The organism is Pelagibacterium montanilacus (assembly GCF_003992665.1).
Taxonomy (GTDB): Bacteria; Pseudomonadota; Alphaproteobacteria; order Rhizobiales; family Devosiaceae; genus Pelagibacterium; species Pelagibacterium montanilacus.
This window is the reverse complement of the sequence record NZ_RZMX01000032.1, coordinates 115,344-171,180: the sequence shown is the minus strand read 5'-3', so window position 1 is coordinate 171,180 and position 55,837 is coordinate 115,344. Positions and strand designations below refer to the sequence as shown.

Genomic DNA, 55,837 nt, shown 5'->3' with positions numbered 1-55,837 from the left:
CGGGCGCGAACACCAGCTCGTACTGGTCTGCCTCGCCGGCCAGCCGTTCGAGAAACCCCGGCTCGACCTCGTAGCACGGGCCGACGGCGCAGCTCTCGGCAGCAAGCGCCGTTGCGCCGAACCCGGTTGTGAAATCGCGCCAATCGTCTCGGCTGGAGAGGGTGAACACATCGACACCCTCAGGGGGCGGTTCGGTCCGAAGCATGAGATGAGCTTCAAAATCGCCCGCGCTCAGCGTCCCGTCCACGACATTCAGTCTCAACTGCCCCTCCGGGGACATGCCCACGAAGGCTTTGACATCGCGTCCGTCGGCCGTCTTGTAGGTCCGGGGCCATTCGGTGCCCAGAACCGCCAGTGACCCGTCCGCCTCCACGAGCACGATTGCGTCCGAGCCGTAATAGGTGATGGCCGAGACCCCATAGCCGGCATCGGCCATGATCTCTTCGGTCAAAGCCGCGTCGGTGACCTTGTCGATCCAGCCATGGATTTCATCGAGCGTTCGGGACGTAAACATGGTCTGGGCGAGCGCGGTCGCCTCCTCGCGCAGGGTCTCGGTGTAACCCCGAAAAGTAGCTGCCAGCCGGTCGGCGTAGGTTTGCATTGCTGCATCGGCGCCCTCTGCCAGGGGCCTGTGCAGTGCATCGGCGGGGTCCAGACCGTTGAAATGGATGGCGAGCATGAACAGCGCGAGATTGAACCGGGAGGCATCGGTGAAAATGTTCTGATGCAGGGCCGAGGCGCCGATGTCGCAGGTGTCGGGGATCCGGGACTCGGCCCTGGTCTCCAGATTTTCCACCAGAATCATGTAACGCCAGACTTCCTCGTCCTCGTGCTCTGCCTGTTCCTTTGCGGTCGCGTCGATCTCGATGTCGGCGCGCAGATAAGCATCGTCGACAAGAATGCCCAGCCCGATCCGGTCGGTGGCGCGCAGATGCAGGCATTTGAAATCGTTGAGACGCTCGATGGCCCGCAGATCGGCATATTCGATAAAGGCCGATTGCTGGGCGCCTGCGGGTGCGGCAGCGAGCCCCACGGCCAGTGCCAGGGCGAGACCCGAAACCCATGCGGGCGATGTTTTCATGATGCGCGCATTCCCCTGCCTGACCAGCCCCATCATGGCAAAGCCGCGCGGGCCGTCGACCCCCCGAACAGGGGCGCCCGGGGAGCTCCAGAGCGTTGATTTTGCGCGTGTCCGAACAGGGCAGTTTTCCCATCCCGGATCGGGGTCCGGGACAGGCATTTTTCCTCGAAACGCTCTATCGGCGCGCCGCGATCAGGAACCGCCCCAGCCCGCGCGCCAGCGCAAGGCTGTCCACGGGCTCGGCTAGACCCGCCAGCGCGGCGTCGACTGCGGCGTCCGAGAGCGGATTGTCCCGCCGCAACTCGCACAGCCCCTCGGCTATGGTGCGGTCGAATTCGGGATGCGGCTGGACCGATATCGCGCGGCCGTTCTCATAGACCAACCCCGCATTGGGGGTGAAGTTCGATGCCATGAACACCCGCGCCACGGGCGGCGGGGAGCGCACCTGATCCTTGTGCGAGCAGGCGATCGAGAGCGTTTCCTGTTCGAGCCCGAGCGCTTGGGGCGGATCGATCAGCCGGTAGGTGTGGCGCCCGATGCCCCAGCCGGCCGGCGCCTTGCCCACATTCCCGCCCAGCGCGTCGGCCATCACCTGATGGCCGAAACACACCCCCAGCATCGGCGTGCCGGTCGCGTAGGCCGCACGGATAAAGGCGCGCAAAGGCTCCATCCACTCCGTCTCGTCATAGACCCCGAAGGCCGAGCCGGTGATCACGATGCCCTCGGGTGCATCGGGCGCGGGCAGGGGTTCGCCATCGAGCACGAGGACCTGGTCGAAGGTGAATTCGCATCCCGCGGCGGCGAACATGTTTTGGAAGTACGGGGGATAGCGGTCGAGACGATCGCGCAGGCGCGCAGGGGTCTCGCCCACGGTCAGCAAAGTCAGGTTCATGAACATCCGGTGGCATCAGAAACGAAAACGGCGCGCCGTGCGGGCGCGCCGATATCCTAATGCGTTCGCGGGAAAAGTCGAACCCGCTTTTCCGGCCGCAACAGCCCGGGGTCAGGCAGCGACGAAACGCAGGGCCACGCCATTGATGCAGTGGCGCTTGCCGGTCGGCTCGGGGCCATCGTCGAAGATGTGGCCCTGATGGCCGCCACAGCGCGAGCAGTGACACTCGGTGCGCACCATCCCGAACGTGTTGTCCACCGAGGTGCCGATCGCGCCCGGCTCCGCTTCCCAGAAGCTGGGCCAGCCGGTGCGGCTGTCATACTTGGTGTCCGAGGAATAGAGCGCCTGATCGCAGCCCGCGCAATGATACATGCCCGGATCGTAGACCTTATCGAGCGGCGAGGTGAACGCCCGCTCCGTGCCGTGCTCGCGCAGCACGTAAAATTCCATTTCCGAAAGGCGCTCGCGCCATTCCGCTTCCGTGAGGGTGAATTCGAAGTCGCCTTCGGCGGCGAGCGTCAGCCGCTGGGACAGACCCACGACGCTGGCCCCGGCAAGGGCACCAGCACCAAGCAACCATGTACGTCGGTTTATCATCTTCGTACCTCCTCATGCGAGGGTGCCTTCAGGCATCGTCCATCGCAAATCACATTCCCTTGGGCCGAACTGTCGGCGCCCGGCCGGGTCCTCTATCGTTTCCTACGCGCCAGGACCCGATTCGGATCGCCGTGCGCAGGAGGGCAGGATAGAGGAGCGAAGCCCGGCCGGGCCCCTATAAGGCCCGGCGCGCATAAGGACCTCATGCGCGCCAGGCCTCACGTCAGGATCACATCGCGGGCAGAAGCACGGCGTCGATGACGTGGATCACGCCGTTGGACTGGATGACGTCCGCGATCGTGACGTTGGCGGTGCCGCCCTGCTCGTCGGTGATGGTGACCATCTCGCCGTCAACGGCAACCTCGAACTGGCAGCCCCCGATGGTGTCGATGGTGAAGGTCCCGCCGCCGTCGGCAGCCATGCCCATGATGTCGGAGGCGAGCGCGGTGCCTTCCATCACGTGGCAGGTCAGAACGGTCTGCAGCATCTCGAGGTTTTCTTCCATCAGCAGGGTGTCGACCGTGCCTTCGGGCAGGGCGTCGAACGCGGCATTGGTGGGTGCGAAGACGGTGAAGGGACCTTCACCCTGAAGGGTGTCCACGAGACCGGCGGCCTCGACTGCGGCCACCAGCGTGGTGTGGTCAGCCGAATTGACCGCGTTCTCGATGATGTTCATCTCGGGCGACATCGGCGCGCCGCCGACCATCGGGTTTTCCTGTGCACCGGCTGCGCCGGCGGAAGCGACGATGACGAGGGCCGAAACGCCTGTGGCAAGGGCGGAAGAAAAGTTCAGCATGATACCGTCTCCATAAGGACTTGGCTTGGAACCGACCTTCTCGGCCGGTCTACACGCAAAGCTACGGAGACGGGTTTGGGAAAGTTTCGCGCAAGCCGACAAAGAACTCAAATCGTCGTGACGGTGCCCAGAGCCAGCACCGGGCCGGTGGGGCCATCGGTGGGCGACCCGCCGGCCGGCTCGAGACTCACCGCCAGCGCAACGCCCCGGTCCAGCAGGGCGCGCGTCTGGGGCGAAAGCGCGACAGTCGTGCCCTCGCCGGGACTGACCACTCCCAGCGAAACTGGCGCATCCTCGCCCACGATCGCCCAGAGCTCGTAATCATTGTCCGGCCCGGCCGGCCCGGAGGTCAGCGAGAAGCGCAGCACATCCTCCTCGCCCGAATAAAAGGCGAGCGCCGACATCTCCCCCTCTGTGGGCGCAAGCGCGGCCACCATGCGTTGGGGTTCGGTCTGGGGTGCCGGCTCGGGCGTCCAGACGTAAAGCCCGATCCCAATGGCCGCCACAAGCGCCGCGGCCGCCGTCGAGGCGCGCCAGAACGCCAGCGAATCATACCACCGGGCAGCCGGGCGGGCCGTTGCAAACAGCCGCGCCTCGACGCCCTCATAAACGCGCGCCGGCGGGGCGACCTCTTCATAGGCGTCGTCAAAGCGCGCCATGTCGGCCTGCCAGCGGGCAACGGCCTGGGCAAATTCGGGGTCGGTCTCGACCGCGCGGCGCGCCGCGTCGAGCTCGGAGCCTTCGAGAAGCCCGAGCACCAGTTCCCCAGCCCGCACGTCGCGGTCCTCCGGCGGTGTCAGTCCTGTCGGTTCGCTCATGAGTCCAGACACTCCCGCAACCGGAGAAGACTGCGGCGTAGCCAGGTACGCATGGTGTTTATGGGGATCGAGAAGCGATCCGCGAGATCCTGATAGCTTTCGCCGTCCACATAGGCCAGCCGGACGGCCTGGGCGCGATCGGGCTCGAGTTCCCCGAGGCACCGGTCGATCCGCGAGCCCTCGCTGGCGTTGACGGCGGCCTGTTCGGGGGTGGGCCCGGAATCGGCGACCGCTTCGGCTGCATCGAGATCGGCCAGCGGCATGCGCCGCCGACGCAACTCGTCGATGGCATGATTGCGGGCTATGGCAATCAACCAGGTCATGGGCGCTGCGGCGTCGGGGCGATAGCTCCCGGCGCGTTGCCAGATTTTGACGAACACGTCCTGCACGGCATCCTCTGCTTCGGCTTGCGACTTGAGAATACGCAAGCTTACCCCGAAGAGTTTCGCACTCGAGTGCCTGTATAGTTCGCGAAATGCCGCCCGGTCCCTGAGCGCCACGCGCGAGAGCAGATCGCCGATATCGGCCCTGGTGCCGTTCATGTCTCGTCCCGTCCGCACGACCGGTCTGCCCGGGCGCCCTCGCGACCCCCGTTTGCCGGTCTGGATCGGCCGCCCCGCTCTGGCCTCGCGTGCAAACTTGGGTTAGGGAGAAGACAAAGTCAAACAGGTTCGCCGCCCGCAATGACCAACGTCACAGATACCGCCCAGGACATCGCCGCCGCTCACGAGAACGCCTATGACGCGGAGGTGCTGTCCAAGGCGCTGCCGTTCATGCAGCGCTACGAGAACAAGACCGTGGTCATCAAATATGGCGGCCACGCCATGGGTGATCCGGCGCTGGGCCGGGCCTTCGCCCGGGACGTCGCACTGCTCAAGCAGTCCGGGGTCAATCCCATCGTCGTTCACGGCGGCGGCCCACAGATCGGGGAAATGCTCAAAAAGCTCGGCATCGAATCCAAGTTCGAAGGCGGCCTGCGCGTCACCGACCGGCGCACCGTCGAGATCGTGGAAATGGTGCTGGCCGGCTCGATCAACAAGGAAATTGTGGCGCTGATCAATGCCGAAGGCGAATGGGCCATTGGCCTGTGCGGCAAGGACGGCAACATGGTCTTTGCCGAAAAAGCGCAGAAAAAGGTCCTCGATCCCGATTCCAACATCGAACGCATTCTGGACCTTGGTTTCGTCGGCGAGCCGGTGGAGGTGGACCGCACGCTTCTCGACCTGCTCGCGCGCTCGGAAATGATCCCGGTCATCGCTCCGGTGGCGCCCGGCCGGGACGGGGAGACCTATAACATCAACGCCGACACCTTCGCCGGCGCCATCGCCGGCGCGGTGTTCGCCAAGCGGCTGCTGTTTCTCACCGACGTGCCCGGCGTGCTCGACAGGGACGGCCAGTTGATCCCCCAACTGTCCATTCTCGAAGCCAAGCGGATGATCGCGGACGGCACCATCTCGGGCGGCATGATCCCCAAGGTGGAAACCTGCATCGAAGCGCTCGACCGGGGCGTGGAGGGCGTCGTGATCGTCAACGGCAAGACCGCCCATTCGGTTCTGCTCGAATTGTTCACCGAACACGGGGCCGGCACGCTGATCGTGCGCTAGGAGCGGTTCCAGGAAAAGTGGGACACTTTTCCGGTTCGGAAACGCGACCACGGGAAAGGGCTGTGCTCACAGAGAACGCTTGGCGGCTTTCTCTGTGAGCGCGACGAGCGCCAGCGATCACAGCTTCGTTCCCGGTCATTTCCCGTTCACCGATTTCAGGCATAATGGCCTGATGAACACCATGATCACGCCGTCCCCCGCGCTCGACCACGTCACCGACTGGATCTTTGATCTCGACAACACGCTCTACCCGCGTGAGTGCAATCTGTTTGCCCAGATCGATACGCTGATCACCTCCTACGTGATGAAGATCGCCCGGCTCGATTTCGACGCGGCCCGCGATCTTCAAAAGACCTACTACCGCGATCACGGCACGACGCTGGCCGGGCTGATGGTCTCCCATGACGTGGACCCGGATGATTACCTCAAGGCCGTCCACGCCATCGATTATTCCCCCGTTCTCGCCCATCCCGAACTGGTCGCATCGATCGCGGAGCTGCCCGGGCGCAAGTTCATCTTCACCAATGCCGATGCCGATCACGCCCGTTCGGTGCTGGCCCGGCTCGGGGCGGACGACCATTTCGAGGCGATCTTCGATATCCGCTCGGCGCAGTTCCGGCCCAAGCCGCTGCGCGAAGCCTATGACCAGTTCCTCACCGATCACGGGGTTAGCCCGGCCAATGCGATCATGTTCGACGATCTGGAAAAGAACCTTCTGGTCCCCCACGAGGTCGGCATGGCCACCGTGCAGGTCGTGGCCGGGCAGGGGTTCGCGCATGACCAGGTCGATGCCTGGGAGCTCGGCCAGGGCACGGGCCTGGCTCACGTCCATCACATCACCGACGATCTCGTGGGCTTTCTGGGCCGTCGCGGGCGCTGAAACCACGGCGCTTGGTCCCATTGGTGGGGCAGGCTGGATCGCTGGACGGGGGTGATGCGTTTGAGAGATACGCACGCTTCATTCTCACCAGCTTCGAGGTCGACATGACTGTCCGCTCTGCCAGAACCCTTCTCGCCACCGGCGCCATCTCGCTCGCCGCGGTCAACTCCGCTTTCGCCGTCGAGCCCGATGCGTTCGGGGATCGCCTCGTTTCGGTGCTCGACACAATGGGCCTTGCCGCCACGGTGGGAGAAGCCCGTCAGGAGGACGACGCCATCGTGCTCTCGGGCGTCACCATCGACGTTCCCGGCGAAGCGCCCGTCGCCATCCCCGGCGATCTGGTCTTTTCCGCGGTCAGCGAAGACGCCAATGGCGATTTCCTTGCCCGGAGCGCGAGCGTGGAGGATTTTTCGGTCGAGCTGCCCGCCATGGAGCGGGAAGACGCCATTGAGGACATAGGTCCCCAGACCCTGTCGGTCAGCGGCATCGCCTTCGAGAACATCGTCCTGCCCGCCTCCGGCGAATACAGCCATATCGACGCCTATCGCTTCGTCTCGCGCGCCTCGGTGGGGCCGATCACGCTCGAGGCCGAGGGCGAAACCCTGCTGTCCATCGGCGCTATGGACGCCTGGTCCGACGCCTCGGCAGGAGATGCCGGCCTCGTTTCTGGATTCGAGATCGCGGATCTCGAGACCGGCGAAGGGCTCGATCTCGACTTCGCGGAGCTCGGCCTGCCCGCAGCGCTCGACCGCGACGGGGTCTCGACCGATATCGTGATGGAAACCACCTGGAACGTGGAGGCCGGAGAGATCGAACTCACGGAGGGGCGCATCAGCCTCGACCAGTTGGCCACTCTTGAGATGTCGGGCGTCTTCGCTGGTTACGACCTCGCCTTTTACGACCGCATGATGGAGATCAACCGCGCCTATCTCGAGCTTCCGGCCGAAGATAGCGCCGAGGACATGGCCGCGCTCGATGCCGATGCAATCGATACGGTCATGGATCTCGAACTCGCGAGCTTCGACCTGCGCTATACCGACCAGGCGCTTCTGGCGGGGCTGTTTGAAAGCGATGCGGAACTGCGCGGCACCGCCCAGGGCTTTGCGGGCCTCGCCACGCTCCTGCTTGCAGGGCAGGGCGACGAGGCGCTCGCCCAGAGCGTGGGGGAGGCGCTCGATGCCTTCGTCGCTGATCCCCAGTCACTGCACGTCTCGCTGGCGCCCGATACCCCCCTGCCGCTCAGCGTTCTTGCCGATCCCGGCATGGACCCGGTCGACATCATCGCCCGGCTCAATCTCTCCGTGACCGCCAACGCGGAATAAATGCTGCGCCGGCGGGGCTCGATCGGCCCCGCCGCACTTCCCCGCGCCTCAGACTTCGGTCTGGGGGAGGTTGTAGGTCTTGCGCACGATCTCCCAGGCCTCGTCTGCCGTGTCCACGATCGTGAACAGGTGCAGATCGTCGGGACTGATCGTGCCCTCTTCGGCCAGCGCCTCGAGATTGAGCACCCGGCTCCAGAAGCTCGCGCCAAACAGCAGCAGTGGAATGCGCTCCATGCGCCCGGTCTGAATGAGAGTCACGGTCTCGAAAAACTCGTCGAGCGTGCCGAACCCGCCCGGGAAAATCGCAACGGCCCGGGCCCGCACGAGGAAGTGGATCTTGCGGGTCGCGAAATAGTGGAAATTGAACGAAAACTGGGGCGTCACATAGATATTGGGTGCCTGCTCGTGCGGCAGGACGATGTTGAGCCCGATCGAGGGCGCGCCCACATCCGCTGCGCCCCGGTTGCCCGCTTCCATCACGCCCGGCCCGCCGCCGGTCACCACCACGTAGTCGGTGTATCCCGTCGCCTCGGCCGTGCGGGAGGCGAGCTGGGCGAAGCGGCGCGCTTCGGTGTAATATTTCGCGTTCGCCTCAAGGTTCTTTTTCGCCGTCTCGGTCTTTGCCGCCCAGGCCGGCTTGCCCGGCTCGGGGATGCGCGCGCCCCCGAACAGCACCACGGTGGAGTTGATGCCCGCCTCGCGCAGCCGGGACTCGACCTTGAGGTATTCGAGCTGGAAGCGCATACCGCGCAGGTCTTCGGAGGTCAGGAACTCCTCGTCGGCGAAGGCGAGCCGATAGGCGGAGGCCTGGGTCTGGGGCGTCGCCGGAGAATGGCGGACGACCTCGATATCCTCTTCGGAGGTGCGCAGCGTGGTATGGCGCTTTCGGTTCATCTGTTCACCCCAATGTTGTGCCGGCCTGGCCAGCGCGTTGGGGCCGGTGTTAGAGCGCTATTGGGCAAAGTGGAAACACTTTTTCGGTTCACAAACCCGGCATCGCAGACGTGAGGGGCGCCGGGCCCCGCCGCGCGGCGCCGCACTCAACCGACCGTATCCCCGCGAATCGCCTGCCAGCGATCCTGCTGGGTAAGCATGGCTCGGATATAGTCCATGTTCGCGGCCACCTGGTCGGCGGGCAACTCGGCCGAATAGATCGCGCGCGCGTCCTCGAACCGGCCCTGCAACCCCAGCACCAGCGCCAAATTCTGCCGGATCTGGCTCGTTGCCCCGGGCAGGGACACCGCGATGCGCAGATGCTCCTCGGCGACCTCAAGCTCCCCGGTCATCGAATGGGAAAGGCCCAGATTGGCGTGCAGGCGCGGCTCGTTGGGCGCCAGCAGCAGCGCCTGCCGATAGGATTGGCGCGCCCGCTGGTGCTCGCCGCGCTGGTCGAGAATCGCCCCGCGCACCGAAAGCGCGTCCCAGTGAGGCGCCACCGGATCGATCGAGGCGTCCAGAACCCGCAGTGCCTGATCGAACCGGCCTTCGGCGGTCAGCGCGCGCGCGTAGGCAAGGCTCACCGCCCGGTCGTCCCCATGGCGCGACATCAGCTCTTCCATCACCAGCACGGCCGGCTCGGTCTGGCCCGCGGCCCGCAGCGCCGCGGCGTAGTGGATGCCAAGGGTCGCGTTCCGCGGATCGGCGCGGTAGCGGCCCGCCAGATCGGCGACGCTGGCCTGGATCTGGGGGCCCGAAAGGTTGGAATAATCCGCATGGATGGCGGGGTCGATGCGGTTGGTCGCGCAGGCCGAAAGGACAAGGGCAATGGCCCCGGCAAAGAGGACGGCAGACAAGCGGCGCGAGGCGGAAGAAAGGTGCATGTGACCTCTGGCGCTCCATCAAACGAGGGGCCCGGGTCATTGGCCTGATCCGGTGGAACAGGGTGACCGCGGGGGCTGGCCGGCAGGCCCCCGCCGCCGACAGTCAGCATCCCTTCAGGCAATAAACCATTAACCCTAACACCGGGTTAATCGCCCCGCTGCCCAAGCCTCCCGGGGATTGGCCGGTCGGCCGCTCCGGGGTATGAAAGAATGCCCTATCAATCCCCGCTCGCAAGGAGTTCGCCCCCGTGCCCCAGCCGATCGCCATAAGCTGCCTTTCGCCAGACGCCGCCGCCGGACTGGAGGGCAACGCCGCAGCTTGGGCCCGCGCCAACCGGTTCGAGGGGCAGGCGGGCCGCCTGCTGGCGGTGCCGGACGGAGAGGGCGCCATCGGCTCCTATCTCTTCGGCATGGGCAAGGATGCCGACCGGCCGCCGCTTCTCCTCGGGCTTGCCGCGGCGAGCCTGCCCGAGGGCGAATACCGGCTTGAGGGCGATCTCGGGGATCCGCTGATCGCCGCGCTGGGGTTCCGGCTCGGCGCCTACCGGTTCGACCGCTACACCAAAGCCGACGCCCCGCCGGTTCTGGCCGAGATTCCCGAGGGCTGCGATGGCGCCGAGCTCGAGCGCCAGGTCGCGGCGGCCACCATGGCACGCGATCTCGTCAACACCCCGGCCAACGATCTGGGGCCCGATGCGCTCGAAGCCTGGGTCCGCCAGTTCGCCGTGGATCGTGGTGCCGACATCTCGGTCATTGCCGGCGACGCACTCTTGGCCGCCAACCTGCCCATGATCCATGCGGTGGGCCGGGCCAGCGTCGAGGCGCCCCGGCTGGTGGATGTGTCGTGGGGCGATCCGGCCCATCCCCGCCTCACCCTGGTGGGCAAGGGCGTGACGTTCGACACCGGCGGGCTCAACATCAAGCCGGGGTCCTCCATGGCGCTGATGAAAAAGGACATGGGCGGCGCGGCGAATGTGCTCGGGCTCGCGCACGCCATCATCGATGCCCGCCTGCCGGTGCGCCTGCGCGTGCTCCTGCCCATCGTCGAGAACGCCATTTCCGGCTCCGCTTTCCGCCCCGGCGACATCCTCCCCTCGCGCAAGGGGCTGAGCGTGGAGATCGGCAACACCGATGCCGAAGGCCGGCTGATCCTCGCTGACGCCCTGACCCTGGCCGATGAGGAGCGCCCCGATCTCATCATCGACCTCGCGACGCTGACCGGCGCCGCCCGTGCCGCGCTGGGGCCCGAGCTGCCCGCCTTCTACGCCCGGGCCGACGGCTTCGCGCAAACGGTTCTCGATGAAGGGCTCAAGGCCGGTGATCCGCTCTGGCGCATGCCGCTCTGGGCCGGGTACGACCGGATGCTGCGCTCGAACGTGGCCGATCTGAGCCACATTTCCTCTGGCCCGTTCGCCGGCTCGATCACCGCCGCGCTGTTTCTCAACCGGTTCGTCGATCCGGGCACCGACTGGGCCCATGGCGATATTTTTGCCTGGTCGCCCGAGGCGCGCCCGGGACGCCCGGTCGGGGGCACCGACCAGGCCATCCGCGCCCTCTATGGCGCGTTCAGGAAGCGCTATGGCAGCTGATCAATAACCGCGCTCGCGGTCGACCACGTTGCGCAGCGGCTTGCCCGCTTCGTGGTCGAGCAGCATCTGGGAGAAATACCGCGCCCCGTTCCGCTCCGAGGAGATCGCCGCGATATGGGGGGTGACAAAGCAGTTCTCCAGCGTCCAGAGCGGGCTGTCCTTGGGCAGCGGCTCGGTCTCGAACACATCCAGGCTTGCCGCCGAGAGCGTCCCGTCCTCGAGCGCCTTGATGATGTCGGCTTCCTTCTGGTGGCCGCCGCGGGCCGCATTGACAACCACCGGCCCCCCGATCAACGTCCCGCGCCGCAGCTTCTTGAACGTTGCGTAGTTGAGAATCCCGCGGGTGTCGGCGGTCAGGGGCAACAGGTTGACGAGGATGTCCGTGGCGCCCAGGAACGCATCGAAGGTCTCGTCGCCTGCATAGCGGGTAACCCCGTCCACGTGCTTTTCGGTCCGGCTCCAGCCATTGACCTTGAAGCCCAGCATCACCAGCTTGCGCGCCGCATCGACGCCGAGCTGGCCCATGCCCATGATCCCCACCGAGATCGCGGTGGCCGGGGGCGGGTAGAGCTGGCTCCAGATCCGCGCCTTCTGGTGGGCCGCATAGCGTGAGAACAGCCGCTGGTGCATGGTGACGCTGGCGATCACGTAATCGCTCATGCACTGGGTCAGTTCGTCATCGACGAACCGCACGATGGGCACGCCTTCGGGCAGGCGCGGGTGCTGGAGCAGGGCATCCACGCCCGCGCCCAGCGAGAGCACCGCCTTGAGATGATTGAACCCGTCGAACGCGTCGTCGGATGGCTTCCAGGCGAAGATGTAGCGGATGTCGTCGGGGTCGTAGCTGTCCGAGCGCAGCAGCACGGGATAATTGCCAAGCGCCGAGCGGAACCGCTCGGCCCAGGCGTGTTCGTTGACATCGGCGAGGTGCAGCAGAAGCGCCATGGAATTGCTCCGTATTCGTCTTGATGCAAAAGGCCGCACTCGGAGGCGCGGCCTTTAAAGAAAGTCGGGTGCGAAAAGTGCCCGCCGGTCAGTCGATGGCTTCCACTTCGTCGAGTGCATCGGGCTCGGTGGGCTCGGGCTGGACCTCGTCAGCCTCGATCGCCGGAGCCTCCTCGTCCTGGGCCGCATCTTCGGTCGCCTGGGCGTCGGTCGCTGCGTCGTCTTCGATCGCCTCGGCGGCATCGGTGCCCTCGGGCAGCTCTTCGGTCTGGGTAACCGCGTCTCCGCTGGCCTCGCCTTCGGCGGGCGCCGCTTCCTCAGCCGGAGCCTCGCCCTCAGCCGGAGCCTCGCCCTCGGCGGGGGCAGCTTCTGCAGCGGGCGCCTCGGGCAGCGGCACCGGGTCGTCCGAAAGCGTGCGCAGGAACGCGATCAGATTGGCGCGGTCCATGGGGTTGGACAGGCCCGCAAAGGTCATGCGGGTGCCCGGTGCGAAATTGCGTGGAGATTCGAGGAACGCGTCCATGTTTTCGTAATCCCATGAGGCGCCTTCGTCACGAAGCGCGACCAGCGCGTCCGAATAGTTGAAGCCCTCGTGGTGCGCGACCGTCTGGCCGACGATGTCGTAAATGCCGGGGCCCGTCCGGTTGGTGTTGGCGGGCGAATAGTCGTGACATGACTGGCAGCGGTTGATCAACTGCTCACCGGCCTCGGCGGTCGCGGTCTGCATGCGCACGGCGATCGGCTCGATCTCGGGGGCAGCCGCCACTTCGCCGCCCTCGGTGGGCTCGGGTTCGGGCAGCAGATAGGTCGCGCCGCGGTTCTCGATGGGGTGATAGATCGCCTCGGCAAGAAAGCCGATCCCCATCACGAACACGAGCGCGCCGAGAATGGCGCCGAAAATCTTGTTGAGTTCAAACGAATTCATAGTCTCGGTCTCTCCGTACCGTTCGGGCGCATACGGCGCATGTGTGAGATCGCTGCTCGGCACCGTCCGGAACGTATCGGAAGCCGGATGGATGCGTCCCCGCGTCCATCGGCATATCCCGGATTCGCCCCGCAACGCCGCGCGCGGACCATATAATAGAAGGTTTGGCGCGCGCAACTGCGATAACCCGGGTGCGACAATTCCCTCGCCCCGCCCTTGGGAGCCACCCCCGCGCCCCGGCCCCGCCCAGATTGACTCGGACCCGCGCCAGAGCCATTAGTGGCGCCCATCCGGGCAGACAGGGAACAGCATAATGGGTCGCAAAATCGCCTTTCAGGGAGAACTGGGCGCGTTCAGCCATGCTACGGCACAGGCGGTGTTCCCCCAGGACGACCCCATGCCCTGCGTTACCTTCGAGCAGACAATCGCCGCGGTCCAGGACGGGGACGCCGAGTTTGCCGTGGTGCCGGTGGAAAACTCCCTTTACGGGCGCATCACCGACATCCACCACATCCTGCCCGAAAGCGGGCTCCACATCATCGGCGAGCATTACCTGCCCATCCGGATGAACCTTCTGGGCCTGCCCGGGGTCACCCTCGCGGAAATCGAGGCGGTCCAGTCGCTCTCGGTGGCGCTCGGCCAGTGCCGGAAATTCATCGCCGCCCACAAGCTGCGCACCATCAATGCCGTGGACACCGCCGGCTCGGCCCGAGAGGTCGCCGAAAGGGGCGACCGCACCATCGCGGCCATCGCCTCGCGATTCGCCGCCCGGACCTATGGGCTGGATGTCGTCGCCGAGAACATCGAGGACGCAGAGCACAACACCACCCGCTTCCTCGTGATGTCGCGCGAGCCCGTGCGCCCCGAGCCCGCCGGCCGGCGCATCAAGACCACCTTCGTCTTCCGTGTGCGCAACGTTCCTGCCGCGCTCTACAAGGCCATGGGCGGGTTCGCCACCAATGGGGTGAACATGACCAAGCTCGAAAGCTACATGGTCAATGGCAGCTTCACCGCCACCCAGTTCTACGCCGATATCGAGGGCCACCCAGACGATCACAACGTCGCCCTCGCGCTCGAGGAACTGGGCTTTTTCTCGGACCATTTCCGGATTCTGGGGGTCTATCCGGTCGCCGAGATCGGACCCGCGACGTAAAGAGGGGCCCTTGCAAAGCCGGGCACAATGTAACACATAGGGTCCGGGAGGTTGGTGGCGGACGAACCGCTCGCCAACTGGGTCAGGTCCGGAAGGAAGCAGCCCTAACGAGTCCGGCACGGGTCGTCGTCAGCCTCCTGCCTTTATGGTGATGGCCGGTCCCTCGGGCAGGGGACCGAAAAGGCCGTCCTTACCGGTTCCGATGGGTCCGCAACGCGTGATGGCAACCCCCGACAACCCGGCCGCACCCTATCAGGTTCTGGCGCGCAAATACCGGCCCGCGAGCTTTGAGAGCCTCGTGGGGCAGGACGCCATGGTGCGCACGCTGGCCAATGCGTTCCGCTCGGGCCGCATCCACCACGCCTTCATCCTCACCGGGGTGCGCGGGGTCGGCAAGACCACCACGGCACGCATTCTGGCCCGGGCCTTCAACTACGCCGATGACAGCGGGGCCCACCCCACGCTCGATCTCTCGATCGAGGGCGTCCACTGCGCCGAGATCATCGCGGGCACCCATGTGGACGTGATGGAGATGGACGCCGCGTCCAACACCGGCATCGACGCCATCCGCGAAATCAACGCGATGACCCGCACCCCCCCGATGGCGGCACCCTACAAGGTGTTCATCATCGACGAGGTGCACATGCTCTCCACCTCAGCGTTCAACGGGCTGCTCAAGACGCTCGAGGAACCGCCCCCTTATGTGAAGTTCATCTTCGCGACCACCGAGATCCGCAAGGTTCCGGTCACCATCCTCTCGCGCTGCCAGCGCTTCGATCTGCGCCGCATCGCGCCCGAAACCATGACCGAGTACCTCTCGGGCCTGCTCGAGCGCGAATCGATCGCTGCCCAGCCCGAGGCGCTCGCCATGATCGTGCGCGCCGGGGAAGGCTCGGTGCGCGATTGCCTCTCGCTGACCGACCAGGCCATTGCCCATGGCGATGGCGAGGTCACCGCCGAGGCTGTCCGCGACATGCTGGGTCTGGCCGACCGGGCCCGGGTCATCGATCTGTTTGAAAAGCTCATGGGTGGCGATATCGCGGGCGCGCTTGGCGACACCCGCCATCTCTACGACACCGGCGCCGATCCCACCACGATCATCGCCGATCTGGCCGAGTTCACCCATCTGGTCACCCGCATCAAGATCGTGCCCGCCGCGGCCGACGATCCGGTGCTCACCCCCGACGAGCGCACCCGCGGCGCCGATTTCGCCGGCCGGCTGGGCATTCGCATCCTCACGCGCTCCTGGCAGATTCTCTCGCGCGGGCTTGTCGAAATCGCACAGGCCGCCAATGGCCTGCAGGCCGCCGAAATGGTGCTGGTGCGTCTCGCCCACGCCGCCGATCTGCCCTCGCCTGAGGATCTGATCGAAAAGCTCACCGCACGGGGCGCCGACGAGGCCGCGCCGCGCCCGGACATGCCGCGCCCCTCGGGCGGTGGGGGCGGCAATGGGGGCCAGGCTCTTGCCCGCGCCCATCCGGCCTCCGCGCCCATGGCTACGGCTCAGGCCCTGCCCATGCCCACCAGCTACGAGCAACTCGTGGCACTGGCGGCAGAAAAACGCGATATCCTCGTCAAGCACGCCCTCGAATCCGACATCCGCCCGGTGAGCTTTGAGCCCGGGCGCATCGAGATCTCGCTGGTCGAGGGCGCCAATCAGGCCATCGTCTCGACGCTTTCGGGGCGTCTCAAGGACTGGACCGGTCGTCCATGGATGGTCACGATCTCCGCGCGCAAGGTCGAGACCCCGACCCTGCGCGAACAGCGCGAGGCCGATGCGCGCACCGAACAGGACCAGGCGCTGAGCGATCCGCTGGTCAAGGCGGCGCTCGAGATGTTCCCGGGCAGCGAAATCGTCTATGCCGGCCCGGTCCGCAGAAGCGCGGCCGATGACACCGAGACGGACCAAGACCCCGATTACTCTCTTGAGGAAGAGGACGACTGATGAAGGATTTCATGGGCATGATGCAGAAGGCCCAGCAACTCCAGGAACGCGCCCAGCAGGTTCAGGCCGAAGCGGCCGAGCACGTGGTTGAGGGCAGCGCCGGCGCCGGCATGGTGTCGGTCTCGCTCACCGCCAAGGGCGATTTGCGCTCGATTCGGATCGATCCCAGCCTGCTCAAGCCCGAGGAGGCCGAAATCCTCGAGGATTTGATGGTCGCCGCCCACGCTGACGCCCGCAGCAAGGGCGAGGCGTTCCTGCAGGAGAAGATGAGCGAGATCACCGCCGGCCTCCCCATCCCCCCGGGCATGAAGCTGCCATTCTAGAGCAATTCTCGTTCTGACAGGTCAGAACGCGATCTTCTAGGTCATTGTTGTGTCGCGCTTCGGAGACGAAGCGCTCAAGGGAGCGCCTTCATGGCCCAGGCGTCGGGCGGACCCGAAATCGAACAACTCATCCAGCTGCTCTCGCGCCTGCCGGGCCTCGGCCCGCGCTCGGGCCGCCGCGCCGTCCTGCATCTGATCAAGAAAAAAGAACAGCTCATGATCCCGCTGTCGGCGGCGCTGGACAGGGCCGTCGAGGCGGTCCGGGTCTGCGCGTCGTGCGGCAATATCGATACCGCCTCGCCGTGCGGGATCTGTTCGGACCCAAGGCGCGCGGAATCGGGCATGCTGATCGTGGTCGAGGACGTGGCCGATCTCTGGGCGCTCGAGCGCGCCGGGGTCGGCGCGGTGCGCTATCATGTTCTGGGCGGGGTTCTCTCCCCGCTCGACGGGGTGGGCCCTGACGATCTCAATCTCGGGAGCCTGCTGGATCGCGCCGGCGAGTACGCCGAGATCGTTCTGGCCATCAACGCGACTGTCGAGGGCCAGACCACGGCCCATTACATCACCGACCGGCTCGCCGATTCAGGGGTCAAGGTCACCCGGCTGGCCCATGGCGTGCCCGTGGGCGGGGAACTCGATTATCTCGACGAAGGCACGCTGAGCCAGGCGCTCAAGGCGCGGACGTCCTTTTAACATGAGTTAACCAACACGGTCATTCGCTGCGCGCCACGTCGCCGCCGATGGAAAATGTTTACCTCTGCCTTCTAGCAATTGCCCCTGAACCTTGCCGGGGGAGGCACCATGATCGGGCAAATCGCGACCACGCTGGTTGAACATCACGATCTGCGCTTTGTGACGCTCGCCGGCACCATTTGCATCCTCTCCGCCTTTGCCTGCATTTCCATTCTGACCCACGCCCGTCGCGCCGACGGGCCATGGCGGCTTATCTGGGCCGGCGTCGCAGCGGTTTCGGTCGGCTTTGGGGTCTGGGCCACCCATTTCATCGCCATGCTTGCTTTCGATGTGGGCATTCCCGCGGGCTATGATCCCACGCTCACGGTAGGCTCGCTGATCATTGCCATTCTCGTATGCGGCGGCGGGCTGCTTGTCGCGACGCTTGGAAACCGGCCATCGGACCTGCTTTTGGGCGGGGCGATTGTGGGCATCGGCATTTCCGCGATGCATTTTGTCGGCATGAATGCCCTCCTGGTCGGAGGGAAAATCGCCTGGGACCCCACGCTGGTATCCATCTCGATCCTCACCGGCATCGGCTTTGGCGCCGCCGCGCTGCGGATCGGTGCCGTCGGCAAGCGCGTCGTCCGCCGCTGGGCGGGCGCGGGCCTGCTTACCCTGGCGGTGTGCTCCATGCATTTCACGGCCATGGCCGCGAGCAATTTCGAGAATTGCTATGCCATCGTGACCAACTCGGCACTTCGCGGCAGTACATTGTCGCTGGCGGTCGGCTTTGCGTCGATTTTCATCCTGCTGCTCGCCCTGGGCGGGCTTTATCTCAACGTTCGCGATCGCCGCAGGGCGCTTGAGGAAGTCGACCGCATGCGCGGGCTGGCCGATGCCGCGGTCGAAGGGCTGATCGTGTGCGACGGGGACACCATCGTCACCTTCAACGCCGCGTTCGGGCGCATTGTCGGCCTGCCGGCAGGTAAGCCGGCCACAAAGCCCCTCTCGCACTACCTCGACGAGCCGAGCTGGCTGGCGCTTACCGAATCTCCCGAAACGGCCATCGAGACCGAGATCCATTCCGCCGGCGGCGAGGTGATCCCGGTCGAAGCGGTGCTGCGCACCGTCGACTATGCCGGGCGTCCCCATCAGGCCATCGCGCTGCGCGATCTGCGGGCCCGCAAGGAGGCCGAGCGCCACATCCGGTTCCTCGCCCATCACGACGCCATGACCGGTCTGCCCAACCGCACCAGCTTTCATGCGCGGATCAACACCGAGCTGGCCCCGCGCGATGGCGCCCCCCGGCGCTTTGCCATCATGTGCCTGGACCTCGACCGCTTCAAGGACGTCAACGATCTGTTCGGTCACGCCGCGGGCGATGCGCTGCTCCAGCGGGTCGCCGACGCGATCTCGACCGCCATCGGACGCACCGGCTTTGCCGCGCGGCTGGGCGGCGACGAATTCGCGGTGATCGTCCCCGGGGTTTCGAATACCGGCCAGGCCACCACAATGGCCCGCGCGGTGCTCGAGGGCCTGGCCGCGGCCAATGAGGACGCAGGAACGAGTGGGGTCGCCTCCGCCTCGATCGGCATCGCCTTTTTCCCCGAGCACGGCACCGACCAGCAGGCGCTCATGACCCATGCCGACACCGCGCTCTATGCGGCCAAGGCCGAAGGCCCGGGCAGCTTCAGGATCTTCGAACCCGAAATGGGGGCCATCGCGCTCGACCGCCGCCAGACCGAGCATGATCTGCGCCATGCCGTCGCGCGCGAAGAGTTCTTCCTGGTCTACCAGCCCCAGAGCGAGCTCGCGTCGGGAACGATCACCGGGTTCGAGGCGCTCGTGCGCTGGAACCACCCCAAACGCGGCCAGGTCTCTCCGGCCCGCTTCATCCCTCTCGCCGAGGAAAGCGGGCTGATCATGGCCATCGGGGAATGGGTGCTGGTCACCGCCTGCCGGGAAGCGGCAAGCTGGGACCGCCCGCTCTCGGTCGCGGTCAACGTCTCGCCCGTGCAACTGCACGCGCCCCATTTTGCCACGTTGGTCGAGGAAACGCTGCTGGCCACCGGGCTCGATCCGGCCCGGCTCGAGATCGAGATCACCGAAACCGCGCTGACTCGCAACATGACCCGCGCGCTGTCCACCCTGCGCCGCATCAAGGCGCTGGGCGTCCGCATCGCCATGGACGATTTCGGCACGGGGTATTCCTCGCTCGCCAATCTTCGCGCCTTTCCCTTCGACAAGATCAAGGTGGACCAGTCCTTCGTGCGCCAGGTGCACGACAACCCCCAGTCCGCCGCAATCGTCCGGGCCGTTCTGGGGCTGGGCAAGGGCATGGGCCTGCCGGTGCTGGCCGAGGGCGTGGAAAACGACGACGAACTCGCCTTTTTGATCGCCGAAGTCTGCGACGCGGCCCAGGGCTATCTGCTCGGCCGCCCCGAACCGATCTCGGACTATCGGGCCCTTACCCATGAGCCCGAGGACAACAAGGTGTCCCTGCGCTCGCGGCGCACCGCCTGATGGCTTGCGAGCCCTAAGGCGAGATCCGGGCCCGGTCCTCGAAGTCCAGCCCCTCGATCCGCTCCCCGCGCCGTGTCACCTTGCCAGTCGATACGAGAATCTGGTCGATGTCGGCATTGGCCTGCCCGAAATGGGTCTTGAGCTTATGGACCCGCTCGCTCAGCCTGTTGACGTCCTCGAGCAGCACCGTGACTTCCTTCTGGATCACATGCGCCTGCTCGCGCATACGCACGTCGCGCAGCAGCGCCTGGATCACCTGGATCGAGAGCATCAGGAGCGAGGGCGAGACGATCACCACCCGCGCCCGCGCCGCGCGCTGGACCACGTCCTCGAACCGCTCGTGCAGATCGGCGAAGATCGATTCCGAGGGCACGAACATGAAGGCCGTGTCCTGGGTTTCTCCCGGGATCAGGTATTTGTCCGCGATCGCCTTGATATGGGTCGTGAAGTCACCCCGGAACGCCGCCATCGCCGCGCGCAGGGCCTCGGGGCCTTCGGCGGCGCCCAGCCGCTGCCAGCCCTCGAGCGGGAATTTGGCGTCCACCACCAGCGCCGGCGCGTCGTTGGGCATGAAGATCAGGGCGTCGGGCTGCGTGTTGTTCGAAAGCGTCGCCTGGAAGCTGTAGGCGCCCTGGGCCAGCCCATCGGCGATGATCGCCTCCATGCGCCCCTGTCCGAATGCCCCGCGCTGCTGCTTGTTGGACAGGATCGACTGCAGCGAGACGATCTCGCCTGAAAGCTGGGTGATGTTGGACTGCGCCCGGTCGATCACCGCCAGCCGCTCGTGGAGTTTCGAGAGCGTCTCCTCGGTCTTTTCCCGGCTCTCGGTCATCGAGCGGTTGACCCGGTGGCTCGAGGCCTCGATGCGCTCGGTCAAGACCCGGGCAAGGTCGGAGGTGCGCGAGCCGAAGATCTCGCTCATGGTCTGCATGCGGCCGGTCATTTCCGACTGCACCCGCATCATGTCGGCCAGATGCCGCTCGAGGTCCGTGCCCCGCCGGCCTTCCTCTGCCCTCTCGCGCGCCAGCCGCCCGTTGGCGCGCATCTGGAGCGCAAGCAGCACGACGAGCAGAACGATCGCCAGCCCTAGCCCGCCGGCCAGCGCCAGAAAAACCGGGACAGGCTGTCCGCCAATCTCAAAGAGCACCGTTTCCATAATGTTCTTGTTATCTGATTCGCGGCCTCCCATATGGGCTCTGCTTGACCGCCCGGGTGCAACTGCACTAAGCGAATGATCGAATTTCCCCGCAAAAGGCCCGCCGATGACCGTCCGACCCATCCTCGTATTGCCCGATCAGCGCCTGCGTCAGGTGGCCGAACCGGTGACCGCGTTCGACGACGACCTCGCCCGGACCGTCGAGGACATGTTCGACACCATGTACGAAGCGCCCGGCATCGGGCTTGCCGGCCCCCAGATCGGGGTGATGCAGCGCGTGGTGGTGATCGATCTCGCCGATGACGAGAACCCCGATTCCGGGCGCATCGCCATGATCAACCCCGAGATCGTTGCGATCAGCGACGAGACCGAGGTCAGCGAAGAGGGGTGCCTGTCGATCCCCGATCTCTACCACGAGGTCGAGCGCCCCGACGGGGTCACCGTGCGCTACTGGACGCCAAAGGGCGAGGAGGTGACGCGCCAGGCGACCGGCCGGCTTGCGGTGTGCATGCAGCACGAGATCGACCACCTCGACGGGGTGCTCTATATCGACTACCTCTCGCGGCTCAAGCGCGACCGGGTCATCAAGAAGTTTCAGAAGGCGGCCCGGCGCACGGGCTGATCCCGCTCCCCGATCCCGCCGGCCGGAAAGGACACCCCATGCGCGTCGTCTTCATGGGCACGCCGGACTTCGCCACGCCCACGCTCACTGAACTGGTCATGCGCGGCCATGACGTCGTCGCGTGCTATACCCGCGCGCCCCGCCCGGCGGGCCGGGGGCAGTCCGAGCGCAAATCCCCGGTCCACGAGGCAGCCGAAGGGTTTGGGGTGCCCGTCTTCACCCCGCGCAATTTCCGCGATCCCGCCGACGTGACGACCTTTTCCGCGCTCGGGGCCGATGTGGCCGTGGTCGTCGCCTATGGCCTTATTCTGCCCCCCGCGCTGCTCGAAGCGCCGACGCTCGGCTGCCTCAACCTTCACGGCTCGCTCCTGCCGCGCTGGCGCGGCGCCGCGCCCATCCAGCGGGCGATCATGGCCGGAGACGCGCGCACCGCGGTCTCGGTGATGAAGATGGAAGAGGGGCTCGACACCGGCCCGGTGGGCCTCGTGGAAGAAATCCCCATCGGCCCGACCATGACCGCGGGCGAGCTGCACGACGAGATGATGCGGCGCGGCGCCGATCTGATGGCCCGCGCGCTCGCCGCGCTCGACCGCGATGCCCTCGATTTCACAGCCCAGCCCGAAGAGGGCGTCACTTACGCGACCAAGATCGACAAGGCCGAAACAAGGATCGATTTCTCCCGTCCCGCCGCCGAGGTCCACAACCACATCCGCGGGCTTTCACCCTTTCCCGGCGCCTGGTTCGAGATCGCGCGCGAGGGGGCAAAGCCCATGCGGGTCAAGGCGCTCGCCTCGGTGCCGGCAGACGGCGCGGGCGCCCCCGGCACGGTTTTCGAAGGGCTCACCATCGCCTGCGGAGAGGGCGCCGTCCGGCTCACCCGCGTCCAGCGCGAGGGCCGGGGGCCCATGGATGGCGAGGCCTTCCTGCGCGGAGCCGGAGATCTCGTCGGCCAGCGCGTGGGCTGACCATGGCGCGCTACCGGGTCACCATCGAATATGACGGCACCGGCCTTGTCGGCTGGCAGCGTCAGGCCCAGGGCATGTCGGTGCAGGAAGCGCTCGAGACCGCGATCACCCGGTTTTCGGGCGAAGAGGCCCGCACCCAGACCGCCGGGCGCACCGATGCGGGCGTCCATGCCTTGGGACAGGTCGCCCATTTCGATCTTTCCGGCCAGTGGAAGCCCTTCCGGGTCCGCGAAGCGCTCAACCATCATCTGCGGCCCCACGCCATCGCCGTTCTCGAATGCGCCCAGGTGCCCGATACCTTCGAGGCGCGCTTCTCGGCCACGGCGAGGCATTACCAATACCGCATCCTCAACCGCCGGGCCCGCCCCGCGCTCGAGGCGAACCGGGTCTGGCACGTCCAGATCCCGCTCGACGCGGTGGCCATGCACGAGGCCGCCCAGACCATTCTGGGCCGGCACGATTTTACCACCTTCCGGGCGGCGGCCTGTCAGGCCAATTCACCCATCCGGTCGCTCGACCGGCTCGACGTGGACCGCGCGGGCGATCATGTGATCGTCCGCGCCTCGGCGCGTTCGTTCCTGCACCATCAGGTCCGCTCGCTGGTGGGCTCGCTCAGGCTGGTTGGGGAGGGCAAATGGCCGGTTCCCGAGATGCGCGCCGCGCTCGATGCGCAGGATCGCGCGCGTTGCGGGGCGCTCGCGCCGGCCGCCGGGCTCTATCTGGTGTCGGTGGACTATCCAGCCTGAGGCCCTGAACCTTTCAGCATATCCAGTCCTGACTGAATCAGAACCGGAGCTCCAAGTCTTTGAGCTTTAAAGCGCCGTCGTGTCGATCATTGGCGCCAGCATTGCCCCGATCACCACCAGCCCCACCATCATGCCGATGGCCTGCCCGATCATCAGCGCCACGATGCCGCCGAGCCTGAGGCCCACCACCAGCCGGGCGATGTTGATGCGCGCGATCAGCCCCACGATCAGCGCCGCGAACAGAACCACTTCGCTGCCCCCGATCAGCGGCCCCAGAAAGGCCAGCGCCAGAGAGATCACCGCGTTGACCCAGTTGTCGGCGGTCAGATAGGCGATGAACCGGTCCAGCTTGCCCATCAGCCGCAGCGTGATCCAGGTCGCCGCCACGAGCAGCGCATAGAGCACCACGTTGGTGAACAGCACGGTAAAGCTCGAAAGTGCGCCCTCTTCGGGCGCCGGGGTGGCCGCCGACAGCGCGAGGGTGACCCCGACCGCAACGAGCAGCGCGATGAAGCTCGAGACCAGCCCGCGCAGATCCGAGGCGAAATAGCTCGCGGCATCGGCCCGCCCGGCCAGCATGCGGATGCTGCCTGTGATGGCGTATCGGGCTTCTTGGATCATGCTGATGGGCTGGTCGGACACGCGTGGCTCTCGCGGATGGCGGTGGCTAGGCAAAGACGGCGAACCGTCCCCCCATCATGTAGAGGGCGAGCGGCAGTCCCGCAACAAAGTTCGCCAGCGCGAACCCCAGGGCGGGCAGGAAATCCATGGGCCCGGCGGCGCGTGCCAGACGGAAGGTCATGAACGCTGTCAGCGTCACGACCGCGCCCCAGAGCTGGATGCCGAGCAGAAGCGTGATCCCACCCAGCGCGGCAAAGAGCGCGAGCATAAGGAGGCCCGGCACGTAGAAATGGACCACCGGGCCGGGAAATCCCATGATCCGCTTGGCAAGGCTGGTCGAAAAGATCAGCCCCAGCACCGGCAGGCAGTAGCCCGCGACCAGCGTCAGCGTCACCATCGGCACGGGCATGCCGAATCGCGCGAAAAGGCACAGGATCGCGAACGCGGCGCACAGCGCATAGGCCACGAAGCCGAAATTGAGTCCGCGCGCATCCATCTCGAACCGGTGCTCCCAATCGGGCCGGCGCGAAAGGATCGCCGACCAGCCCGAGGCCCCTTCCTTGATCGTTTCCCCAACCGTCATGCCCGTTCTCCGCTCAGGAAATCACCGATGATTTCCGCATACAGCCCGGTCAGGCGCTCGACATCGGCCATGGGCACCCGCTCGTCGACCTGGTGCATGGACGCCCCGATCAGCCCGCATTCCACCACCGGGCAATAGGCCGCGATATAGCGCGCATCCGAGGTGCCCCCGCCGGTCGAGAGCTTGGGGCGCACCCCGTTGACCCGCTCCATGGTGTCGCACAGCCGCGCCACATGTCCCTCGGGCTCGCTGATGAAACACCGCGAGACCGGGTTGAACACCTCGACCTCGGCGCGCGTGCCCGGAGCCGTGGCACCCGCAACCCGTGCCTTGATCTCCGATGTCAGCGTTTCCCCGGTCCAGTTGTCGTTGAAGCGCACATTGAAGCGCAGCGTGCCCCTGGCGGGTATGACGTTTGAGGCGGGATTGCCCGTATCGATCGAGGTCACCTCCAGATTGGTGGGCTGGAAATGCGCGGTGCCCTGATCGTAGGGCGCGTCCAGCGCAGTGGCAATGGCGGCGAGTACAGGCATGGGATTGGCGGCACGCTCGGGATAGGCCGAATGGCCCTGCCGGCCGATGACGGTGATCCGGCCCGAAAGCGAGCCCCGCCGCCCGATCTTGATCGAATCCCCGAAGCTCTCGAACGAGGAGGGCTCGCCCACAATCGCGAAGTCGAACCGGTGGCCCTTCTCGTGCGCCCAGGCCATCAGCTTGTCGGTGCCGTTGACCGCGTCCGCTTCCTCGTCATTGGTGATCGCCAGCGAAATCGTGCCGGCCTCGAGCCCGCCCTCGGCCTTGAGCCGCGCGAGCGCCGCGCAGAACGCGGCGACCCCGCTCTTCATATCCGTTGCCCCGCGCCCCCACATCACGCCCTCGACGATCTCGGCGGAAAACGGGCCATGGGTCCATGCCGCCTCGTCGCCGGGCGGCACCACGTCGGTGTGCCCGGCAAACAACAGGCGCGGGCCGGGCCGGGATCCGGTGCGGGTCGCAAACAGGTTGTCCACCCGATAGGAGCCGTCGCCCTCGAACGCCATGCGCGTGCAGGCAAAGCCCAGCGGCGAAAGGAACGCCTCGAGCACGTCGAGCGCACCCGCCTCCTCGGGGGTCACCGAGGGGCGCCCGATCAATTCGGCAAGCAGGCTCAACTCCGGGCTGGTCATGGCTCAGTCGCGCAAGAGATCGTTGATCGAGGTCTTGGACCGGGTCTGGGCGTCCACGCGCTTGACGATGACCGCGCAATAGAGATTGGGGCCGGGCGTGCCGTCGGGCAGGGGCTTGCCGGGCAGCGAGCCCGAAACCACCACCGAATAGGGGGGCACATGGCCCCGGAACACTTCGCCGGTGGTGCGGTCCACGATCTTGGTGGACTGGCCGATAAAGACCCCCATCGAGATCACCGAGCCTTCGCCCACGGTCACCCCTTCCACGATCTCGGACCGCGCCCCGATAAAGCAGTGATCCTCGATGATCACCGGGCCCGCCTGCAGCGGCTCGAGCACCCCCCCGATCCCCACGCCGCCCGAAAGGTGGACGTTCTTGCCGATCTGGGCGCACGAGCCGACGGTGGCCCAGGTGTCCACCATCACGCTCTCGTCCACATAGGCCCCCAGATTGACGAAGCTGGGCATCAGGATCGCGTTGCGCCCGATGAACGCCGAGTGCCGGACGATGGCACCGGGCACGGCCCGAAAGCCGGCGGCGCGGAATTCGGCTTCGCCCCAATTGGCGAATTTCGAGGGCACCTTGTCCCACCAGTGCGCGCCCCCCGGTCCTCCGGGAATGGCTTGCATGTCGTTGAGCCGGAACGAGAGCAGCACGGCCTTTTTCAGCCACTGGTTGACCTTCCAGGTTCCGTCTTCGGCCTTCTCGGCCACCCGGGCCTTGCCCGAATCGAGCAGTTCGAGCGCGTCTTCGACCGCCTCGCGGACCTCGCCACGCGTATCGTAGGACACCTGCTCACGGGTTTCGAAAGCCTGGTCGATGGTCGTGGCAAGATCGCTCGTGGGCATGGCAGTGCGGTCCTCGTCTGCTGGTGGCGCAATGGGTCGGATTTGGGGCGGACCATAGCCCAAGCCATGGGGCTACGGAACCCGAAATCCAATGCTTTGCCCGGCGCCCGGAGGCCCTTAGAGCGAGGTTGCGGTGATGATCGCTGGCGCCATGATGACGATAAAGAGCACCGGCAGGAAAAAGACGATCAGCGGCACGGTCATCTTGGGCGGCAGGGCGGCGGCTTTCTTTTCGGCCTCCATCATGCGCGCCTCGCGGCCCTCCTCGGCCATCACCCGCAGCGCCTGGCCCACGGACGTGCCGTAGCGGTCCGCCTGCACCAGCGCGGTCATCACCGAGCGCACCACGTCGAGCCCCGTGCGCCGCCCCAGATTCTCGAAGGCCCGGGTGCGATCCTCGAGAAATGACAATTCGGCGGTGGTCAGGGTCAGTTCTTCGGCCAGCGCGGGGCTTTCCACCCCGATCTCGCGCGCCACGCGCTTGATCGCGTGCTCGATCGACATGCCCGCCTCCACGCACAGGAGCATCAGGTCGAGCGCGTCCGACCAGGCATCGCGGATCGATTTCTGGCGCTTGAGGGTACTGTTCTTGAGCATCAGCAGCGGCAGGTAGGCGCCCAGAATGCCGATACCCACCGAATAGGCGACGTTGAGATAGAGCGGCCGCCCATCGGGCGCCAGAACAACGAGATAGAGCGCCGCGAGCAAAAAGAGCGCGATCGGGCTCGCAAAGCGGAAAAACAGGAACGTGGTGAGCGGCCCCTGGCCGCGCAAGCCGGCCCGCGCCAGCTTCTCGACGGTGTTGGAATCCACGAACGCCTTTTGCAGCGAGAAGCGCTCGACCACCGATTTCATGTAGGATTTGGTCCCCGTGCCACGGATGGGGCTGCGATCGCGCTCCCCGCTCTTGGCTTGGGCACTGGCGCGCAGCCGGCTCATCTCCTGGGTGCGCAGGTTCTCGCGCTCGAGCGCGACCTTGCGCATGCGGCCCTTGCGCTCGATCCTTTCGGCCATGTGCGCGCCGAAGGTGAACACGATCGCAGCCGCTGAAATCGCGGCGAGCACCGCGATCAGGAAGTCGATCTGGGCAATGCGGTCCACAAGACTCAAGGCCGTGGGCTCCTCAATAGTCGAACTGGATCATGCGATACATCACGAAGCTGCCCGTGAGCAGCATGACGAACGCGCTGACCAGTGCGATGACGCCGGGGCTGGTGGTCACCAGCGGCTCGAGATAGCGCGGGCTCACCACCGAAACCGCCCCGATGACAAACAGGGGCAGCGCGCCGATGATCATGGCCGAGGCCTTGGCTTCGGCGCTCATCGCCTTGACCTTGGCCTTCATCTTCTTGCGGTTGCGCAGCACCCTCGCGAGGTTGCCCAGCGCTTCCGAGAGGTTTCCGCCCGCCTGCTGCTGGACGGTGATCACGACGATAAAGAAGTTCACTTCCGCCAGCGGCACGCGCTCATAGAGCACCTCTACCGCCTCGGTCATCGACTTGCCGATCGACTGCTGCTCGAGCACGCGCACGAATTCGGACCGGACCGGCTCCTTGACCTCCTTGGAGACCAGCCGGATGGAATCGTTGAGCGGCAGACCCGAGCGCACCCCGCGCACGATGGCCTCGACCGCATTGGGCAATTCATCGAGATAGGCGCTCTGGAATGCCTTGCGCCGGTTCCCGATGAAGATGTTGGGCACCACATAGGCGCCCGCCAGGGCAAAGACCGCCGCAAAGACGACGTGCATCTGCAAGACGACGAACACCAGAAACAACACGCCCCCCAGGATCGCGCAATTGCGCACCCAGATGCGGGGGGGCGTCTTTATCCCGGCCTGAAAGAGCCGCAGGCGCAGGGTCTTTTTCGCCCGCTTGGCGTTCAGCGCAGCCGATTGGGTCTTGAGCGCATCCTGGACCACCCGGCGGCGCGAATCCCGGCTCCGGCTCGCCGCCTGGTCGACCCGCCGCACCTGCTGGTCGCCCTGCAGCGCCTTGAAGCGCTTTTCCGCGCGCCCGCCGCCCACGATCGAGGGCACGAGCGCGGCCCCCAGGGCGCCCACGCAGATGATGACGAGGATGGCGAGGACAAGGGGGCTCATCGTCTAGCGGATCGCCTCGTGATGTTCGATGTTGGATGCTTCGAGGGCCTGCACCAGCGCCGCTTCCTCGTTGTAATAGCGCGCCTTTTCGGTGAAGTGCGGCTTGGTGATGCCGGTCGAGCGGTGCCGGCCCAGAAGGTTTCCGCCCGAATCCTCGCCCATCACGTCGTAAAGGAACACGTCCTGGGTGACGATCACGTCGCCCTCCATGCCCAGCACTTCGGAAATGTGGGTGATCCGGCGCGAGCCGTCGCGCAGGCGCGCCGCCTGCACGATCACGTCGATCGAGGAGACGATCATTTCCCGGATCGTGCGCGAGGGCAGGGAGAACCCGCCCATGGTGATCATCGATTCCAGCCGCGATAGCGCTTCGCGCGGGGAGTTGGCGTGCAGCGTGCCCATCGAGCCGTCATGGCCCGTGTTCATCGCCTGGAGAAGGTCGAAGGCCTCCGGGCCGCGCACCTCGCCCACGATGATGCGCTCGGGCCGCATGCGCAGGCAGTTGCGCACCAGCTCGCGCATGGTGATCTCGCCCTCGCCCTCGAGGTTGGGCGGACGGGTCTCCAGCCGCACCACATGGGGCTGCTGGAGCTGGAGCTCGGCCGAATCCTCGCAGGTGATGACCCGCTCGTCCTTTTCGATGAACGCGGTCAGGCAGTTGAGCAGCGTCGTCTTGCCCGAGCCCGTGCCGCCCGAGATCAGGACATTGGCCCGCACGCGCCCCAGAATGCGCAGCACCTCGGCCCCCTCCTCGGAGATCGAGCCATAGCGCACGAGCTGGGGCAGGGTCAGCTTGTCCTTCTTGAACTTGCGGATGGTGAGCGTGGGCCCGTCGATCGCCAGCGGCGGGGCGATGACGTTCACGCGGCTGCCGTCGGGGAGGCGCGCGTCGCAGATGGGCGAGGATTCGTCCACTCGCCGTCCCACCTGGGAGACGATGCGCTGGCATACGTTCATCAGGTGCGCGTCGTCGCGGAAGCGCACATTGGTCAGCTTCACCCGGCCCGCCACTTCGATGTAGCAGCGCTGGGACCCGTTCACCATGATGTCGGCGATGTCGTCGCGCGCCAGCAACGGCTCGAGCGGCCCGTAGCCCAGCACGTCGTTGCAAATGTCGTCGAGCAGATCCTCCTGCTCGGAGATCGACATCACGAAATTCTTGAGCGCGATGATCTCGGCGACGATGTCGCGGATTTCCTCGCGTGCCGAATCCTGGTCCATCGTGGCGAGCTGGGAGAGATCGATCGAATCGATCAGCGCGCTGAAGATCGAGGATTTGGTCTGGAAATAGGAATTGTCGCGCGCGGTGGCCTGGGCCGCCTGCACGTCGATCACATCCTCGCGGCCGCTCCGGGACGCCGATGAGGACCCGGATGCGCCCTTGTCCTGTCGTGCGGGATCGGGGCGTGGCTGGACGGGCGGGACCGGACGCGCCTGTGTGCCGGTCTGGCTGTTTCCCCCGAAGCTGGTCCGCTTGCCGAACATCTGTGGTCCTTTTTGAGCCGTCTGGTGTGGGCGCTAGGCGCGCTTGCGCTTCTTGAACAGTCCCGAGAGCCCGAGCGCCGAGGCCCGGCCCCCGTCCCGGGGCAGGCTGCGTCCGGTGACCTGCATGGCAATCGACTTGAACACCTCGTTGGTCCGGTGGCTTGCCGAGACCTCCGCGATCATCTGCCCGTTATTGGCCGCGGTACCGAACAGGCCCGGATCGAAGGGAATGGTTCCGGCCAGCCGGCACCCGATCGAGGTGGCGAATTCCTCGGGCGGGATTTCGGGCCGCTTGGGCATGCCGGTCTTGTTGATCAGGACGATGGGATCGGCATCGGAGGGCCGCGCCGCCCTGAGCGCGTCTGCAAGGTTCTTGGCATTGCGCAGATTGGCCAGATCGGGCTCGGCCACGATCACCACCTCGTCGAGCGCGGTCAGCGTGCGGCGCACCCAGCCGGTCCACATATGCGGGATGTCGAGCACCACCATGGGCACCTGCTGCTGGCTGAGCTCCACGATCTGCTCGAAGCTGTCGTCGCTCAGGTCGTAATTGCGGTCCAGCATCGCCGGGGCCGCCAAAAGGTTGACGTGGTTGGCGGCCTTGCTCATCAGCCGGTCGATCATCACCGCGTCGATCTTGTCCTGGGCGAACACCGCGTCGGCGATCCCCTGGGGCGGATCCTGGTTGAAATCGAGCCCCGCGGTTCCAAACGGCAGGTCGAGATCGAGGATGAGCACGTCCTGGCGCAGGGCTCGGGCCATGGCCCAGGCGGTGTTGTGGGCGATGGTGGAGGCGCCCGTGCCGCCCTTGGCCGAAACGAACCCGATCGTGCGCCCGATCGGGGCGGCGCCTTCTGCGGCGAACAGGTCGGAAATCGCCTCGATGATGGTGGGCGTCGTGGTCGGCATCACGAGATATTCGGAGACCCCGGCGCGCAACAGGTCGCGATAGAGCACCACGTCGTTGACGTGCCCGATGACCACCACGCGCGTTGTCGGGTCGCACACTTCGGCCAGCCGGCTCAGCGCGTCGAGCACTTCCTCGGCGCCCAGCGTGGTCTCGACGATCACGAGATTGGGCGTGGGATTGGTCTTGTAGGTCTCCACCGCCGCGCCCAGCCCGCCATTATGGGTGGTCAGCGCGACCTTGGACATCCGCCGGTCATGGGCGGCATCCTCGATGATCTGGGCGGTCTGGGACTGTTCGCAGAAGGCCTGGATCGTGATCCGAGGCACCAGCCGGGCGCCCGAGGGGACGTCCCCGGAGGGCTCATGGATCGTATGGTCGGGAGAGTCCATGTCTTTTCCTGCGCTGGGTTAGTCGATCACAAAGCCGACCGAGCCGCGGAACTGACCGCCACCCGAGCCATGGCCCACGCCGTAAAGATGCTCCATCCGGCCAAGGAAGGTCGCTTCGGCATTGCCTGTGGGGTAGGTCTTTTCGGTCGGCAGCACCGGCCTTGTGTCCTGGGCATGGGCGATCATCGGGGTGACGAGGATCACCAGTTCGGTCTGCTCGGTGATGTATTCGTGCGAGCGGAACAGCGCGCCCAGGATCGGGATGTTGCCCAGCCCGGGCAGCTCGCTCACCTGCCGGCGCGAGCGCTCCTCGAACAGCCCGGCGATGGCAAGGGTCTGGTAGGCCCCCAGTTCCACCGAGGTGCTGGCGCGGCGCGTATTGAGTGTGTTGTTGAGCTGGGGCTCGGAGACTTCGGTGTCGATCTCGAGCGCGATGATGCCGTTGGAGCGGACGGTGGGGGTGAAGTCGAGCTGGATGCCGTAGGGCTTGAACTCGAAGGATTCCTCGTCGTCGTCATTGCTCACCCGGATCGGCAGTTCGCCCCCCACGTGAAAGCTTGCCGCGTGCCCCGACATCGCCGTGAGCACCGGTTCGGCCAGAAGCCGGACGGCCTGGCGCGATTCGAGCGCGCGCAGCGAGGCATTGATCGCAAGGTTCGAGCCCGAGAAATCGGCGCTGTAGCCGTTGGTCGTGGCCCCGGCATTGGGGATGTTGTTGACCCCCAGATTGACCGCACCCACCGAAAGCTGGCCCGAAAGGTCGATGCCCAGCTCGTGGGCGGTGTCGCGCTTGACCTCGGCGACCACGACCTTGAGCGCCACCTGCTGGCCGCCCGCCACGTCGATCACGCTGGTCACCCGCGCGGGGTCGCCCACATACTGGCCCGCAATGCCGAGGGCGCGTTCGAGATCATCGGCCGAAGCGACCTGCCCCGAGAGCACCACCGCGTCGGAAAAGGACTGCACCTGGATCCGCGAGCCGGGAACCAGCCGGTTGATCGTGGCGGCAAGCCCCGAGGAATCCTGGACCACCGAGATTTCCACGACCGCGATCCCGCCCCCGTTGGGGTCGAGAAAGAAGATGTTGGTTTCCCCCGAGGAGACCCCCTGGATCACCGCCCGCGAGCGGGTCCGCATGATGGCATTGGCGACGTTGGGCTGGGAGACGATCACCTCGCCCGCCTCGACGGGAAGGTCGATGATCAGGGATTTGTTGACCCCCACTTCCACGTGCTGGGTCCGGCCCACTTCGCTGTGGGCGATCCGCAGATGCGGGGAATTGGCCAGGGCCGGGCCCGGCACGGTGAGCCCCAGGACCAGTGTGAGCCCCAGCAGCGCTGCGCTCAGGAGGCGTGCCGGCGCCCCGATGGACGCGATGGTGCTGGAAGATGTCATGGGCGTGTACCGCATCTATCTGAGCTCGATCTCGACCGGATCGCCGATCGGCTGTTGGGTCTGGAGGACCGGGGCGGGGGGTGAGGTGGCCTCGAGGGGTTCGGGAGCCTCGGCAACGAAGCTGCCCGAGACCACCGAGCGTTCCTGGCCGTGTCGGATCAGCCTGATGGCCTGGGAACGGCCCTGCTCGGACGAAGGACTCTCGGCGAAATCGGAGATCGAGCGCAGAACCAGCGCAAGCCGGCCCGCCGAGGAGGCGTTGAGCACGGACTCCGACTGGGCCGGAGACAGTTCCAGCGTGGCCACCTGGCCGGTGTCGAACCGCTGGTTGGCGGGGCTTTCGGCCGCCTCGGGAGCGTCGGGGACCTCCCCGAGCCGCGCGCCGATCGCCAGCACCCGCACATTGGCGAGGATGGTTTCGGAAAACGAGGAGCCCGAGCGGGTCAGGACCACATCGACCCTGTCGTTGGGCACGATATAGCCGCCGGAGGCCGATTCCGGGGTCACCGAGATCGAGACCGCGCGCATCCCCTGGGAGATGACGGCAGAGAGATAGCCCTGGCTCGAGCGCACGAGCTTGGCCTCGCGCACCGGCTCGCCGATGAAGATCTCGAAGCGCGCGACCGCGCCTTCCATCTGCTCGGGAGCGTCGGGCACCTGTTCGATCGTGATGTATTCGGGCCGGATCGCGCCCTGCGGCCAGTCCTGCCAGGCGACGTCCCCCGGCATGATCCTGTGGCCCAGCCCCATGGAGCGGTTGGCCACCAGCACCTGGGTGCGGGGCTCCTGCTCGACCTGGGTCACCTGCACGGGTTCGAGCTCGGGCGCCTCGCTGCCGCGCATGGCCAGCACCGCGGCCAGACCACCGGCGGCGACCGCAACGACGATAAGCAGGATACGCGCTGGCCTCATCAACCACACTCCCGATCAGGGTCGGACCGGCGCAGGCCGGCCCGTTCTGGCGCCGGGACCGATACGCTTGTCCGACAGCACCACTACATTGGGGCGCACTATGGAGACCAAAGGGTCAAAACTTGGTTAACCGGGGCTTTTTTGAAAAGGTTAACCAAAGGTTTAGCCGCATTTGCCAACCCTTTGATGCAAAAAGGCCCGAGCCTGGAGACATCCGGCGCGGGCCTGAACTGTTCAAAGGGCGAGGGGGTCAGAACGTCTGGAGCTGCTCGAAAAGATCGCCCTCGGTTCCGCCGAGCGCCGGCAGCGCGGTGAGCGCGGCGTGGATATCGGTCTGGGCATAGATCAAAAGCCCCGCCGCCGCGAGCGCGATCCCGTAGGGCACGCCCGTCTTGGGCTGATGCAGCCGGTCGATCCAGCCAACCGTCACGAGGCGCGCTGGCAGGCTGAAACGGCGCGCGAGCAGCAACACCAGGGTCAGAAGGCCTCCCGCAACCCCTGCAATCAGCAGATAGGGCAAGAGGAGTTCAAAACCCACCCACAACGCGGCTGCCGCAGCGAACTTGGCGTCTCCCCCGCCGATCCATCCCGCCGCGAACAGCCCGAAAGTCACGGCCAGCACGAGAAGGGCCGCAACCAGATGCATGCCCATCGTCGCGAGCCCCAGCCCGGCGAGAGGGGCAACGATCACGAAGGCCACCCCTGTGCCCAGCACCAGCAGATTGGGAATACGCATGGTCAAAAGGTCGGATACCGCCGCGGCGATCATCAGGGCGGGGAAGACATAAAGAAGAACGGTATCGGGAACGGTCATTGTCTCTAGTTCTGCTGCAAGGCCGGGTTGATGTTCTCGGCGATAAAATTGAACATCTCGATCATGCTGCCATTGACCATCATCAATGCCCCGATAATGAAGATGGAGACAAGGCTGGCAATCAAGGCGTATTCGATCGCTGTCGCTCCACCTTGGTCATCGCACATTGACTTGAACGCAGTATCCATATCGTCCCCCCCGGAATCCTGATGGCCGGCTGCTAGAATTGGCCCCAAGCTCTTAACAAAGGAAAAAGGGGGGACACGGTGGTCCCCCCTCTACAGGTCGGCGTATGCCGAAGCTTGTTATGCCGGAGTAGTGGGCTCTGCGGGGCATTCATCAGTCAAGCAATCATTGATATACTCGAACGTGCTGCTCAGATTGCCGCCTAGCGCGGTCACGGCCACGATGATGGCGACGGAAATCAGAGCGGCGATCAGGCCATATTCGATGGCGGTTGCGCCGGATTCGTCATTGGCGAATTTCTTGAGAAGGTTCATGTCTGGCTCCTTGTTCGTGCGTCTCGGAAGTGACGGCATCGGTTCGACGCGTCACACATCGAACTCAACTGACAATTAGGGCCCGAGCTGTTGAAATTAAGTTAATCGCGGGCCGTCCAGCCCAAAACCGCGCCAAGAACTTGGCTATGACTAATGGAAGGTTCCCTCTTGGCTAAAATTGTAAGCAAATCTAAAGACCAGGACTACGCGTGCCGCAATCTCCCGCATTTGCCAAATGTAAACCATTGTCCCCCATGATCGGGTAACCATTTCCCTTCGAGCAAGGCAGATCGACCCATGGCCCGGTATCTCTCCAGCGTCGCCCTCGCCACCCTTCTGGCCTTTGGAGCCGGCGCCGCCGTCACCGGGGCCGGCGCGGTCGAGGCGGGCTCGGTCGTGAGCGTCGATGCCAACATGGCGCGCGTGCTGCGCATCAGCGCGCCCGCCGCCACCGTCATCATCGGCAATCCGGGCGTGGCCGACGTCACCATCCAGGACCCCCGCACGCTCGTTCTGACGGGCAAGAGCTTCGGGCGAACCAACCTGATCGTGCTCGACGCCGCCGGCGATCCCATCGCCGACACCATCGTCGAGGTCACCCAGGTAAAGAGCGATACCCTCACCGTCTTCATGGGCGACCGCCGCACCTCCATGGCCTGCGCCCCCACCTGCCAGCGCACCATTACGCTGGGCGACGACACCACATACACCTCCGACGTCATGGTCTCGTCCGACCTCGTGGACGCCGCCGCGCAGTAAGAGCCCACTCTTGCCCGCGTTAGGGCTTGGTTTACGCTCCCGTCGATCTCTCCGTCTCATCGCGCTGCCGCGTAACCAGCGGTTAGCCATCCCGGCCCATGATCCGCCCGAGTTACAGACGCGGGGAACCATCATGGTGGTGCGCAAGGACAAGAGAAGCGGGGGCACGAGCCTTCCGGCGCGTTTTGGCCGGTCCCAGTCCGGGGCAACCATGGTCGAGTTCGCCATTATCGGCCCCATCTTCATCCTGCTGATCGGGGCCATTCTCGAAACCTCCATGGCGTTCTTCGCCGGTCATGCGCTCGACAGCGCCGTCCAGTCCACGGCACGGCTGGTGCGCACCGGCCAGGCCCAGACCATAACGGCCGAGGCCTATCGCAACGAGATCTGCACCCGCGGCTACGGGCTCTTTGACTGCGAGAACCTCAAGGTCTCGGTGCGCCCGCTCGAAGGCTTCGCCAGCTATGCGGCCACCAGCCCCATCGATCCCCAAACCGGCGACTGGACGATCGAAACCCGCTACGAAACCGGGCAGGGCGATGCCCTGATGCTGGTCGAGGCCTATTACAAATGGCCGGTGATCGTCACCATTCCAGGGCTGATCGCCGGCGCGACGCCGGACGGCCGCCGTCTTCTGGCGGCGGCCCGGCTTTTCCGCAATGAAGCCTTCTGAGGAGCGTATGATGGGGCGAGGACTTATCGGTATGGGCGCGGCGCTGGTCGCCCTCTGGCGGGACCGGCGCGGCATCGCCGCACTGGAATTCGCGCTGATCGTGCCGTTCATGCTGCTGCTCTATCTCGGCGCCATAGACGTCAGCCAGGGCATTGCCGTGGACCGCAAGCTCTCCCACGCCACCGCCACGATCTCGGACCTGATGGCCCAGGAATCCGGCACGGTCACGCGCGCGGAAGTCGATGCCTTCATCGCCGCCGGCGAGGTGCTGATGCGGCCCTTTGATGGAACGCGCGCCGGCCTGCGTATTTCGGTGGTCGCGGTTTCAGACGACGGCACCACGCAGGTCACCGACACCATCGCCTACAATGGCGCCCCCGATCTGGCTGCGGACGAGGCGCCCGAACTCCCCCCCGAAATCATCCCGCTCGCGGCGGGCCAGTACGTTCTGGTCACCGAGGGCTGGTACGCCTTCGCACCCTCGTTCGATGTGGTCTTTGACGCCAGCGTGCCGCTCCACAAGCGCAATTTCAATCTGCCGCGCATCCGCGCCGCATCCCTCGATATCTCCGGCTCCGCCCCTCCCGCTGGCGAGGAGCCCGCCGACCCCGACGCGGGGAATGCCGATGAAGACGAGACCCCCGGCGGTTCAGGCGGTCAGGGCGGCGGCAACGGTAACGGAAACGGAAACGGCAATTCCGGCGGCAACGGACCGGGCAATGGAAACGGCCCCGGCAACGGCAACGGACCGGGCAATGGCAACGGCCCGGGTAACGGAAACGGCCCCGGCAATGGGAACGGGCCGGGCAATGGCGGGCGCGACAATTGCGCAGGCAACAGCGGTGGACGCGGCCAGGGCAACAATTGCCGCTGAGCGATCCGGGGGCGAAGCGCTCCGCCTTGCCCCCGGACAATCGTGACACATCGAAGACTTGGAGCTCCCGTTCTGATTCAATCAGAACGGGATATGCTCTAGCGCAGGGCCGCCGCGATATTGCCCCCGTCCACAGTGGTCACGTCCGCGGTGGTCCGGTCGGCCAGCGCATGATGGAGGAAGGCCCGGGCCACGTCCTCGGCGGTCACCTCCACGCCCAGAAGGTTGCCGCCCAGATACTGCTCGACTGACAGCCCGCGCGCCTTGGACCGGCTCTCGATCATCTCGGGCGTCAGAAGTCCTGAGCGGATGCGGTCGGCATTGACCGCGTTCGCGCGGATTCCCAGCGCCCCGTATTCGAGCGCATATTGCCGCGAGAGGAACAGCGTCGCCGCCTTGGGCAGGCCATAGGCGCCGAAATTGGCCCCCGGATTGACCGCCTGCTTGGAGGCGTTAAAGAGCAGCGCGCCGCCTGTTTTCTGCTCCGCCATCACCGCGACCGCCGCCTTGGCGAGGTTCTGATGGGCAAAGAAGTTCAACTCGAAGCTCCTGCGCAACAGCGCATCGTCGACCGTCCCGATCGCGCCCTCGAACGCCGCCCCGGCATTGGAGACCACGATGTCGAGCCCGCCGAACCGGTCGATCACCGCATCGATTGCCTCGGCGATCGCCGCGGGATCGGTGACGTCGCACTCAAGCCCGATCGCCCCATTGCCCGCGCGCTTGGCAACGGCCTGGGCCGCCGCGCCGTCGAGATCGAGCACCGCCACATGCGCACCATTGGCCGCCAGCAGCGCCGCAGTCGCCGCCCCGATCGCCCCCGCGCCCCCGGTCACCAGCGCCACCTGGCCGGTCAGCGGTTTGGGCGCATTGCCCTTGAGCTTGGCCTGTTCGAGCGACCAGTATTCCAGGTCGAAAAGATCGGGCTTGGTCACCGGGGAGAACCTTGCCACCGCTTCGGCGCCCCGCACCGCCTCGACCCACATCTCGCCCACATCGGCGGCCACGCCCGCTTCCTTTTGCGTCCGGCCCACCCCGAACATGCCCAGCCCGGGCACCAGCACCAGCCGGGGCATGGGGTCGAGCATGGTGCGTGCCACGTCGTCGCGCGCGTCGTTTGTCGCAAAGTACTGCTCATAGGCCGCGCAATACTGGCTCACCCGCTCCTCGATCACGGCGCGATAGTCTGCGAGCCCCGCCCGCTCGGGCGCCGGCAGCACCATCGGGCCGGTCTTGATGCGGATCGAAAGGTCCGGCGTCGACACCCCGCGCCGGGCGAGCTCCTCGACGTTTTCCGCATCGGTCAGGGCCCGGATCGCGTCGCTGGTGCGGAACGAGAGCACCATCCGGTCGAACCGGCGTGCCCCGTGCGCGATCGCCAGCGCGCCGCGCAGCATGGGCGCGATGGCGCGCGGGCTCGCCAGCTCGGCGGGCAGGCGCGCGGGCACGAAGGGTTGGGGTTTGCCCCGCGCGATCCGCTCTTCGGCCATCGAGACGAACGCGATCATCCGGTCATAGGCCTGTTTGGCCGTATCCCCGAAGGTGAAGATCCCGTGCTTGTCGAGCAGCAGCCCCTCGACCGTTGGGTCCGCGTCATAGACTTCGGCCGCCGCCTTGGCCAGCGCAAAGCCGGGCATGATATAGGGCACGAACCCCAGCCGTTTGCCGTAGACCTCCTCGCAAAGGGCCCGGCTGTCGTCCTGGTCAACCAGTGCCAGAATGGCGGTCGAATGGGTGTGGTCGACGAATTTGTGCGGCAAAAAGGCGTGCAGCAGCGTCTCGACCGACGGGTTGGGCGCCCCCGGATCGATGAGGTTGGCGCGCTGGAGCGCCACCATGTCCTCGTCGCTCAGCGTGTCGAGCGCCCGGGCCTTGAGCAGCGGGCCGAGCTTGACCGCGGGCAGGCCCTCGGGCTCGATCACCCCCATGTCCCAGCCCGAGCCCTTCACGCACAGGACGTCCCAGGTCTCGCCCACGAGGTCGGTGGCCGTCGTCTTGACCGAAGTGTTGCCCCCGCCATGGAGCACGAGCCGGGGCTCGCCGCCCAGAAGGCGCGTGGTATAGACCCGCTCGGCCCAGTCGGCATTGATGCCGCGCTCGGCGTAACGGGTGATGAACTCCTGGGCGGTCTTGGGATCGTAGAGAGTGTCCATGTCTGGCTTATCGCGTCCTGCGTTCAGGGTGTGGTCTGGCTCTGGGTGTCCCAGAGATCGAGAAGGCGCCGCGCCATCGAGGCGGTCACCACGAGATGGGAGACGAACCCGCCGCGGATCGCCGCGGCAAGGGCATCGAACTTGCTGTCTTCGGCCACCACCATGATCCGGCGCGGGATCGCCCGCACCGCATCGAGATCGGCGGAAATCAGCCGTCTGTTGTAGGCGCAGTCCATGAGCTGGCCGTCCGCGTCGATCAATTGCCCGCCGATCACCCCGGTGGCGCCCTCCTCGCCCAGGGCGGCCAGCTCGTCTGCGGTCAGCGCGCCGCAGCGCACGATGTGGCTGTCCTTGTCCACGCTCCCCACCGAATAGAGCGCCAGGTCACAGGCGCTGATCGCGGCGAGCTGCTCGGCGATCACCGGCTCGGACCGTATATCGGCGGCCAGCGATTCCGAGCTCAGGATCAGGGGGGCATAAAGGTTGATGCCCTGGGCGTTGAGCCGCCGGGCGATTTCCATGGTGCACTGGTCGGGCCGGTAATTGTAGGGCGCGCCCAGATTGCCGCAGAGCTGGAGCACGGTGGCGTCCTGGACGTCCGCATAGCTCATCACGTCGGCGATGTGGTAGACCGTCCGCCCCCAGGCCACCCCGATCCGCGAGCCCGACTGCACGAGCTCGAGAAACGCGCTTGCCGCCACCACGGGGATTTCGGTCGCGGGGTCGAGCGCCTGGCGGTCCTCGGTCACCACCCACACCGCATCGAGCCCCAGCGCGTCCTCGAGCCGGCGGGCGAGGATGTCGTCGGAGAAAAGCTGGGTGGAGGCGGCAATGCTCACGATCCCGGTCTCGCGCGCCTTGCGCAGATAGGTCGCGACCGATGCCCGGGAGATGTTGAGACGCCTCGCCACCTCGTCCTGGCGCAAATTGTGCGTGTAATAGAGCCAGGCGGCCTTGTGGACAATCTGATCGTTGGCGCGCAAAATCACCTGCCGGTCCCTCCCTCGAGCGCCTGGCGAATCCGTGGACACATGCCCCCAGCGCGCCGGCGCAAATCGTGCTGGCCGTGGACGCCTGTTCTGACCCGGTCAGAAAAGCGGGGCCCCGGCGTTCCCGTTCTCGGCCCCTCAGGCCTTGTTGTGCGGGAAGAACCTATCCTCCCCATCCTCGGCCCGGCGTCTAGGATCGTTCCCGATCCGGCAGTGTCCGGAGTCCGCGCTTAGACAATATTCGATTGCTCTGACATTTGTCAAATCACCATGGACGGCCCATCCATGAAAAAGGCGGGCGTGGTGGCCCGCCTTTTCCTGTGTCTGTCGAACGCTGAGAGACCGAGCGTCTCAGCGGGCCGGAAGCGGCATCCACTCGGGCGTGGCCACGTCCGCATGGGCGAACTGGGGCAGGCGGACCGACAGCTCTTCCATGTTGGTGATTTCGTTCTCAAGCAGCATGTCCTGGGTGATCAGGGTCGGCGGCACGATCACGCTGGCGCCCACATCCTCGCCTGCAAGCTGCATGGCCAGCGCCCGCACCGAAACCTCGCCCACAACGGCGGGGTTGGTGGCGGCAGTGGCGACCCATGCGCTGTCGGGCTCGCGCATCGCGGCGATGTCGGAGGTCGAGACGTCGGCCGAGTAGATCTTGATCTGCGAGCTCATGCCCGCTTCGTCCACGGCAATCTTCACGCCCTTGGCAAACTCGTCATAGGGGGCAAAGACGACGGTGACGTCGGGGTTGGCGGCCAGTACCGAGCGGGCCTGGTTGGCGTTGGAGTTGGCGATCGGGTTGTCGAGCGTGCCGAACTGGGCGACCTCGTTGATGCCCGGATAGCGCTCCTTGAACTCCTGCCAGGTTTCGTCGCGGCGGTCGAGCGGGGCGATGCCGGGCACGTAGACGTATGCCGCGGTCCACTCTTCGCCATTGTCCGCGATGGCCTGCTCGAGCGCGAGGCGAGCCAGATCGCGGTCGGACTGCTCGATCTGGGGAATGGCTTCGTTCTCGACATCCACGTCGAACGCCACGACCTTGATGCCCGCGTCGACGGCCCGCTGGGCCGCTTCACGCATGGATTCGGTCAGCCCGTGCTGGATGATGATACCGTCGACCCCCAGAGCGATGGCCTGATCGACCATATCGGCCTGCAGCGCCGCGTCCTGGCGGCTGTCGAGCACCCGCAGGTCGACGCCCAGCGCCTCGGCCTGGGATTCCACGCCCGAGAGATAGGCCTGAAAGAAGTCGCCGGTCGAAAGATAGCGCACCAGCGCGATGGTCACCTCTTCGGGATTATCGAAGGGGGCGGGCATGTCCTGGGCGAGCGCAGGCACGCTCACCAGCCCCGAAGCGGCCATAAGCCCGGCCGCGATGCGGCCGAAGGTCCGTCTGGAAATCGTCATTGTCAGTTACTCCTCCTGGTTTGGCGGGCTGTTGTGCCGGCCTATTGCTTTCCGCGCTGGGAGAGCGCGAACGTGAACACAAGGGCGATGACGAGGACGAAGCCCTTGATGAAGTCCTGGGTGTAATAGGGCGCGTTCATCATGGTGAGGCCCTGAAGCAGGATCCCCACGAACAGCGCGCCCATGGCGGTGCCGAAGGCATTGGGCTTGGCCGCGCCCAGCACCGCGAACCCGATCAGCGCCGCGGCGACCGAATCGAGCAGCAGATTGTTGCCCGAGGCAATGTCCCCGCGCCCGAGCCGGGCCGCCAGCAGGATGCCGCCGATCGAGGCGAAGACGCCCGAAATCACATAGGCCCAGATCTTGTAGGCCCGCACCGGCGCGCCCGCCAGCCGCGCGGCCTGCGCGTTCGAGCCCACGGCATACATCATCCGGCCGAACCGGGTGTATTCGAGGAAGAACCAGATCAGCACGGCCAGAACGATCAGCACCACCACCGAAACGGGTATGAAATTGGGGATGATGAGGTCGAACCGGTGCCGCCCCAGCGCCAGGAACGCTTCACTGAACGTGCCCTGGGCCGTCGTGCCGTCGGGCAGGCTCATGCCCGTGGCAATGGAGCGGCCCTCGGTCGGGATGCGCTGGAGCCCGATCAGAAGGAACATCATGCCCAGCGTCGCCAGAAGGTCGGGCACGCGCATGTAAACGATCAGCCAGCCATTGATCACGCCCACCACCGCGCCGATCACGAGGCACACGATCACCGCCACCAGCGCACTCTGCTCCATCACGACCATGACATAGGACGCCGCCATCATCGCGGTGGTCGCCACCGATCCGATGGAAAGGTCGAACCCGCCCACCACGAGTGTTGCCGTCACGCCCAGCGCCAGAATGCCGGTGATCGCTACCGATTGCAGGATGAACACCGCGCTTTGGGGGGAGGCAAAGCCGCGCGATGCGAACGAGAAGAACAGCACCATGCCCACCAGCAGGGCGAGAAACCCGAACCGGATCGCAAGGTCGATGATGGCGTTCTTGTCCATGGGCGAAGCGGACGTGGTCTCTGGGCGGGTCTGGCTGGTCATGGGGCGGTGGTCTTTTCTTGTGTCGTGGTCGTGGCGGCGGCCTGCGCGGCGCCGTCCCCGGCGATTTGTGAAAGCAGGCGGTCGAAATCGATCTCGCCATTGCGGTGGGCGCCCACGATGGTGTGTTCCGACATCACGAGGATCCGGTCCGCGATCTCGAAGACCTCATCGAGTTCGGTGAGAAACACCAGCGTCGCCCGACCTTGTGCCGACGCCCTGAGCTTGGCGGCCATGTCCCGGCGCGCGGATATGTCCACGCCCTGGAAGGGTTCGTCGAGGATGAAGACCCGCGCAGGCTCGGCCATCCAGCGGGCTACCATCACCTTTTGCTGGTTGCCGCCCGACAGCGCGCTCATCTCGTCGCGCTCGCCCCGGCATACGATGTTGAGCGCGGCGATCTGGTCGCGGGCGCGCTGCTGCTCGGCTCCGCGCTGCATGATCGTGCCCGCCGAAAGCCCGCGCAGGAACGGCAGCGAGATGTTCCGGCCGATGTCGAAATCATGGACGATCCCGCTCGAGGCCCGGTCCTTGGCCAGAAGGAAAACGCCCTGCTCGATCGCCTTGCCCGGCGCGCGCGGCGCGTAAGGCTTTCCGCCCAGCGTCATCGTGCCGCCAAGCGGGGTGCGCAGGCCGAACAGCGTCTCGGCAAGCGCGGTCTTGCCCACGCCCACCAGCCCGGTGACCGCGACGATCTCGCCGGCGCCCAGCTCGAGGTCGAAAGGCTCGGCGCCCTCGGCGATCCGGAGGCCCTTGGCCGAAAGTACAGCTCCCGTGGCGGCGCGCGCCTCGATCTGGCCTGCGTCGATCCGCCGGCCCAGCATGGCGTTGACCGCGCCCTCATAGTCGAGCGGTTCGGTGTCGAACGTGCCGGTGATCACTCCGTCGCGCAGGCTCACGATGGTGTCGGCCACCCGGCGGATGTCGCTCATGCGGTGGGAAATATAAAGGATGGCCACTCCGCGATCGCGCAGCCGGTCGACGAGCGCGAACAGGCGCTCGGCTTCCGCGCTCGAGAGCGAGGAGGTGGGCTCGTCAAGGACGAGGACCTGCGGTTCATGCGCCATGGCGCGGGCGATCGAGACCATCTGCCGGTCGGCCAGCGAGAGCTCGCGGACCTGCTTTTTCATGTCGATATCGAGCCCGACCCGCTCGGCCACGGCGCGCGCCTCGCGGCGCACCCTGCCCGGGTTGAACATCAGCTTCGAGCCCGTGCCGCTGAGCCTGTCGAGCGTGAGGTTGGTCGCCACGTCGAGATCGGCGACCACACCGTCATTGATGCTCTGGTGGACGGTGACGACGCCCGCGCGGATGGCTTCAGCCGGGGTCGCGGGCGCGAAAGGCCGGCCCGCAAGCTCCATGGTGCCCGAAGAGCGCGTGTAGACCCCGCTCATGATCTTGACGAGCGTGGACTTGCCCGCCCCGTTCGCGCCCATGAGCACGGTCACCTGCCCGGGGGCGAGCGCAAGGTCGATCCCCCCGAGGACCTCGATGGGCCCGAAGGATTTGCGCAGACCATTGATCGTGAAGACGGCGTTAGCCACCATTCGTCTTCCTCCCTTGGCTGGCGATGCTAGCCATCTCTAATCAAATGTCAAGCGGATTGACAAATGACAATCCCGGCGCTAGCCAAGAAGAAACCGGGTGGCCCGCTGCCCTGCGTCTCGGCGTGTTTGCCGCGCGCAGCCCGCTGGCCGTGCCGCGCAGCAAAGCGTGCCCGAACCATGATCGATGGCGCCTGTTGGCGCCCCGTGTGGTCGGCGCCCGGAGGAGACCGAGGAGGAGCCCAATGACAGATACCCCGGCCTTCGAGCCGCTTTCCATTGAAACGCTGCCCGAGCGGCTTGGCGCGGTCACGGCGCTCACCGACCGCATCGGGACCGACACCGCCGCCTGGTCGGTGCGCGAGGTTGGCGACGGCAATCTCAACCTCGTGTTCATCGTCGATGGGTCCGACGGCTCGGCCATCGTCAAGCAGGCGCTGCCCTATGTGCGGCTGGTGGGCGACAGCTGGCCCTTGCCGCTCAAGCGCTCGTTCTTTGAGTATCACGCGCTGGTGCGCCAGGCCGATCGCGATCCGGGCCGTGTGCCCGAAATCTACCATTTCGACCAGGATCAGGCCCTGATCGTCATGGAGTTCCTCTCCCCCCACATCATCTTGCGCCGGGCGCTGATCGAGGGGCGCCGGCTCCCCGACATCGGCCGTGATCTGGGGCTCTTTGTCGCCCGCACGCTCTTTCGCGGCTCGGACCTCTCGATGGCCGCGCGCGACCGCAAGGCCGATCTGGGGCTCTTTTCGGACAATGTCGAGCTTTGCGACATCACCGAAAACCTGGTCTTCACCGACCCCTATTTCGACGCGCCCATGAACGCGCACACCACGCCCCAGCTCGACGGCATCGTGGCGCGCCTGCGGGCCGACCGCGACCTCAAGGTCGAGGCCCAGCGCCTCAAGACGCTGTTTTCGGCCAACGCCCAGACGCTGGTCCATGGTGATCTGCACACCGGCTCGGTCATGGTCACCGACACCGATACCCGCGTCATCGACCCCGAATTCGCGTTCTATGGCCCCATCGCCTTTGACGTGGGCATGCTGCTCGCCAATTTCTGGATGTCCTACTTCTCCCAGTCCGGCCACGAGGCCGAGGGCTCGCGTGAGGAGATGCGGACCTATCTCTTGGGCGTCGTCGAGGAGATATGGTCGGTCTTTGCCGCCGAGTTCTCCACCCTCTGGCATACCGAGCGCACCGGCATGCTCTATCCGCGCACCCTTTTCGAGGATCAGGGCGATCATCTGGGTGCCCAGCAGGCGCTCGATGCCATGCTGGCCGATATCTGGCGCGACATGCTGGGCTTTGCCGGCATCGAAATGCACCGGCGCATTCTGGGCCTTGCCCACAATGCCGACTTTGAAACCATCGAGGATCCCGACCTGCGCGCCCGCTGCGAAACCCGCGCGCTCGAAATGGGCCGGCACCTCGCCGTCAATCGTTGTTCCATCGCCTCGATGGCCCAGATCCGGGCCACGGCGAAGCGGATCGAAAAGGAGATCGTCACATGAATGTCGGTGATACCCATTACACGACCATCTGGCTCAATGCCGATGGGCGCTCGGTCGATATCATCGACCAGCGCTGGCTGCCCCACGAGTTCAGGGTGGTCACCCTCTCCTCGCTCGATGCGTTCGCCACCGCCATCCGCGACATGTGGGTGCGCGGCGCCCCCCTGATCGGGGTCACTGCGGCCTATGGCATTGCCTGGCAGATGCGCGAGGACGCCTCGGACGCAGCGCTCTCCAAAGCCTATGACATCCTCCACGAGACGCGCCCCACCGCGATCAACCTGCGCTGGGCGCTCGACGCCATGCGCGCCACGCTCGACCCGCTCCCCGAGGGTGAGCGCGCCGCAGCCGCCTACGCCCGCGCCGCGGAAATCGCCGCCGAGGATATCGAGATCAACCGCGCCATCGGCAAGGCCGGTCTCGAGATCATCCGCAAGATCGCCGCGACCAAGAAGCCCGGCGAGCCGGTCAACATCCTCACCCATTGCAATGCGGGCTGGCTGGCCACCGTCGATTACGGCACCGCCACCGCGCCGATCTATCTGGCGACAGAGGAAGGCATTCCCGTCCACGTCTATGTGGACGAAACCCGCCCCCGCAATCAGGGCGCCCAGCTCACCGCATGGGAAATGGCCGGCCACGGGGTGTCCCATACCCTGATCGTGGACAATGCCGGCGGTCACCTGATGCAGCACGGCATGGTCGACGTTGTCTTTGTGGGCACCGACCGCACCACCGCGGAAGGCGATGTCTGCAACAAGATCGGCACCTATCTCAAGGCGCTGGCCGCAAAAGACAACAACGTGCCCTTCTATGTCTGCCTGCCGTCTCCCACCATCGACTGGACGGTGCGCGACGGGGTCCGCGAGATCCCCATCGAGGAGCGCAGCGGCGACGAAGTGTCCCTCGTCTGGGGCAAGACCGCCGAGGGCAAGGTCATCCAGGTGCGCATCTCGCCCGAGGATTCCCCGGCCGGCAATCCCGCCTTCGACGTCACCCCCGCCCGGCTCGTGACGGGGCTCGTCACCGAGCGCGGCGTCGCCGAGGCCTCCGCCCAGGGCCTTCTCGCCCTTTTCCCCGAACGTCAGGCAGCCGAGTAGACCATGGCCATCCCGAACAGGAAATCCACCGAGGAGATCGCCCACGGCATCCGCCGGCGCGTCTTCTTCCACTCCATGCGCAACAATGGCGGTTATCTCAGCCAGGCCTGTTCGGCCGCCGAGTTTTTGGCGCTGATGTATAACGAGGTGCTCAATCTGGGCGCCCCGACCCTGCCGATGACGCCAAAGCCCTTCATGGGCGTGCCCTCGGCCTCCAATCCCGACGCCTTCACGGGCGCGGGCTATCACGGCCCTTTCGCGCCCGAATACGACCGCTTCTTCGTCTCGCCCGCGCATTATGCGCTGGTCATCTATTCGGCGCTCATCGAAATGGGCCGCATGGGCGAGGAAGGGCTCGAACACTTCAACCGCGATGGCGGCTCGGTCGAGATGATCGGCGCCGAGCACAGCCCGGGCATGGAAGTGACCACCGGCTCGCTCGCCCAGGGCCTGTCCATGGCCTCGGGCCTCGCCTGGGCGCGCAAGCGCGCCGGTGAGCCCGGCAAGGTCTGGGTCTTCATGTCGGACGGCGAATTCCAGGAAGGCCAGACCTGGGAAGCGATCGCGGCGATGAACTACCACGGCATCGACAATGTCGGGGTGATCGTGGACGTCAACAGCCAGCAATGCGACGGCGCCATGTCCTCGGTGCTCGATCTGGGCGATCTTGCCGGCCGCGTCGCGAGCTTCGGGGCGACGGTCCAGTCCGTGGACGGTCACGACCTCGACGTGCTGCGCAAGGCCACGTCGGCCTTCGAGCCGGGCAAGCCGCTGTTCGTCTTGGCCAACACCTCGCCCTTCCAGGGCATGAGCCACCTCAAGAAGCGCTTCCCGCGCCTCCATTACGTCCGGTTCAAGTCGGCCGAGGAAAAGCAGGACATGCAGACCGAGATCGCCCGCGAACTGGGCATTTCCGAAACCGAGCTGGAGGCTCTCGCCCATGGTTGAGATCGTCAATCGCCCCTACGCCTCCGCGTTCGAGACCTTCGCGGTCGCCCGCCCGGAGGTCCTGTGCCTGTCGGCGGACCTCACCTCCTCGTGCGAGGTCGACGGGTTCCGTGACCGGCACCCCGACCAGTTCCTCTCGCTGGGCATGGCCGAGCAGAACATGCTCTCGTTTGCCGGCGGGCTGGCCATGCAGGGGTTCCGGCCCTTCATCCACACCTTTGCGGTCTTTCTCTACCGCCGCCCCTACGACCAGCTCATCAACTCGATCGCCTATTCCAACCGCAAGGTCCGGATGATGGGCTTTCTTCCCGGCATCACCACCCCGGGCGGGATCACCCATCAGGCCATCGAGGACATCGCGGTGATGCGCGCCATCCCCAACATGACCGTGCTGGAAACCGGGGACGCCACCGAGGTGGAAACCGTTCTCGAAGCCGCCGATGCGGTCGACGGGCCGGTCTATGTGCGCATCCTGCGCGGACAGGTGCCCCGGCTTTTCTCCACGCCCTTCGAATTCAACCGCCTGCGCACGCTCTCGGACGGCGATGACGTACTGGTGCTGACCTCGGGCATCTGCACCGAGGAGGCCATGCGCGCCGCAGCCGCGCTGTCGGGCCACGGGATTTCGGTTCACCACCTGCACGCCTCCACCATCAAGCCCTTCGACCGTGACGGGCTGGTCGCGGCCATGCGCGGCAAGAAGGCCGTAGTGACGCTGGAAAACCACATCATCACCGGCGGATTGGGCACCATCGCCGCCGAGATCATGGCCGAGGAGGGCGTCGGGATCCCGCTGCGCCGCCTCGGGCTAAACGACACCTTCGCCCACGGCGCCTCGCGGCCTTATCTCATGAAAAAGTACCGGCTCGATGCCAAGGCGCTGGTCGATGCCATCGTCTCGGTTCTGGGCCATTCGGTCACCATCGAGGAAAGCGAGCTCGAGGCCGTGCGGCTCGACGAGGTCCATTCCTCCGCCAAGGCCGAGGCGCTCTAGCCATGGCCGATCGGTTCACCGTCACCTACTGGATCGCCGCTGCGAGCGAGGCCGAAGCCCGTACCCGGGCCGAGGCCGTCGCGCTCGAGCAGACCTTAGAGATCCCACGCGACGCGGTGCCCCGGGGCTATATCGAGGACGAGCTTTTGGGCCGGGTCACCGCCCTTGTCCCCCATGAGGGGCAACAGGGCGGGTTCCGCGCCGAGGTGAGCTATTCCAATGACGATGTGGGCGGTGATTTCCTCCAGCTCCTCAACATCGTCTTCGGCAATGCCTCGATCCTGACCGGGCTCCGGGTCATCGACATCGCGCTCAATCCCGAGCTCGCCACGCTGTGTGGCGGGCCGCGCTTCGGGGCCGCGGGCCTGCGCGAGCGGGCAGGGGCCCATGGCCGCCCGCTCTTCATGTCAGCGATCAAGCCCGTGGGCATGAGCACCGCCGAGCTGGCCGACAGGGCTTACCAGTTCGCTCTTGGCGGCATGGATTTCGTCAAGGACGATCACGGCCTCGTCGATCAGGCGACGTCCCCCTTTTCCGACCGTCTCGCCGCCTGCGTCGAAGCGGTGGAAAAGGCCAATCGGGAAACCGGCGGGCGCGCGAGTTTCGTGCCCAACATCACCGCGGAGACGTCCGTGGCGCTGGCGCGGGCCGAGCAGGCGCAGCGCGCTGGCGCCGGCGCGGTCATGCTCGCCCCCGGGCTCATGGGGTTCGACGTGGCGCGCACGCTGGCGCGCTCGGAGAGCTTTGACCTGCCCATCGTCACCCACCCCACCTTTTCCGGCGCCAGCACCATCACCCCCACCACCGGGTTCTCCCACCGGGTGTTCTACGGGCAGATGACCCGCATGATGGGCGCGGACGCCGTGGTCTATCCCAATTTCGGGGGCCGGTTCGGGTTCTCCGAGGACGAGTGCCGGTCGATCGCCACGGGCTGCGCCGAGGACTTTGCGGGGCTCAAGCCCGTCCTGCCCACGCCGGGCGGCGGCATGAACATCGAGAAAGTCCCCGCCATGCGCGAGGTCTATGGCCATGACGTGATCTATCTGGTGGGCGGCGCCTTGCTGCGCGCACCCGAAGGGATCACAGAGGCCGCGCGCCGTCTGGTCGAGGCCGCCTCGGCGGCCTGACCGGTTCGGGGCCGGGGAGACCTACCAGCCCTGGGCGGCCGACATTCCTCCGTCGACCACCAGGATTTCCCCCGTGATCCAGCCTGCAAGGTCCGAGCACAGGAACGCGGTCGCATCGGCGACGTCCCCGGGCGCGCCCAGCCGCCCCAGCGGCGCGGTGCGCACCCAGCGCTCCACCCCCTCGGGCCATTGCTCTTTGATCCCCGGCCGGCCGATCAGCCCGGGCGCCACCGCGTTGACCCTGAGCCCGATCCCCGCGAATTCGAGCGCCGCGGCGCGCGTGAGCATCACCAGCCCCGCCTTGGCGCTGGCATAATGCGCATGGGCCGGCGCCGGGCGCATCGCCTCGATCGAGGCGATGTTGACCACCACGCTGCCCCCCTCGCGTCCGGCCCCATGGCCGGCCAGCAGCCGGATCAGCGTCGCCGGCGCGGTCACATGCGCCGCGAGCATCTCTGAGAAATCGGCGGCCCTCGTCTCGGCGAACGGCACCAGCGTCTGGGGTCCGGCGCAATTGACCAGCCCGTCCAGCGTGCCCATCGCCGCCAGCGCCTCGGCAAAGAACTCCTCGCACCCGGCTTGCGAGCCAAGGTCCGCCCCGATGGCCACCGCGCCCGGGCACTCCCCGGCCACCGCATCGGCGGCCTGCCCGTTGGCGTGGTAGTGCACCACGACCCGCGCCCCGGCCTCGGCCAGCCGCCGCGCGATCGCCGCGCCGATTCCCCCGCTCGCGCCGGTGACCGCGATGGCGCGGCCCGAAAGGTCTAGCGAGAGGGCCATCGCTCAGAGCCCCGGCAGCAGCGTCTTGAACATCGCGGCGATTTTGGTGCCCGAGATCGCGGCATTGGCCACCACGTCCTCGACCGTGTCGATGGTCTGCTCGGGCCCGCCGGTCGCCCCGTTGGTGATCGCGGAAATCCCCAGAACGGTCATGCCTGCATGCACCGCCGCGATGGTTTCCATCACCGTGGACATGCCCACCGCGTCCCCGCCCGCCGAGCGGTAATAGCGGCGCTCGGCGCTGGTCTCGAGCGAGGGGCCGGCCAGCCCCACATAGATACCCTCGTGCATCGGCACATTGGCTTGCCGCGCCGCCGCCCGCGCCTTGTCGGCCAGCTCGGGATCATAGGCTCGCGACATGTCGGGAAACCGCAGCCCGATTTCCTCGTCATTGGGCCCGATCAGCGGGTTGAACCCGGTGAAATTCATGTGGTCGGTGATCAGCATCACATCGCCCGGCGCATAATCGCCATTGAGCCCACCCGCCGCATTGGTGACGATGAGCTTTTTCGCGCCCAGCCGGGCCAGAAGATAGACCGCCAGCCCGATGTCGCGCGGCGACCAGCCCTCGTAAAGATGCAGCCGGCCTTCCATCATTACCACCCGGCGCCCCTCCAGCGTGCCGAGGACGAGCTGGCCCTTGTGCCCGGGCGCTGTGGAGGTGGGAAAGCCCTCGATCTCCCCATAGGGGATCACGGTCTGGTCGGTCACCGCTTCGGCCAGATGCCCCAGCCCCGAGCCGAGGATCATCGCGATTTCGGCAGGGGCGCCCACGCGGTCGGCGATCGAGCGATGGGCGGCCTCGAGCCGGTCCAGTTGCGAACGGGTCATGGTTTGTCTCCGGATTGGGTCTGAAACTTTTCTGGTGCCGTTCAGGCGATCGATGCGGCAACGCGCGGGGCGAGCGCGCGCACCTGCCCGAGGATGTCGCCGAGCACCACGCCGGTCAGCGCCCGGTCCTCGACGATCTGCCGCCCGCCCACAAAGACGTGCCGCACATCGGACTTGCCGGCGGAAAACACCGCATGGGTCAGGGGATCGAACATCGGGAGCGCGTGGGCACGGTCGAGGTCGAGCATGATGAAATCGGCGGCCTTGCCGACGTCCAGCGAGCCCAGCCTGCCCTCCTGCCCGATTGCCCTCGCGCCGGCGCGCGTGGCCAGGTCCAGCGCGGTCGCGGTCGGCACCGCGCCGGCATCCTGCGCCATCCCCTTGTGCAGCATGCCGGCCAGCCGCAACGCCAGCCAGAGGTCCAGATCATTGCCCGACACAGCCCCGTCGGTCCCCAGCGACACCGCGACCCCCGCCGCCAGCATCTCGGGTACGCGCGCGACCCCCGAAGCGAGCTTGAGGTTGGACACCGGGTTGTGGGAAACCTGCGTGCCGGTCCGCGCGAGAATCTCGATCTCCTCGTCATCGAGATGCACGCAATGGGCGAGGATGGTCTTTGGGCCTAAAAGCCCCAGATGGTCGAGATGCCGGATCACGCTGCGCCCGTAGCGGGTCTCGATATCCTTGACCTCGGCGCGCGTTTCCGCCGCGTGGGTGGCAAAGATCCCCCCATGGCGCTCGGCGATCGCGTGGGCGGCTTTGAGGTTCTCGGGCGCCACCGTATAGGTGCCGTGGGGCATGACGGCAGGGAAGACGTCCTCGCACCCGGCGAAATCGCCCATGAAGGCCTCCGCAGCTGCAAGCCGGGTCTCAACGCTCTCGCCGGTCACCCCGGGCCCGTCAAAGACCGTGCCCCCGGCGCAAATCCGCAGCCCCACCTCCCGGGCCGCTTCCACCGTCTGGTAGGGGTGCCAGAACATGTCGACCACGGTGGTCACCCCGCCCAGCGCCATTTCCGCCAGCCCCAGCAGCGAGCCGAGCTTGGTGGTTTCGGGTGACAGGATCGCCGCCTCCGCCTTCCAGACCGTCTGCAGCCAGGGCTCGAGCGGCAGATCCTCGACCAGCCCGCGAAACAGCGTGCTCGCGATGTGGCAATGGGTGTTGATCAGACCCGGCATCACCAGCATCCCGGTCCCATCGAGCCGGGTTCTGGCATTGGTCGCCAGCGTCCCGCCGCTGCCCTCGGGGCCCACATGGACGATTGCGCCGTTCTCGACGGCCATCACCCCGCGCGCATGGGCGGTGCCGCCCGCATCGGCGGTGAGGATGGTTGCGCCCTCTATGACCAGATCGACCATTGGTGTTCCTCAAATATGTGTGCGTCTTGAAAAGCGCGACCGGTTCAGGCCCGTGTCTGACGCGTCTTGCGCCAGAAGGACAGCCCGATCAGCACCGCGAGCGTGGCGAGATAGGGCATCATGTCGGTGAACTGCTGGGGCGCGCCATAGCCCTGCACGCGGAACGAAAGGCTGTCCACGAACCCGAAAACCAGCGCGATTCCGAGAACCGCCAGCGGATTGCCCCGGGTGAGCAGAACCGCCACCACCGCGATCCAGCCGCGCCCGGCGCTCATGTTGTCGACAAACAGCGTGACATTGGCGATCGAGAGCTGCGCTCCGGCAAGCCCGCACAGCATGCCGCAGGCAACCAGCGCGTAGAGCCGCACGATGCGCGGGTCGACCCCGCCCACCACCAGCCCCTGCGGGTTTTCCCCCGCCGCCCGCATCCGCAGGCCCAGCCGGTGGAACCGGAAGAAAAAGTGCATGGCGACCGCAACGACGAGCGCGATGTAATAGAGCGGGGACTGGCCCGAAAAAAGCTGCCCGATCACCGGAATATCCCGGACCACGGGAATGTGGATCATCGCAAAACCCTGGATTCCCGGGTCGCGGAAGGCACCCGTCACCCCGAAGATCGCGCTCAGGAGATAGAGCGTCAGTCCCGCCGCCAGGAGGTTGATCGCGATCGAAACCACGATCGGGTCGCCCGGCCGGCGCAGGTGAAATTCGGCAAAGATCAGCGCCATCAGGACGCCCCCCGCCATGGCCGAAATCGCGCCCATCACCGGCGAGCCGAAAAAGAACGCCCCCAGTACCGCGCAGAACGCGCCGGTGAGTATGAACCCTTCGAGACCGATATTGAACACCCCGGCCCGCTCGCAGAGCGCACCGCCCAGCGCGGCCAGCAGGATCGGGGTCAAAAAGCGCGGGATTGATTGGAGCAGGGCGGGGTCGAGCAGAACGTCAAGCGCGATCATCATTGCCCTCCCCACGAGCCGACCCCGCCAGATTGACCACCGCCAGCCGGCTGGCGACGAAAAGGATGATTGCCGCCTGCATGATCAGCCCGATCTCCTTGGGGATGCCGGCTGTGCGTTCCATGCCGGCGGCCCCGGTCTGCACGGCGGCGAAAAAGAAGCCCGACAGCGGCACCGCCCAGGGCACCATGCCCACCATCAGCACCGCGATGATCCCGGTCCAGGCATAGAGCGGCTGCACCAGCATGCCGTCGGAAAACCGGTAATGGACCCCGAACACCGCAATCGCGCCCACCAGCCCCGCGATCGCTCCGCTCATGGCGAGCGTCTGGAACACCAGCCGTTTCACCGGCAGGCCCGAGGCGCGCGCGAAATCGGGCGCCAGCCCGTTCATCCGCGTGCGGTATCCGGGAACGGTGCGATAGGCATAGACGATGGTGAATACCGCCGCGAGCAGCACGAGAATGATCCCCATGTCCAGCCGCGTGCCGGGGAAATTGGGGATCCATGCGCCCTGGGGCACCATATGGGTCTGGGGCAGGCCGGCGGCCACGTCCCGGAACGGATGGCCCACGAGATAGGACGAAATATAGCGCGCCGGATAGTTGAGCAGCAGCGAGCCGATCAGCAGCGGCACGCCGAGATAGACCTGCAGTGCCCCGGCCAGCACCGCCCAGAGCGAAGCCGCCGCCATCGCCGCGAGGATCCCGACCGCCAGCACCATGGGTCCCGGGCCGGGGAGATAGATCCCGACCAGCGCCGCCACGATCCCCCCCACCACGAGCTGGCCTTCGCCCCCGATATTGTAGAGCCCGGCCCGAAAGCTGATCAGCACGGCGAGCGCCATGCCGATGATCAGCGCCGACCGCCCGATCGTGGTCATCAGGTAGGCGCTGTTGCGCCCCCCGAAGGCCCCGTTGAAAAATCCCGACACAGCCTGGTCGAGCGAAGCGCCCACGGCGATCATCAGCACCAGAAGGATCGCGAACAGCCAGGCGATCACCGCCACCCAGGGGCCGAGCCGCGCGGCAAATCCGGTGTCCGTCGCCATCATGAGGCGTCCCTTGTTTGTATTCCGCCCGACCCATGGCTGGTCATCAGCGCCCCGATCTCGAACCGGTCGGCGTCCGAGGCGGCAAAGCTGCCCGTGATCCTGCCCTCGAACATCACCACGATCCGGTCCGAGAGCGCGAGGATTTCGTCGATTTCGGTGGAGACCAGCAGGATGGCGTGCCCGGCATCGCGCATGCGCACCAGCTCGCCATGGATGAAGTCGATCGCGCCGATATCCACGCCCCATGTGGGGTTTTCCGCGATCACCAGCGGGGTTTCGCGCGACAGTTCGCGCCCCACCACCAGCTTCTGCTTGTTGCCCCCCGACATCGAGGAGGTTTTCGCCCGCGGGCCCGCCACCTTGATGCGGTAGCGCGCGATCACCTCGCGCGCAAAGGCGTCGATCTGGCTCCCGATCTGGAACAGACCGCGCCGGAACCGGCTCTCCATCTCCCGTCCGATCAGCGCGTTTTCCGAAACCCGGGCCTCGAGCGCGAGGCCCACGCGCTGCCGGTCGGTGGGAATATAGCTCAGCCCCAGCGCCCGGCGCGCGGCCACGTCCTTGCCGGCAAGATCCTGCCCGTCCA

At 66.3% G+C, this 55,837-nt stretch carries 55 protein-coding genes, 1 other RNA gene and 1 pseudogene (2 of these 57 only partly in view); 22 read left to right on the top strand and 35 right to left on the bottom strand.

Annotation, left to right across the window (positions count from 1 at the left end):
- The 6 genes from EO136_RS10860 to EO136_RS10835 all read right to left on the bottom strand — a co-directional run.
- Window positions 1-1,081, bottom strand: the 5' portion of a protein-coding gene (locus EO136_RS10860; RefSeq protein WP_127144433.1) for a hypothetical protein. 107 nt of this gene lie to the left of the window's left edge; 1,081 of the gene's 1,188 nt are visible here — the first part of the coding sequence; it begins with the start codon at window positions 1,079-1,081; the stop codon falls past the left edge of the window.
- A 175-nt stretch (window positions 1,082-1,256) separates the two neighbouring features.
- Complete coding sequence (locus EO136_RS10855) at window positions 1,257-1,973, bottom strand: type 1 glutamine amidotransferase (RefSeq protein WP_164730537.1); 717 nt, start codon at window positions 1,971-1,973, stop codon at window positions 1,257-1,259.
- Between the two features lie 111 nt (window positions 1,974-2,084).
- Window positions 2,085-2,570, bottom strand: coding sequence for a peptide-methionine (R)-S-oxide reductase MsrB (gene msrB / locus EO136_RS10850; RefSeq protein WP_127144431.1), 486 nt, complete (start codon window positions 2,568-2,570; stop codon window positions 2,085-2,087).
- A gap of 229 nt (window positions 2,571-2,799) precedes the next feature.
- Complete coding sequence (locus EO136_RS10845) at window positions 2,800-3,366, bottom strand: fasciclin domain-containing protein (protein WP_127144430.1); 567 nt, start codon at window positions 3,364-3,366, stop codon at window positions 2,800-2,802.
- 107 nt (window positions 3,367-3,473) lie between these two features.
- On the bottom strand, window positions 3,474-4,184 hold the full coding sequence (locus EO136_RS10840) for an anti-sigma factor (RefSeq protein ID WP_127144429.1): 711 nt from the start codon (window positions 4,182-4,184) through the stop codon (window positions 3,474-3,476).
- The gene (locus tag EO136_RS10835) at window positions 4,181-4,726 is read right to left on the bottom strand and encodes a sigma-70 family RNA polymerase sigma factor (RefSeq protein ID WP_127144428.1); all 546 of its coding nucleotides are present in this window, start codon (window positions 4,724-4,726) and stop codon (window positions 4,181-4,183) included. Before EO136_RS10835 ends, EO136_RS10840 begins: the two co-directional genes overlap by 4 nt.
- A gap of 141 nt (window positions 4,727-4,867) precedes the next feature.
- On the opposite strand from EO136_RS10835, the gene argB reads away from it, so the two are divergent.
- The 3 genes from argB (at window position 4,868) to EO136_RS10820 (ending at window position 7,990) form a co-directional block, all read left to right on the top strand.
- Window positions 4,868-5,788, top strand: coding sequence for an acetylglutamate kinase (argB, locus tag EO136_RS10830; protein WP_425466605.1), 921 nt, complete (start codon window positions 4,868-4,870; stop codon window positions 5,786-5,788).
- A 79-nt stretch (window positions 5,789-5,867) separates the two neighbouring features.
- Window positions 5,868-6,668 (top strand): pyrimidine 5'-nucleotidase, encoded by an 801-nt coding sequence (locus EO136_RS10825; protein WP_342773413.1) that lies wholly within the window; start codon window positions 5,868-5,870, stop codon window positions 6,666-6,668.
- Between the two features lie 104 nt (window positions 6,669-6,772).
- Entirely contained in the window at window positions 6,773-7,990 is a 1,218-nt protein-coding gene (locus tag EO136_RS10820) for a hypothetical protein (RefSeq protein ID WP_164730536.1), read from the top strand.
- A gap of 48 nt (window positions 7,991-8,038) precedes the next feature.
- Here the strand turns inward: EO136_RS10820 and EO136_RS10815 are convergent, their stop codons facing one another.
- The gene (locus EO136_RS10815; RefSeq protein WP_127144426.1) at window positions 8,039-8,884 is read right to left on the bottom strand and encodes an LOG family protein; all 846 of its coding nucleotides are present in this window, start codon (window positions 8,882-8,884) and stop codon (window positions 8,039-8,041) included.
- A 146-nt stretch (window positions 8,885-9,030) separates the two neighbouring features.
- Window positions 9,031-9,810: a tetratricopeptide repeat protein gene (locus EO136_RS10810; RefSeq protein WP_127144425.1), complete on the bottom strand. Its 780-nt coding sequence runs from the start codon at window positions 9,808-9,810 to the stop codon at window positions 9,031-9,033.
- A 221-nt stretch (window positions 9,811-10,031) separates the two neighbouring features.
- Here EO136_RS10810 and EO136_RS10805 point away from each other — a divergent pair, with 221 nt between their 5' ends.
- A complete protein-coding gene (locus EO136_RS10805) occupies window positions 10,032-11,399 on the top strand; it encodes a leucyl aminopeptidase family protein (RefSeq protein WP_484237552.1) in 1,368 nt (455 codons plus the stop codon).
- Here EO136_RS10805 and EO136_RS10800 read toward each other — a convergent pair whose 3' ends face one another.
- Both EO136_RS10800 and EO136_RS10795 read right to left on the bottom strand, forming a co-directional pair.
- Window positions 11,400-12,344: a 2-hydroxyacid dehydrogenase gene (locus EO136_RS10800; protein ID WP_127144424.1), complete on the bottom strand. Its 945-nt coding sequence runs from the start codon at window positions 12,342-12,344 to the stop codon at window positions 11,400-11,402.
- Window positions 12,345-12,432: 88 nt separating this feature from the next.
- Entirely contained in the window at window positions 12,433-13,269 is an 837-nt protein-coding gene (locus EO136_RS10795) for a c-type cytochrome (protein ID WP_127144423.1), read from the bottom strand.
- A 313-nt stretch (window positions 13,270-13,582) separates the two neighbouring features.
- Between EO136_RS10795 and EO136_RS10790 the strand changes: the two genes are divergently transcribed.
- The 6 genes from EO136_RS10790 to EO136_RS10765 all read left to right on the top strand — a co-directional run bounded on the left by EO136_RS10790 (window position 13,583) and on the right by EO136_RS10765 (window position 19,888).
- A complete protein-coding gene (locus tag EO136_RS10790; protein ID WP_127144422.1) occupies window positions 13,583-14,422 on the top strand; it encodes a prephenate dehydratase in 840 nt (279 codons plus the stop codon).
- 46 nt (window positions 14,423-14,468) lie between these two features.
- An RNA gene (gene ffs, locus EO136_RS10785) (signal recognition particle sRNA small type) lies at window positions 14,469-14,563 on the top strand.
- Window positions 14,564-14,642: 79 nt separating this feature from the next.
- Window positions 14,643-16,367: a DNA polymerase III subunit gamma/tau gene (locus EO136_RS10780; protein WP_206513311.1), complete on the top strand. Its 1,725-nt coding sequence runs from the start codon at window positions 14,643-14,645 to the stop codon at window positions 16,365-16,367.
- Window positions 16,367-16,690 (top strand): YbaB/EbfC family nucleoid-associated protein, encoded by a 324-nt coding sequence (locus tag EO136_RS10775; protein ID WP_127144420.1) that lies wholly within the window; start codon window positions 16,367-16,369, stop codon window positions 16,688-16,690. The genes EO136_RS10780 and EO136_RS10775 overlap by 1 nt, the downstream gene beginning before the upstream one ends.
- Before the next feature lie 90 nt (window positions 16,691-16,780).
- Window positions 16,781-17,383 carry a recombination mediator RecR gene (recR, locus tag EO136_RS10770; RefSeq protein ID WP_127144419.1) on the top strand — a complete coding sequence of 201 codons (603 nt, stop codon included), beginning with the start codon at window positions 16,781-16,783 and terminating at the stop codon, window positions 17,381-17,383.
- Window positions 17,384-17,491: 108 nt separating this feature from the next.
- Window positions 17,492-19,888 carry an EAL domain-containing protein gene (locus tag EO136_RS10765; protein WP_127144418.1) on the top strand — a complete coding sequence of 799 codons (2,397 nt, stop codon included), beginning with the start codon at window positions 17,492-17,494 and terminating at the stop codon, window positions 19,886-19,888.
- Between the two features lie 13 nt (window positions 19,889-19,901).
- On the opposite strand, the gene EO136_RS10760 is transcribed toward EO136_RS10765, so the two are convergent.
- On the bottom strand, window positions 19,902-21,044 hold the full coding sequence (locus tag EO136_RS10760; protein ID WP_127144417.1) for a DNA recombination protein RmuC: 1,143 nt from the start codon (window positions 21,042-21,044) through the stop codon (window positions 19,902-19,904).
- Window positions 21,045-21,150: 106 nt separating this feature from the next.
- Between EO136_RS10760 and def the strand changes: the two genes are divergently transcribed.
- Genes def through truA form a run of 3 tightly spaced genes read left to right on the top strand, consistent with a single transcriptional unit; the run spans window position 21,151 to window position 23,377 of the window.
- A complete protein-coding gene (def, locus tag EO136_RS10755) occupies window positions 21,151-21,666 on the top strand; it encodes a peptide deformylase (protein ID WP_127144416.1) in 516 nt (171 codons plus the stop codon).
- 38 nt (window positions 21,667-21,704) lie between these two features.
- Window positions 21,705-22,631 carry a methionyl-tRNA formyltransferase gene (gene fmt / locus EO136_RS10750; RefSeq protein WP_127144415.1) on the top strand — a complete coding sequence of 309 codons (927 nt, stop codon included), beginning with the start codon at window positions 21,705-21,707 and terminating at the stop codon, window positions 22,629-22,631.
- 2 nt (window positions 22,632-22,633) lie between these two features.
- Window positions 22,634-23,377 (top strand): tRNA pseudouridine(38-40) synthase TruA, encoded by a 744-nt coding sequence (truA, locus tag EO136_RS10745; RefSeq protein WP_127144414.1) that lies wholly within the window; start codon window positions 22,634-22,636, stop codon window positions 23,375-23,377.
- 66 nt (window positions 23,378-23,443) lie between these two features.
- Here the strand turns inward: truA and EO136_RS10740 are convergent, their stop codons facing one another.
- The 4 genes from EO136_RS10740 to dapD are packed head-to-tail and all read right to left on the bottom strand — an operon-like array spanning window position 23,444 to window position 26,596.
- Window positions 23,444-24,019: a hypothetical protein gene (locus EO136_RS10740; protein ID WP_127144413.1), complete on the bottom strand. Its 576-nt coding sequence runs from the start codon at window positions 24,017-24,019 to the stop codon at window positions 23,444-23,446.
- A gap of 25 nt (window positions 24,020-24,044) precedes the next feature.
- Complete coding sequence (locus EO136_RS10735) at window positions 24,045-24,581, bottom strand: hypothetical protein (protein ID WP_127144412.1); 537 nt, start codon at window positions 24,579-24,581, stop codon at window positions 24,045-24,047.
- The gene (gene dapE / locus EO136_RS10730; protein WP_127144411.1) at window positions 24,578-25,747 is read right to left on the bottom strand and encodes a succinyl-diaminopimelate desuccinylase; all 1,170 of its coding nucleotides are present in this window, start codon (window positions 25,745-25,747) and stop codon (window positions 24,578-24,580) included. The genes EO136_RS10735 and dapE overlap by 4 nt, the downstream gene beginning before the upstream one ends.
- Before the next feature lie 3 nt (window positions 25,748-25,750).
- Complete coding sequence (dapD, locus tag EO136_RS10725; RefSeq protein ID WP_127144410.1) at window positions 25,751-26,596, bottom strand: 2,3,4,5-tetrahydropyridine-2,6-dicarboxylate N-succinyltransferase; 846 nt, start codon at window positions 26,594-26,596, stop codon at window positions 25,751-25,753.
- Between dapD and EO136_RS19110 the strand changes: the two are divergent.
- Window positions 26,581-26,733 (top strand): annotated as a pseudogene (locus EO136_RS19110) (hypothetical protein); the annotation flags it as partial. The gene dapD and the pseudogene EO136_RS19110 overlap by 16 nt on opposite strands.
- Here the strand turns inward: EO136_RS19110 and EO136_RS10720 are convergent.
- From EO136_RS10720 to EO136_RS10680, 9 genes are all read right to left on the bottom strand, one after another.
- On the bottom strand, window positions 26,714-27,706 hold the full coding sequence (locus tag EO136_RS10720; RefSeq protein WP_127144409.1) for a type II secretion system F family protein: 993 nt from the start codon (window positions 27,704-27,706) through the stop codon (window positions 26,714-26,716). The pseudogene EO136_RS19110 and the gene EO136_RS10720 sit on opposite strands and share 20 nt — an antisense overlap.
- 13 nt (window positions 27,707-27,719) lie before the next feature.
- Window positions 27,720-28,697, bottom strand: a complete 978-nt coding sequence (locus EO136_RS10715) for a type II secretion system F family protein (RefSeq protein WP_127144408.1) — start codon at window positions 28,695-28,697, stop codon at window positions 27,720-27,722.
- A 3-nt stretch (window positions 28,698-28,700) separates the two neighbouring features.
- Complete coding sequence (locus tag EO136_RS10710; RefSeq protein ID WP_127144407.1) at window positions 28,701-30,182, bottom strand: TadA family conjugal transfer-associated ATPase; 1,482 nt, start codon at window positions 30,180-30,182, stop codon at window positions 28,701-28,703.
- A 33-nt stretch (window positions 30,183-30,215) separates the two neighbouring features.
- Window positions 30,216-31,481 (bottom strand): CpaE/TadZ family protein, encoded by a 1,266-nt coding sequence (locus EO136_RS10705; RefSeq protein ID WP_127144406.1) that lies wholly within the window; start codon window positions 31,479-31,481, stop codon window positions 30,216-30,218.
- Window positions 31,482-31,499: 18 nt separating this feature from the next.
- Complete coding sequence (locus EO136_RS10700) at window positions 31,500-32,876, bottom strand: type II and III secretion system protein family protein (RefSeq protein WP_164730535.1); 1,377 nt, start codon at window positions 32,874-32,876, stop codon at window positions 31,500-31,502.
- Between the two features lie 15 nt (window positions 32,877-32,891).
- Window positions 32,892-33,788, bottom strand: a complete 897-nt coding sequence (gene cpaB, locus EO136_RS10695) for a Flp pilus assembly protein CpaB (protein WP_127144404.1) — start codon at window positions 33,786-33,788, stop codon at window positions 32,892-32,894.
- Between the two features lie 250 nt (window positions 33,789-34,038).
- Window positions 34,039-34,602, bottom strand: a complete 564-nt coding sequence (locus EO136_RS10690; protein WP_127144403.1) for an A24 family peptidase — start codon at window positions 34,600-34,602, stop codon at window positions 34,039-34,041.
- A 5-nt stretch (window positions 34,603-34,607) separates the two neighbouring features.
- Complete coding sequence (locus tag EO136_RS10685; protein ID WP_127144402.1) at window positions 34,608-34,790, bottom strand: Flp family type IVb pilin; 183 nt, start codon at window positions 34,788-34,790, stop codon at window positions 34,608-34,610.
- Window positions 34,791-34,907: 117 nt separating this feature from the next.
- Complete coding sequence (locus EO136_RS10680; RefSeq protein ID WP_127144401.1) at window positions 34,908-35,102, bottom strand: Flp family type IVb pilin; 195 nt, start codon at window positions 35,100-35,102, stop codon at window positions 34,908-34,910.
- A 297-nt stretch (window positions 35,103-35,399) separates the two neighbouring features.
- On the opposite strand from EO136_RS10680, the gene EO136_RS10675 reads away from it, so the two are divergent.
- The 3 genes from EO136_RS10675 (at window position 35,400) to EO136_RS10665 (ending at window position 37,408) form a co-directional block, all read left to right on the top strand.
- Entirely contained in the window at window positions 35,400-35,861 is a 462-nt protein-coding gene (locus EO136_RS10675) for a pilus assembly protein N-terminal domain-containing protein (RefSeq protein ID WP_127144400.1), read from the top strand.
- Between the two features lie 133 nt (window positions 35,862-35,994).
- Window positions 35,995-36,534, top strand: coding sequence for a TadE/TadG family type IV pilus assembly protein (locus tag EO136_RS10670; protein ID WP_127144399.1), 540 nt, complete (start codon window positions 35,995-35,997; stop codon window positions 36,532-36,534).
- A 10-nt stretch (window positions 36,535-36,544) separates the two neighbouring features.
- On the top strand, window positions 36,545-37,408 hold the full coding sequence (locus tag EO136_RS10665) for a TadE/TadG family type IV pilus assembly protein (RefSeq protein WP_164730534.1): 864 nt from the start codon (window positions 36,545-36,547) through the stop codon (window positions 37,406-37,408).
- A gap of 98 nt (window positions 37,409-37,506) precedes the next feature.
- Here EO136_RS10665 and EO136_RS10660 read toward each other — a convergent pair whose 3' ends face one another.
- The 5 genes from EO136_RS10660 to EO136_RS10640 form a co-directional block, all read right to left on the bottom strand.
- The gene (locus EO136_RS10660; RefSeq protein WP_127144397.1) at window positions 37,507-39,561 is read right to left on the bottom strand and encodes a bifunctional aldolase/short-chain dehydrogenase; all 2,055 of its coding nucleotides are present in this window, start codon (window positions 39,559-39,561) and stop codon (window positions 37,507-37,509) included.
- 23 nt (window positions 39,562-39,584) lie between these two features.
- Complete coding sequence (locus EO136_RS10655) at window positions 39,585-40,550, bottom strand: sugar-binding transcriptional regulator (RefSeq protein WP_127144396.1); 966 nt, start codon at window positions 40,548-40,550, stop codon at window positions 39,585-39,587.
- 351 nt (window positions 40,551-40,901) lie between these two features.
- Window positions 40,902-41,954: a substrate-binding domain-containing protein gene (locus EO136_RS10650; RefSeq protein ID WP_127144395.1), complete on the bottom strand. Its 1,053-nt coding sequence runs from the start codon at window positions 41,952-41,954 to the stop codon at window positions 40,902-40,904.
- 41 nt (window positions 41,955-41,995) lie between these two features.
- Complete coding sequence (locus EO136_RS10645) at window positions 41,996-43,000, bottom strand: ABC transporter permease (RefSeq protein ID WP_127144462.1); 1,005 nt, start codon at window positions 42,998-43,000, stop codon at window positions 41,996-41,998.
- A gap of 38 nt (window positions 43,001-43,038) precedes the next feature.
- Window positions 43,039-44,586: a sugar ABC transporter ATP-binding protein gene (locus EO136_RS10640; RefSeq protein WP_127144394.1), complete on the bottom strand. Its 1,548-nt coding sequence runs from the start codon at window positions 44,584-44,586 to the stop codon at window positions 43,039-43,041.
- A 242-nt stretch (window positions 44,587-44,828) separates the two neighbouring features.
- Here EO136_RS10640 and mtnK point away from each other — a divergent pair, with 242 nt between their 5' ends.
- The 5 genes from mtnK to EO136_RS10615 are packed head-to-tail and all read left to right on the top strand — an operon-like array spanning window position 44,829 to window position 50,269.
- Window positions 44,829-46,100 (top strand): S-methyl-5-thioribose kinase, encoded by a 1,272-nt coding sequence (gene mtnK / locus EO136_RS10635; RefSeq protein ID WP_127144393.1) that lies wholly within the window; start codon window positions 44,829-44,831, stop codon window positions 46,098-46,100.
- Window positions 46,097-47,200: an S-methyl-5-thioribose-1-phosphate isomerase gene (gene mtnA, locus EO136_RS10630; protein WP_127144392.1), complete on the top strand. Its 1,104-nt coding sequence runs from the start codon at window positions 46,097-46,099 to the stop codon at window positions 47,198-47,200. Before mtnK ends, mtnA begins: the two co-directional genes overlap by 4 nt.
- A gap of 3 nt (window positions 47,201-47,203) precedes the next feature.
- On the top strand, window positions 47,204-48,148 hold the full coding sequence (locus tag EO136_RS10625; protein WP_127144391.1) for a transketolase: 945 nt from the start codon (window positions 47,204-47,206) through the stop codon (window positions 48,146-48,148).
- On the top strand, window positions 48,141-49,142 hold the full coding sequence (locus EO136_RS10620; protein ID WP_127144390.1) for a transketolase family protein: 1,002 nt from the start codon (window positions 48,141-48,143) through the stop codon (window positions 49,140-49,142). Before EO136_RS10625 ends, EO136_RS10620 begins: the two co-directional genes overlap by 8 nt.
- A 2-nt stretch (window positions 49,143-49,144) precedes the next feature.
- Complete coding sequence (locus tag EO136_RS10615; RefSeq protein WP_127144389.1) at window positions 49,145-50,269, top strand: RuBisCO large subunit C-terminal-like domain-containing protein; 1,125 nt, start codon at window positions 49,145-49,147, stop codon at window positions 50,267-50,269.
- 21 nt (window positions 50,270-50,290) lie between these two features.
- Here the strand turns inward: EO136_RS10615 and EO136_RS10610 are convergent, their stop codons facing one another.
- The 6 genes in view from EO136_RS10610 to EO136_RS10585 are tightly spaced (at most 44 nt apart) and all read right to left on the bottom strand, a layout consistent with a single transcriptional unit that may run on beyond the window.
- Window positions 50,291-51,049, bottom strand: a complete 759-nt coding sequence (locus EO136_RS10610) for an SDR family NAD(P)-dependent oxidoreductase (protein ID WP_127144388.1) — start codon at window positions 51,047-51,049, stop codon at window positions 50,291-50,293.
- A gap of 3 nt (window positions 51,050-51,052) precedes the next feature.
- Window positions 51,053-51,880 carry a purine-nucleoside phosphorylase gene (locus EO136_RS10605; RefSeq protein WP_127144387.1) on the bottom strand — a complete coding sequence of 276 codons (828 nt, stop codon included), beginning with the start codon at window positions 51,878-51,880 and terminating at the stop codon, window positions 51,053-51,055.
- A 41-nt stretch (window positions 51,881-51,921) separates the two neighbouring features.
- A complete protein-coding gene (locus EO136_RS10600; protein ID WP_127144386.1) occupies window positions 51,922-53,238 on the bottom strand; it encodes an amidohydrolase in 1,317 nt (438 codons plus the stop codon).
- 44 nt (window positions 53,239-53,282) lie between these two features.
- Window positions 53,283-54,197: an ABC transporter permease gene (locus EO136_RS10595; protein ID WP_127144461.1), complete on the bottom strand. Its 915-nt coding sequence runs from the start codon at window positions 54,195-54,197 to the stop codon at window positions 53,283-53,285.
- Window positions 54,184-55,251 carry an ABC transporter permease gene (locus tag EO136_RS10590; RefSeq protein ID WP_127144385.1) on the bottom strand — a complete coding sequence of 356 codons (1,068 nt, stop codon included), beginning with the start codon at window positions 55,249-55,251 and terminating at the stop codon, window positions 54,184-54,186. Before EO136_RS10590 ends, EO136_RS10595 begins: the two co-directional genes overlap by 14 nt.
- Window positions 55,248-55,837, bottom strand: partial view of an ABC transporter ATP-binding protein gene (locus EO136_RS10585; protein WP_246018335.1) — the end only. Its footprint extends 943 nt past the window's final position; 590 of the gene's 1,533 nt are visible here — the last part of the coding sequence; the start codon falls outside the window, past its right edge; it ends in the stop codon at window positions 55,248-55,250. Before EO136_RS10585 ends, EO136_RS10590 begins: the two co-directional genes overlap by 4 nt.

Bases quoted from the DNA above. Each gene is read 5' to 3' on its own strand.
- EO136_RS10855 (WP_164730537.1), bottom strand. From the start codon at position 1,973: ATGAACCTGACTTTGCTGACCGTGGGCGAGACCCCTGCGCGCCTGCGC.
- msrB (WP_127144431.1), bottom strand. From the start codon at position 2,570: ATGATAAACCGACGTACATGGTTGCTTGGTGCTGGTGCCCTTGCCGGG.
- EO136_RS10845 (WP_127144430.1), bottom strand. From the start codon at position 3,366: ATGCTGAACTTTTCTTCCGCCCTTGCCACAGGCGTTTCGGCCCTCGTC.
- EO136_RS10840 (WP_127144429.1), bottom strand. From the start codon at position 4,184: ATGAGCGAACCGACAGGACTGACACCGCCGGAGGACCGCGACGTGCGG.
- EO136_RS10835 (WP_127144428.1), bottom strand. From the start codon at position 4,726: ATGAACGGCACCAGGGCCGATATCGGCGATCTGCTCTCGCGCGTGGCG.
- argB (WP_425466605.1), top strand. From the start codon at position 4,868: ATGACCAACGTCACAGATACCGCCCAGGACATCGCCGCCGCTCACGAG.
- EO136_RS10820 (WP_164730536.1), top strand. From the start codon at position 6,773: ATGACTGTCCGCTCTGCCAGAACCCTTCTCGCCACCGGCGCCATCTCG.
- EO136_RS10815 (WP_127144426.1), bottom strand. From the start codon at position 8,884: ATGAACCGAAAGCGCCATACCACGCTGCGCACCTCCGAAGAGGATATC.
- EO136_RS10810 (WP_127144425.1), bottom strand. From the start codon at position 9,810: ATGCACCTTTCTTCCGCCTCGCGCCGCTTGTCTGCCGTCCTCTTTGCC.
- EO136_RS10800 (WP_127144424.1), bottom strand. From the start codon at position 12,344: ATGGCGCTTCTGCTGCACCTCGCCGATGTCAACGAACACGCCTGGGCC.
- EO136_RS10795 (WP_127144423.1), bottom strand. From the start codon at position 13,269: ATGAATTCGTTTGAACTCAACAAGATTTTCGGCGCCATTCTCGGCGCG.
- EO136_RS10790 (WP_127144422.1), top strand. From the start codon at position 13,583: ATGGGTCGCAAAATCGCCTTTCAGGGAGAACTGGGCGCGTTCAGCCAT.
- EO136_RS10780 (WP_206513311.1), top strand. From the start codon at position 14,643: ATGGCAACCCCCGACAACCCGGCCGCACCCTATCAGGTTCTGGCGCGC.
- EO136_RS10775 (WP_127144420.1), top strand. From the start codon at position 16,367: ATGAAGGATTTCATGGGCATGATGCAGAAGGCCCAGCAACTCCAGGAA.
- recR (WP_127144419.1), top strand. From the start codon at position 16,781: ATGGCCCAGGCGTCGGGCGGACCCGAAATCGAACAACTCATCCAGCTG.
- EO136_RS10765 (WP_127144418.1), top strand. From the start codon at position 17,492: ATGATCGGGCAAATCGCGACCACGCTGGTTGAACATCACGATCTGCGC.
- EO136_RS10760 (WP_127144417.1), bottom strand. From the start codon at position 21,044: ATGGAAACGGTGCTCTTTGAGATTGGCGGACAGCCTGTCCCGGTTTTT.
- def (WP_127144416.1), top strand. From the start codon at position 21,151: ATGACCGTCCGACCCATCCTCGTATTGCCCGATCAGCGCCTGCGTCAG.
- fmt (WP_127144415.1), top strand. From the start codon at position 21,705: ATGCGCGTCGTCTTCATGGGCACGCCGGACTTCGCCACGCCCACGCTC.
- truA (WP_127144414.1), top strand. From the start codon at position 22,634: ATGGCGCGCTACCGGGTCACCATCGAATATGACGGCACCGGCCTTGTC.
- EO136_RS10735 (WP_127144412.1), bottom strand. From the start codon at position 24,581: ATGACGGTTGGGGAAACGATCAAGGAAGGGGCCTCGGGCTGGTCGGCG.
- dapE (WP_127144411.1), bottom strand. From the start codon at position 25,747: ATGACCAGCCCGGAGTTGAGCCTGCTTGCCGAATTGATCGGGCGCCCC.
- dapD (WP_127144410.1), bottom strand. From the start codon at position 26,596: ATGCCCACGAGCGATCTTGCCACGACCATCGACCAGGCTTTCGAAACC.
- EO136_RS10715 (WP_127144408.1), bottom strand. From the start codon at position 28,697: ATGAGCCCCCTTGTCCTCGCCATCCTCGTCATCATCTGCGTGGGCGCC.
- EO136_RS10710 (WP_127144407.1), bottom strand. From the start codon at position 30,182: ATGTTCGGCAAGCGGACCAGCTTCGGGGGAAACAGCCAGACCGGCACA.
- EO136_RS10705 (WP_127144406.1), bottom strand. From the start codon at position 31,481: ATGGACTCTCCCGACCATACGATCCATGAGCCCTCCGGGGACGTCCCC.
- EO136_RS10700 (WP_164730535.1), bottom strand. From the start codon at position 32,876: ATGACATCTTCCAGCACCATCGCGTCCATCGGGGCGCCGGCACGCCTC.
- cpaB (WP_127144404.1), bottom strand. From the start codon at position 33,788: ATGAGGCCAGCGCGTATCCTGCTTATCGTCGTTGCGGTCGCCGCCGGT.
- EO136_RS10690 (WP_127144403.1), bottom strand. From the start codon at position 34,602: ATGACCGTTCCCGATACCGTTCTTCTTTATGTCTTCCCCGCCCTGATG.
- EO136_RS10685 (WP_127144402.1), bottom strand. From the start codon at position 34,790: ATGGATACTGCGTTCAAGTCAATGTGCGATGACCAAGGTGGAGCGACA.
- EO136_RS10680 (WP_127144401.1), bottom strand. From the start codon at position 35,102: ATGAACCTTCTCAAGAAATTCGCCAATGACGAATCCGGCGCAACCGCC.
- EO136_RS10675 (WP_127144400.1), top strand. From the start codon at position 35,400: ATGGCCCGGTATCTCTCCAGCGTCGCCCTCGCCACCCTTCTGGCCTTT.
- EO136_RS10670 (WP_127144399.1), top strand. From the start codon at position 35,995: ATGGTGGTGCGCAAGGACAAGAGAAGCGGGGGCACGAGCCTTCCGGCG.
- EO136_RS10665 (WP_164730534.1), top strand. From the start codon at position 36,545: ATGGGGCGAGGACTTATCGGTATGGGCGCGGCGCTGGTCGCCCTCTGG.
- EO136_RS10660 (WP_127144397.1), bottom strand. From the start codon at position 39,561: ATGGACACTCTCTACGATCCCAAGACCGCCCAGGAGTTCATCACCCGT.
- EO136_RS10650 (WP_127144395.1), bottom strand. From the start codon at position 41,954: ATGACGATTTCCAGACGGACCTTCGGCCGCATCGCGGCCGGGCTTATG.
- EO136_RS10645 (WP_127144462.1), bottom strand. From the start codon at position 43,000: ATGGACAAGAACGCCATCATCGACCTTGCGATCCGGTTCGGGTTTCTC.
- EO136_RS10640 (WP_127144394.1), bottom strand. From the start codon at position 44,586: ATGGTGGCTAACGCCGTCTTCACGATCAATGGTCTGCGCAAATCCTTC.
- mtnK (WP_127144393.1), top strand. From the start codon at position 44,829: ATGACAGATACCCCGGCCTTCGAGCCGCTTTCCATTGAAACGCTGCCC.
- mtnA (WP_127144392.1), top strand. From the start codon at position 46,097: ATGAATGTCGGTGATACCCATTACACGACCATCTGGCTCAATGCCGAT.
- EO136_RS10625 (WP_127144391.1), top strand. From the start codon at position 47,204: ATGGCCATCCCGAACAGGAAATCCACCGAGGAGATCGCCCACGGCATC.
- EO136_RS10620 (WP_127144390.1), top strand. From the start codon at position 48,141: ATGGTTGAGATCGTCAATCGCCCCTACGCCTCCGCGTTCGAGACCTTC.
- EO136_RS10615 (WP_127144389.1), top strand. From the start codon at position 49,145: ATGGCCGATCGGTTCACCGTCACCTACTGGATCGCCGCTGCGAGCGAG.
- EO136_RS10610 (WP_127144388.1), bottom strand. From the start codon at position 51,049: ATGGCCCTCTCGCTAGACCTTTCGGGCCGCGCCATCGCGGTCACCGGC.
- EO136_RS10605 (WP_127144387.1), bottom strand. From the start codon at position 51,880: ATGACCCGTTCGCAACTGGACCGGCTCGAGGCCGCCCATCGCTCGATC.
- EO136_RS10600 (WP_127144386.1), bottom strand. From the start codon at position 53,238: ATGGTCGATCTGGTCATAGAGGGCGCAACCATCCTCACCGCCGATGCG.
- EO136_RS10595 (WP_127144461.1), bottom strand. From the start codon at position 54,197: ATGATCGCGCTTGACGTTCTGCTCGACCCCGCCCTGCTCCAATCAATC.
- EO136_RS10590 (WP_127144385.1), bottom strand. From the start codon at position 55,251: ATGATGGCGACGGACACCGGATTTGCCGCGCGGCTCGGCCCCTGGGTG.